This is a genomic window from Actinomadura xylanilytica (genome assembly GCF_030283145.1).
Lineage (GTDB): Bacteria > Actinomycetota > Actinomycetes > Streptosporangiales > Streptosporangiaceae > Spirillospora > Spirillospora xylanilytica.
In genome coordinates, this window is sequence record NZ_JASNWE010000001.1 from 1,161,429 (window position 1) to 1,217,485 (window position 56,057).

Annotated in this window: 54 protein-coding genes and 2 pseudogenes (2 of these 56 cut by a window edge); 28 read left to right on the top strand and 28 right to left on the bottom strand. The window is 70.9% G+C overall.

What is annotated here, in order from left to right; all coding sequences use genetic code 11:
- Both QP090_RS05390 and QP090_RS05395 read left to right on the top strand, forming a co-directional pair.
- On the top strand, positions 1-1,233 hold the 3' portion of the coding sequence (locus tag QP090_RS05390) for a PucR family transcriptional regulator (protein ID WP_285937346.1). 381 nt of this gene lie to the left of the window's left edge; only the last 1,233 of its 1,614 coding nucleotides appear in the window; its start codon lies beyond the left edge, outside the window; the stop codon is at positions 1,231-1,233.
- A 101-nt stretch (positions 1,234-1,334) separates the two neighbouring features.
- On the top strand, positions 1,335-1,976 hold the full coding sequence (locus QP090_RS05395; RefSeq protein ID WP_285937347.1) for a Uma2 family endonuclease: 642 nt from the start codon (positions 1,335-1,337) through the stop codon (positions 1,974-1,976).
- 27 nt (positions 1,977-2,003) lie between these two features.
- Here the strand turns inward: QP090_RS05395 and QP090_RS05400 are convergent, their stop codons facing one another.
- Positions 2,004-3,929, bottom strand: a complete 1,926-nt coding sequence (locus QP090_RS05400; protein ID WP_285937349.1) for an NAD(P)-binding protein — start codon at positions 3,927-3,929, stop codon at positions 2,004-2,006.
- Between the two features lie 207 nt (positions 3,930-4,136).
- Here QP090_RS05400 and QP090_RS05405 point away from each other — a divergent pair, with 207 nt between their 5' ends.
- Positions 4,137-5,048 (top strand): aminoglycoside phosphotransferase family protein, encoded by a 912-nt coding sequence (locus tag QP090_RS05405; protein WP_285937350.1) that lies wholly within the window; start codon positions 4,137-4,139, stop codon positions 5,046-5,048.
- A 272-nt stretch (positions 5,049-5,320) separates the two neighbouring features.
- Here QP090_RS05405 and QP090_RS05410 read toward each other — a convergent pair whose 3' ends face one another.
- Together QP090_RS05410 and QP090_RS05415 are read right to left on the bottom strand one after the other, a co-directional pair.
- Positions 5,321-6,157 (bottom strand): TrmB family transcriptional regulator, encoded by an 837-nt coding sequence (locus QP090_RS05410; protein WP_285937351.1) that lies wholly within the window; start codon positions 6,155-6,157, stop codon positions 5,321-5,323.
- Between the two features lie 57 nt (positions 6,158-6,214).
- Entirely contained in the window at positions 6,215-7,033 is an 819-nt protein-coding gene (locus tag QP090_RS05415; protein ID WP_285937352.1) for an SAM-dependent methyltransferase, read from the bottom strand.
- Between the two features lie 303 nt (positions 7,034-7,336).
- Between QP090_RS05415 and QP090_RS05420 the strand changes: the two genes are divergently transcribed.
- Both QP090_RS05420 and QP090_RS05425 read left to right on the top strand, forming a co-directional pair.
- Positions 7,337-8,089: an SDR family oxidoreductase gene (locus QP090_RS05420; protein WP_285937353.1), complete on the top strand. Its 753-nt coding sequence runs from the start codon at positions 7,337-7,339 to the stop codon at positions 8,087-8,089.
- A gap of 76 nt (positions 8,090-8,165) precedes the next feature.
- Complete coding sequence (locus QP090_RS05425; RefSeq protein WP_285937355.1) at positions 8,166-9,059, top strand: lysophospholipid acyltransferase family protein; 894 nt, start codon at positions 8,166-8,168, stop codon at positions 9,057-9,059.
- A 171-nt stretch (positions 9,060-9,230) separates the two neighbouring features.
- Here the strand turns inward: QP090_RS05425 and QP090_RS05430 are convergent, their stop codons facing one another.
- Positions 9,231-9,764: a helix-turn-helix transcriptional regulator gene (locus QP090_RS05430; RefSeq protein ID WP_285937356.1), complete on the bottom strand. Its 534-nt coding sequence runs from the start codon at positions 9,762-9,764 to the stop codon at positions 9,231-9,233.
- Between the two features lie 174 nt (positions 9,765-9,938).
- Here QP090_RS05430 and QP090_RS05435 point away from each other — a divergent pair, with 174 nt between their 5' ends.
- Positions 9,939-11,174: a hypothetical protein gene (locus tag QP090_RS05435; RefSeq protein WP_285937357.1), complete on the top strand. Its 1,236-nt coding sequence runs from the start codon at positions 9,939-9,941 to the stop codon at positions 11,172-11,174.
- Positions 11,175-11,502: 328 nt separating this feature from the next.
- Here the strand turns inward: QP090_RS05435 and QP090_RS05440 are convergent, their stop codons facing one another.
- The gene (locus tag QP090_RS05440; protein ID WP_285937359.1) at positions 11,503-11,649 is read right to left on the bottom strand and encodes a hypothetical protein; all 147 of its coding nucleotides are present in this window, start codon (positions 11,647-11,649) and stop codon (positions 11,503-11,505) included.
- A 37-nt stretch (positions 11,650-11,686) separates the two neighbouring features.
- Between QP090_RS05440 and QP090_RS05445 the strand changes: the two genes are divergently transcribed.
- The 7 genes from QP090_RS05445 to QP090_RS05475 all read left to right on the top strand — a co-directional run bounded on the left by QP090_RS05445 (position 11,687) and on the right by QP090_RS05475 (position 20,956).
- Positions 11,687-13,711, top strand: a complete 2,025-nt coding sequence (locus tag QP090_RS05445) for a serine/threonine-protein kinase (protein ID WP_285937360.1) — start codon at positions 11,687-11,689, stop codon at positions 13,709-13,711.
- 14 nt (positions 13,712-13,725) lie between these two features.
- A complete protein-coding gene (locus QP090_RS05450; protein ID WP_349666475.1) occupies positions 13,726-14,982 on the top strand; it encodes a PP2C family protein-serine/threonine phosphatase in 1,257 nt (418 codons plus the stop codon).
- Entirely contained in the window at positions 14,979-16,289 is a 1,311-nt protein-coding gene (locus tag QP090_RS05455) for a vWA domain-containing protein (RefSeq protein ID WP_285937362.1), read from the top strand. Before QP090_RS05450 ends, QP090_RS05455 begins: the two co-directional genes overlap by 4 nt.
- A 425-nt stretch (positions 16,290-16,714) precedes the next feature.
- A complete protein-coding gene (locus QP090_RS05460) occupies positions 16,715-17,119 on the top strand; it encodes an FHA domain-containing protein (protein ID WP_285937363.1) in 405 nt (134 codons plus the stop codon).
- Positions 17,116-18,687 carry a GlnX family signal transduction membrane protein gene (locus QP090_RS05465; protein ID WP_285937364.1) on the top strand — a complete coding sequence of 524 codons (1,572 nt, stop codon included), beginning with the start codon at positions 17,116-17,118 and terminating at the stop codon, positions 18,685-18,687. The genes QP090_RS05460 and QP090_RS05465 overlap by 4 nt, the downstream gene beginning before the upstream one ends.
- A gap of 22 nt (positions 18,688-18,709) precedes the next feature.
- Positions 18,710-19,579, top strand: a complete 870-nt coding sequence (locus tag QP090_RS05470) for a glutamate ABC transporter substrate-binding protein (RefSeq protein ID WP_285937365.1) — start codon at positions 18,710-18,712, stop codon at positions 19,577-19,579.
- 195 nt (positions 19,580-19,774) lie between these two features.
- The gene (locus tag QP090_RS05475; RefSeq protein ID WP_285937366.1) at positions 19,775-20,956 is read left to right on the top strand and encodes a hypothetical protein; all 1,182 of its coding nucleotides are present in this window, start codon (positions 19,775-19,777) and stop codon (positions 20,954-20,956) included.
- On the opposite strand, the gene QP090_RS05480 is transcribed toward QP090_RS05475, so the two are convergent.
- Entirely contained in the window at positions 20,917-21,564 is a 648-nt protein-coding gene (locus QP090_RS05480) for a hypothetical protein (protein WP_285937367.1), read from the bottom strand. The genes QP090_RS05475 and QP090_RS05480 overlap by 40 nt on opposite strands.
- Before the next feature lie 148 nt (positions 21,565-21,712).
- Between QP090_RS05480 and QP090_RS05485 the strand changes: the two genes are divergently transcribed.
- From QP090_RS05485 to QP090_RS05495, 3 genes and pseudogenes are all read left to right on the top strand, one after another.
- Entirely contained in the window at positions 21,713-22,231 is a 519-nt protein-coding gene (locus QP090_RS05485; protein ID WP_285937368.1) for a PH domain-containing protein, read from the top strand.
- A gap of 126 nt (positions 22,232-22,357) precedes the next feature.
- Positions 22,358-22,543 (top strand): annotated as a pseudogene (locus tag QP090_RS05490) (serine hydrolase); the annotation flags it as partial.
- Positions 22,544-22,661: 118 nt separating this feature from the next.
- On the top strand, positions 22,662-23,075 hold the full coding sequence (locus QP090_RS05495; protein WP_285937369.1) for a serine hydrolase: 414 nt from the start codon (positions 22,662-22,664) through the stop codon (positions 23,073-23,075).
- A gap of 34 nt (positions 23,076-23,109) precedes the next feature.
- Here QP090_RS05495 and QP090_RS05500 read toward each other — a convergent pair whose 3' ends face one another.
- The 5 genes from QP090_RS05500 to QP090_RS05520 all read right to left on the bottom strand — a co-directional run bounded on the left by QP090_RS05500 (position 23,110) and on the right by QP090_RS05520 (position 28,737).
- Positions 23,110-24,576: an NAD(P)/FAD-dependent oxidoreductase gene (locus QP090_RS05500; protein ID WP_285937370.1), complete on the bottom strand. Its 1,467-nt coding sequence runs from the start codon at positions 24,574-24,576 to the stop codon at positions 23,110-23,112.
- Between the two features lie 99 nt (positions 24,577-24,675).
- The gene (locus QP090_RS05505) at positions 24,676-25,467 is read right to left on the bottom strand and encodes an ABC transporter permease (RefSeq protein WP_285937371.1); all 792 of its coding nucleotides are present in this window, start codon (positions 25,465-25,467) and stop codon (positions 24,676-24,678) included.
- Positions 25,464-26,357, bottom strand: a complete 894-nt coding sequence (locus QP090_RS05510; RefSeq protein ID WP_285937372.1) for an ABC transporter permease — start codon at positions 26,355-26,357, stop codon at positions 25,464-25,466. The genes QP090_RS05505 and QP090_RS05510 overlap by 4 nt, the downstream gene beginning before the upstream one ends.
- The gene (locus tag QP090_RS05515; protein WP_285937373.1) at positions 26,357-27,577 is read right to left on the bottom strand and encodes a polyamine ABC transporter substrate-binding protein; all 1,221 of its coding nucleotides are present in this window, start codon (positions 27,575-27,577) and stop codon (positions 26,357-26,359) included. The genes QP090_RS05510 and QP090_RS05515 overlap by 1 nt, the downstream gene beginning before the upstream one ends.
- Positions 27,574-28,737 carry an ABC transporter ATP-binding protein gene (locus tag QP090_RS05520; RefSeq protein WP_285937374.1) on the bottom strand — a complete coding sequence of 388 codons (1,164 nt, stop codon included), beginning with the start codon at positions 28,735-28,737 and terminating at the stop codon, positions 27,574-27,576. Before QP090_RS05520 ends, QP090_RS05515 begins: the two co-directional genes overlap by 4 nt.
- Before the next feature lie 270 nt (positions 28,738-29,007).
- On the opposite strand from QP090_RS05520, the gene QP090_RS05525 reads away from it, so the two are divergent.
- Complete coding sequence (locus tag QP090_RS05525) at positions 29,008-29,505, top strand: Lrp/AsnC family transcriptional regulator (RefSeq protein WP_285937375.1); 498 nt, start codon at positions 29,008-29,010, stop codon at positions 29,503-29,505.
- 133 nt (positions 29,506-29,638) lie between these two features.
- Positions 29,639-29,917 carry a type II toxin-antitoxin system TacA family antitoxin gene (locus tag QP090_RS05530; RefSeq protein ID WP_285937376.1) on the top strand — a complete coding sequence of 93 codons (279 nt, stop codon included), beginning with the start codon at positions 29,639-29,641 and terminating at the stop codon, positions 29,915-29,917.
- 199 nt (positions 29,918-30,116) lie between these two features.
- On the opposite strand, the gene QP090_RS05535 is transcribed toward QP090_RS05530, so the two are convergent.
- Positions 30,117-30,623, bottom strand: coding sequence for an HIT family protein (locus tag QP090_RS05535; RefSeq protein ID WP_285937377.1), 507 nt, complete (start codon positions 30,621-30,623; stop codon positions 30,117-30,119).
- A gap of 75 nt (positions 30,624-30,698) precedes the next feature.
- Here QP090_RS05535 and QP090_RS05540 point away from each other — a divergent pair, with 75 nt between their 5' ends.
- Together QP090_RS05540 and QP090_RS05545 are read left to right on the top strand one after the other, a co-directional pair.
- On the top strand, positions 30,699-31,415 hold the full coding sequence (locus tag QP090_RS05540; RefSeq protein ID WP_285937378.1) for an ATP-binding cassette domain-containing protein: 717 nt from the start codon (positions 30,699-30,701) through the stop codon (positions 31,413-31,415).
- The gene (locus QP090_RS05545) at positions 31,412-32,101 is read left to right on the top strand and encodes a hypothetical protein (RefSeq protein ID WP_285937379.1); all 690 of its coding nucleotides are present in this window, start codon (positions 31,412-31,414) and stop codon (positions 32,099-32,101) included. Before QP090_RS05540 ends, QP090_RS05545 begins: the two co-directional genes overlap by 4 nt.
- Positions 32,102-32,317: 216 nt before the next feature.
- On the opposite strand, the gene QP090_RS05550 is transcribed toward QP090_RS05545, so the two are convergent.
- The 3 genes from QP090_RS05550 to rlmN all read right to left on the bottom strand — a co-directional run bounded on the left by QP090_RS05550 (position 32,318) and on the right by rlmN (position 34,963).
- Positions 32,318-33,142 (bottom strand): YwqG family protein, encoded by an 825-nt coding sequence (locus QP090_RS05550; protein ID WP_285937380.1) that lies wholly within the window; start codon positions 33,140-33,142, stop codon positions 32,318-32,320.
- 60 nt (positions 33,143-33,202) lie between these two features.
- Positions 33,203-33,679, bottom strand: a complete 477-nt coding sequence (locus QP090_RS05555; protein ID WP_285937381.1) for a DivIVA domain-containing protein — start codon at positions 33,677-33,679, stop codon at positions 33,203-33,205.
- Positions 33,680-33,778: 99 nt separating this feature from the next.
- Complete coding sequence (gene rlmN / locus QP090_RS05560; RefSeq protein WP_285937382.1) at positions 33,779-34,963, bottom strand: dual-specificity RNA methyltransferase RlmN; 1,185 nt, start codon at positions 34,961-34,963, stop codon at positions 33,779-33,781.
- Between the two features lie 112 nt (positions 34,964-35,075).
- Between rlmN and QP090_RS05565 the strand changes: the two genes are divergently transcribed.
- Positions 35,076-36,218: a suppressor of fused domain protein gene (locus QP090_RS05565; protein WP_285937383.1), complete on the top strand. Its 1,143-nt coding sequence runs from the start codon at positions 35,076-35,078 to the stop codon at positions 36,216-36,218.
- Positions 36,219-36,279: 61 nt separating this feature from the next.
- Here the strand turns inward: QP090_RS05565 and QP090_RS05570 are convergent, their stop codons facing one another.
- From QP090_RS05570 to rpsB, 5 genes are all read right to left on the bottom strand, one after another.
- Positions 36,280-37,218 (bottom strand): phosphatidate cytidylyltransferase, encoded by a 939-nt coding sequence (locus QP090_RS05570; RefSeq protein WP_285937384.1) that lies wholly within the window; start codon positions 37,216-37,218, stop codon positions 36,280-36,282.
- A complete protein-coding gene (gene frr, locus QP090_RS05575) occupies positions 37,218-37,775 on the bottom strand; it encodes a ribosome recycling factor (protein ID WP_285937385.1) in 558 nt (185 codons plus the stop codon). The genes QP090_RS05570 and frr overlap by 1 nt, the downstream gene beginning before the upstream one ends.
- A 56-nt stretch (positions 37,776-37,831) precedes the next feature.
- On the bottom strand, positions 37,832-38,608 hold the full coding sequence (pyrH, locus tag QP090_RS05580; protein ID WP_432763011.1) for a UMP kinase: 777 nt from the start codon (positions 38,606-38,608) through the stop codon (positions 37,832-37,834).
- A gap of 58 nt (positions 38,609-38,666) precedes the next feature.
- The gene (tsf, locus tag QP090_RS05585; protein WP_285937386.1) at positions 38,667-39,503 is read right to left on the bottom strand and encodes a translation elongation factor Ts; all 837 of its coding nucleotides are present in this window, start codon (positions 39,501-39,503) and stop codon (positions 38,667-38,669) included.
- Between the two features lie 83 nt (positions 39,504-39,586).
- Positions 39,587-40,597: a 30S ribosomal protein S2 gene (gene rpsB / locus QP090_RS05590; protein ID WP_285937387.1), complete on the bottom strand. Its 1,011-nt coding sequence runs from the start codon at positions 40,595-40,597 to the stop codon at positions 39,587-39,589.
- Between the two features lie 305 nt (positions 40,598-40,902).
- On the opposite strand from rpsB, the gene QP090_RS05595 reads away from it, so the two are divergent.
- Positions 40,903-41,583 carry a murein hydrolase activator EnvC family protein gene (locus tag QP090_RS05595; protein WP_285937388.1) on the top strand — a complete coding sequence of 227 codons (681 nt, stop codon included), beginning with the start codon at positions 40,903-40,905 and terminating at the stop codon, positions 41,581-41,583.
- Positions 41,584-41,636: 53 nt separating this feature from the next.
- On the opposite strand, the gene QP090_RS05600 is transcribed toward QP090_RS05595, so the two are convergent.
- Positions 41,637-42,563, bottom strand: a complete 927-nt coding sequence (locus QP090_RS05600) for a tyrosine recombinase XerC (protein ID WP_285937389.1) — start codon at positions 42,561-42,563, stop codon at positions 41,637-41,639.
- A 155-nt stretch (positions 42,564-42,718) separates the two neighbouring features.
- Here QP090_RS05600 and QP090_RS05605 point away from each other — a divergent pair, with 155 nt between their 5' ends.
- The 4 genes and pseudogenes from QP090_RS05605 to QP090_RS05620 all read left to right on the top strand — a co-directional run bounded on the left by QP090_RS05605 (position 42,719) and on the right by QP090_RS05620 (position 46,445).
- Positions 42,719-43,069, top strand: coding sequence for a YraN family protein (locus QP090_RS05605; RefSeq protein WP_285937390.1), 351 nt, complete (start codon positions 42,719-42,721; stop codon positions 43,067-43,069).
- Positions 43,070-44,035: pseudogene (locus QP090_RS05610) on the top strand (YifB family Mg chelatase-like AAA ATPase); the annotation flags it as partial.
- An 86-nt stretch (positions 44,036-44,121) separates the two neighbouring features.
- Entirely contained in the window at positions 44,122-45,831 is a 1,710-nt protein-coding gene (locus tag QP090_RS05615; RefSeq protein WP_285937391.1) for a recombinase family protein, read from the top strand.
- Positions 45,828-46,445 carry a hypothetical protein gene (locus QP090_RS05620; RefSeq protein WP_285937392.1) on the top strand — a complete coding sequence of 206 codons (618 nt, stop codon included), beginning with the start codon at positions 45,828-45,830 and terminating at the stop codon, positions 46,443-46,445. Before QP090_RS05615 ends, QP090_RS05620 begins: the two co-directional genes overlap by 4 nt.
- Positions 46,446-47,489: 1,044 nt before the next feature.
- On the opposite strand, the gene QP090_RS05625 is transcribed toward QP090_RS05620, so the two are convergent.
- The gene (locus tag QP090_RS05625; RefSeq protein ID WP_285937393.1) at positions 47,490-48,332 is read right to left on the bottom strand and encodes a helix-turn-helix domain-containing protein; all 843 of its coding nucleotides are present in this window, start codon (positions 48,330-48,332) and stop codon (positions 47,490-47,492) included.
- Positions 48,332-48,847 (bottom strand): DUF6879 family protein, encoded by a 516-nt coding sequence (locus tag QP090_RS05630; RefSeq protein ID WP_349666476.1) that lies wholly within the window; start codon positions 48,845-48,847, stop codon positions 48,332-48,334. The genes QP090_RS05625 and QP090_RS05630 overlap by 1 nt, the downstream gene beginning before the upstream one ends.
- 611 nt (positions 48,848-49,458) lie before the next feature.
- Between QP090_RS05630 and QP090_RS05635 the strand changes: the two genes are divergently transcribed.
- Positions 49,459-50,067 (top strand): ATP-binding protein, encoded by a 609-nt coding sequence (locus QP090_RS05635; protein ID WP_285937397.1) that lies wholly within the window; start codon positions 49,459-49,461, stop codon positions 50,065-50,067.
- 334 nt (positions 50,068-50,401) lie between these two features.
- Complete coding sequence (gene dprA / locus QP090_RS05640; RefSeq protein ID WP_285937398.1) at positions 50,402-51,553, top strand: DNA-processing protein DprA; 1,152 nt, start codon at positions 50,402-50,404, stop codon at positions 51,551-51,553.
- Here dprA and QP090_RS05645 read toward each other — a convergent pair whose 3' ends face one another.
- From QP090_RS05645 to trmD, 5 genes are all read right to left on the bottom strand, one after another.
- A complete protein-coding gene (locus tag QP090_RS05645; RefSeq protein ID WP_285937399.1) occupies positions 51,554-51,868 on the bottom strand; it encodes a DUF2469 domain-containing protein in 315 nt (104 codons plus the stop codon). It abuts the gene before it with no gap.
- The gene (locus QP090_RS05650; protein WP_285937400.1) at positions 51,865-52,605 is read right to left on the bottom strand and encodes a ribonuclease HII; all 741 of its coding nucleotides are present in this window, start codon (positions 52,603-52,605) and stop codon (positions 51,865-51,867) included. Before QP090_RS05650 ends, QP090_RS05645 begins: the two co-directional genes overlap by 4 nt.
- A 1,143-nt stretch (positions 52,606-53,748) precedes the next feature.
- Positions 53,749-54,633 carry a signal peptidase I gene (lepB, locus tag QP090_RS05655; protein ID WP_285937401.1) on the bottom strand — a complete coding sequence of 295 codons (885 nt, stop codon included), beginning with the start codon at positions 54,631-54,633 and terminating at the stop codon, positions 53,749-53,751.
- 169 nt (positions 54,634-54,802) lie between these two features.
- Positions 54,803-55,153: a 50S ribosomal protein L19 gene (gene rplS / locus QP090_RS05660; protein WP_285937402.1), complete on the bottom strand. Its 351-nt coding sequence runs from the start codon at positions 55,151-55,153 to the stop codon at positions 54,803-54,805.
- Between the two features lie 130 nt (positions 55,154-55,283).
- Positions 55,284-56,057, bottom strand: partial view of a tRNA (guanosine(37)-N1)-methyltransferase TrmD gene (trmD, locus tag QP090_RS05665; protein WP_285937403.1) — the 3' portion only. Its footprint extends 12 nt past the window's final position; only the last 774 of its 786 coding nucleotides appear in the window; its start codon lies beyond the right edge, outside the window; its stop codon occupies positions 55,284-55,286.

The window sequence follows — 56,057 nt, forward strand, 5'->3', positions numbered from 1 at the left end:
CGGATCGTCCAGGACCAGTTCGCCGAGCTGCGCGCCTCCGAGCGGCTGCACGAGATCTTCACCCAGCTCTCGGTGGAGGGCGCCTCCACCGACGAGGTCGTCCGCCAGGTCGCCGCGCTCGCCGGGTACCCCGTCGTCCTGGAGAACCTCTCCCACCGGGTGCTGGCCGCCGACGCGGGCGGCGGCGACCCGGCCCGGCTGCTCTCGGCCTGGGAGACCCGGTCCCGCGCGGTGCGGCCCGAGCGGCGCACCGCCTACGACGCCTCGTCCGGCTGGCTGGTCACCACGGTCGGCGCCCGCGGCGAGGACTGGGGCCGCCTGATCGTCGTGCTCGGCTCGTCCCCCACCGCCCGCGACACGGTGCTGATCGAACGGGCCGCCACCACCCTCGCGCTCGGCCGGCTGCTCGACCGGCACGCCGAGAGCCTCGAACGCCAGGCGCACGGCACGATCCTGACCCGCATCCTCGCGCACTCCTACTCCGACCCCCACGAGGCCGCCGCGCGGGCCCGCGCCCTCGGCGTCCCCCTGTCGGGACGGCGCCTGCTCGGCGTCGTCCTGCGCCGCCGCACCCCGCCCGCGACCGCCGCGCCCGAGCTCGCCGAGCTGGCCGAGGCCGCCGCCGCGGCCTGTAAGAACGCCCGCCTGGCCGCACTGGTCGGCATCCTGGACGAGGGCGGCCCGCAGGCTCGCGTCGGCGTCCTGGCCTCACTGCCCGCCCGCGCCGACGCCGAGACCGCGCTCGCCGAGGTCGCCACCCGCGTCCGCGCCCGCACCGGCGGCGACTGCGTCATGGCCGCCGGTTCGCTCGTCGACTCGGTCCGCGACGTGCGCCGCTCGTTCCAGGAGGCCGAGCAGGTCGCGGACGTCGCCTGCCGGGGCTCGGGCGCCCGCCTGTTCTACCGGCTCCCCGACCTGCGGCTGCGCGGCCTCCTGCACCTCCTCCGCGACGACGTCCGCATGCAGACGTTCGTCGAACGCGAGCTCGGCCGCCTCCTGGAGTACGACGCGCAGCACGGCAGCGACCTCACCCGCATGCTGGAGCTCTACCTGGACGCGGGCCGCAACAAGGCGGTGGCCGCGCAGCGCGCCCACCTGTCCCGCCCAGCCTTCTACCAGCGCCTCCACCGCATCGAACGCGTCCTGGACGCCGACCTCGACGACGTCGAGTCCTGCGTGTCCTTCCACGTGGCGCTGCTGGCCCTCAGCTCCGTCCGCTGGGAACACCCCTGACCCACCGCTCCGCGCCTTCCGGGGTCTCGCAGGGTCGCTGGTTGATAGCCTTGAGTGTCCGGGACCGAGCGACCTCGGAGCACCATCCCAGGAGGACATCCATGACGGCGGAGCCCATGCCCGAATACGGACCGGCGTCCGCGCCGGAGCCCCAGCCCCGGTCCGACCACCTGACCGCCGTGCCGGACTGGCTGATTCCCCCAGCGGACGGCTTCACCGCCGAAGACCTCGATCGCCTTCCGCAATTGCCCCCTCACACTGAGCTGATCGATGGCAGCCTGGTCCTGGTGAGCCCCCAGTCCAGTTTCCACACGCTGACGATGGATCTTCTTGTCAACGGCCTCCGCCGCTCCGTCCCGGAGATGATGCGCGTCCGCCGGGAAATGACCGTCACTCTCGGGCGGCGGCAGCGTCCCGAGCCCGACCTGATGGTGCTGCGGGCCGAGGCGGTGACCGGGCCGGAGGAGACCGGCTACCGGCCCGAGGACGTCGTACTGGCGGTCGAGGTGGTGTCCCCCGACTCGGTCGAGCGGGACCGTGAGCGCAAGCCGGCGCTCTACGCCAGGGCGGGGATCCCCCATTTCTGGCGGGTGGAGAAGAACGAGGGGCGCCCGGTCGTCTACGTCCACGAGATCGACCCGGCCACCGGCGCCTACGTGGCGACGGGGATTCACCATGACCGGCTCAAGCTCACCGTGCCGTTCGACGTCGACATCGACCTGACGGAGATCGACCGGCTCTGACCGGCGGACGGGCGGGGGCTCGCGGAGTCAGCCGAGTTCGGCGACGGCACGGTGGGCGGCGTCGATGGCGGCGTCGGCGTAGGCGCGGTTCTGCGAGTCGGAGTTGGCGATGGTCACCCGCCCGTACGGCTGGCGGCCGATCACCGAGGGCAGCGGGCCGTCCGGCCAGAACTGCGCCCAGGGACGGCCGTACTCCAGCGCGTAGCCGTGGCCCCAGCGGTTGACCGTGATCCCCTGGATGTCCTGGGCGGGGTCGAAGCCGCCGCCGGACAGCAGCCGGGTGAGCTGGTCGCGGATGGTGCGCTCATAGGAGGCGAACGGCTTGCCGAACAGCTCCCGGCGGCCCGGTCCGATCCCGCCGCGCGGGTTGGGGTTCGGCTTGGTCGCCATCTGGATCATGTGCACCAGGATCGGCTGCTCGGGGTCCTTGGAGAACTCGTAGCCGCCCATGCTGACCGGGTAGTCGAGCTCGGCGACGCACCACTCACCGCTGAGGAAGCGGGTGTGGCTGATGTGCAGCTTCTCCCACGCCCGCCAGTTGCTCAGCTGGACCATGGTGTAGACCATCGGCAGCTTGGTGCCGAAGAACAGGCCCTCCTTCTGCTCGGTCGGCAGGTCCTGCATGAGGTAGGGGACCATCGTGCCGTAGCAGGCCATCACCACGCCGCCCGCCGTGCATTGATAGACCTTGCCGTCCCGGACGAAGTTGACGTCGACGGTCTTGGAGCCGATGCTGCCGCCGGTGTGCTGGACGCGCACGCACGGCGCGTTCAGCCGCAGCCGCACCTGCTCGCCCGCCACGTCCAGCTTGCTGTAGTCGATCCGGGCGAGGGGCTCCTCGTCGAGGGTGCGGGGCGCGCCGGTGCCGGGGATGAGCCGCCCGAGCAGGAGCTTGCAGACCCCGTTGTTGCCGTCGGGGAAGTGGTAGATGTAGGGCTCGTCGGTGTCCCACTGGAGCTGGACGGTGGGGCCGCAGAACCGGTAGGGCTTGGAGCGATCCAGCTTGAGCCCGGAGAAGCCGGGGTAGTCCAGCGCCCAGGAGTCGATGGCGCCGAACGCGTCGATGCCGAACCCCCATTCGTCGCTGGTGTAGGTCTGCATGTAGTCCAGGACCTCCCGCGGCATCCGCGCCACGTCGCGCAGGTACTCCAGGTAGGTGAGCCCGACCAGTTTCATCTTCTTCTGCGCGTCGCTGAGGCCCGGGAGGTAGTCCTTGGGGTTGTCCTGGAGTTCCAGGAAGGCGGTCTTGGCCGCGGCCGACATCGGCGCGTTCTTCAGCGTCTCGGCGGTCTGCGTGTCGCCGTCCATGACCGCGAGGAAATCGCGGCCGAACTGCTCGTTGGTGAAGAAGTCGGAGTCGTTCAGTTTCCAGCGCTCGTTGAACTTCTGGTCGTAGAACTTCTCGAACTTCTTGGGTTCGATGCCGAGTTCGGCCAGCAGCCCCTTGGCCACCGGGCTCCAGGCCGACGGGGCCTCGATCGACTGCGATCCGCCGTATCCGATGAGCAGCTTCCCGTCGGGGTAGAACTCGTTGCGCCGGGCGTGCCCGCCGAAGTCGTCGTGGTTGTCGAGGATGAGCACCGAGGCGCCCGGATGGGCCTTGCGGTAGAAGTAGGCCGCGCTCAGGCCGCTGATGCCGGAGCCCACCACGACCAGGTCGTAGTGCTCGCCGGTCGAGGTGATCGGACGGCTGCCCGACCAGAAGATGCCGTCGCGCAGCTCGTGCGGGATGCGCATCGAGGGGTTGGTGCTGCCGCGCAGGCCGGTCATCGCGGGCGGGTAGGACGGGTTGCCCTGCCCGGCGTAGTTCCAGCCGTTCGGCGGCGTGGTGACCTCGTTGATGCCGCCCCAGGAGCCCGCGGCGCATCCGGAGAGCGCGCCCCCGACCACCAGCCCGCCCGCGGCCACCGCCATTCCGTCCAGGAAGTCCCGGCGGCTGATCTTCCTGTCCATTCCGAGCTCACGATCAGAATGGACAGGCTTGTACGAATTATCCCCCGACATCGCATCCCCCGATCACAAGCCCCTGAGAAGATCTTCCACACACCGCGCCGGCAAAACAAGCACCGCCGAATGCGGGCGGTTTTGTCCCTGTTCATCGAACCCGATGGGCGATATAGGCTGTTCTGCGACCACGCATTCGACATTCATGGGGAGCGCATGCTCGACGTGCCCGCCGGTCTGACCGCCACGCAGACCAAGTACAACGGCGAAAAGGGACGGGCCTGGGTCGCGGCCCTCCCCGGGCTGACGGCCGGAGCCCTGGACCGCTGGGATCTGCGCGTCGACGGGCCGTCCCGGCACGGCATGGCGGCGCTCGTCCTCCCCGTGCGCCGCGCCGACGGCGCCGAGGCCGTGCTCAAGCTCCAGCTTCTCGACGAGGAGACCGAGAGCGAGCCCGTGGCGCTCCGGCTCTGGGACGGGCAGGGCGCCGTGCGGCTGCTCGACGAGGACCCGGCGGCGGGCGCGCTACTGCTGGAACGGCTCGACGCCGACCGCACGCTGGCCGCGCTGCCGGGCGACCTCGACGCGCTCCGCGTCCTGACCGGGCTGCTGGCCCGGCTGGTCGCGCTGCCCGCGCCCGCGGGCGTCCGGCGGCTCGCCGACATCGCGCGCGCGATGCTCGCGCAGGTGCCGGACGCCCTCGCCTTCCTGACCGACGACCGGCAGCGGCGCCTGACCGAGGTCTGCGCGGCGGCGGTGACGGACCTGGCGGACGAGCCCGGCGACCGCCTCCTGCACTGGGACCTGCACTACGACAACGTCCTGGCCGGAACGCGCGAGCCGTGGCTCGCGATCGACCCCAACCCGCTGGCCGGCGACCCCGGGTTCGACCTGATGCCCGCCCTGGACAACCGCTGGGACGACATCGTGGCGACCGGCGACGTCGCGCGCGCCGTCCGCCGCAGGTTCGACCTGATGACCGAGGTCCTCGGCCTCGACCGCGGCCGCGCCGCCGGCTGGACGCTGGGCCGCGTCCTTCAGAACACCCTGTGGGACATCGAGGACGGCGAGCCCGGGATGAACGACGTCCAGCTCGCGGTCGGCGAGGCGCTCCTCCCCCGCCTCTGAAGCGAACGCACGGCCGCACGGAACCTCCACATCCGGCTGCTTGGATCACCGCATGACGCAACCGAACCCGATCGACTATCTGGACCAGGTCGCCGCCGCGGTGCTCGGCCTGCGCCGCAACACCGCGCGGGCGGTCGAGGCCGGCCGTCTCGGCGCGGCGGCGGGCGGTGGTCCAGCGGCTTGCCGAAGCCGAACGTGCCGACGATCGCCTCGGGCCTGTCCCAGCGGCCGTGGCACATCACCTCGCTGACCTTGATCGCGTCGATCCGCGGTCAGCCGCGGCCCCTGCCGAGCAGGCGCAGCAGGTCGGGGTCGGTGGCGAACAGCCGGTCGAGCTCGTCGGCGCCCAGCCGCTCGGCGAGGATCTGGAGCACGAGGTCCTGGCGGACGTACTCGGCCGCCATCAGCGCGACGGCCGGATCGGCGGTGTAGATGCCCCACGCCTCGCCGTCGCCGAACCCGCCCACGACCGCCTCGCGCCGGTCGCCGACGACCACGATCAGTCGGTAGCCGAGATCCTCCAGCACCGTCTCGGGCGCGGAGAACCGGTGCTCGCGGACGTTTCCGGCGCGGTCCTCCAGCGGGCCCTCCTTGCCGAAGGTGATCACCGACACCTCGACGCCGCGGTCCGCCGCCTCGCGCACCCGCGGGCCCAGCCGGCGGGTCTCCTCGGGCCAGATCGACAGGAACAGGTCGCGGCGGGCACCCGCGATCACGTCCCCGGCGCGGGCCAGCATCGCCTCGGCGTCCTTGAGGTTGTGGATCAGGTGCGCCTCGGGGGCGGCGACGACGGCGGGCAGCGCGGCCTGCAACGCCTCGACGGACCCGTCGAACTCCCGGCGCATCCGGTCGAGCAGCGCGGCGGGCGGCAGCGGCAGGTAGTCGGTGGCGTCGGACGAGCCGCGCACCTCGTAGGCGGCGCCGCGCGCGACGAGCTTGCCGAGCGTCTCGTAGACCGTGCTGCGCGGGACGCCGGAGCGCTTGGCCACCTCGTACCCGTTGACCGGCCGTCCCGCCGCGACGAGCGCGACGTACGCCTTGGCCTCGTACCCGGACATGCCGAGGCGCTGGAGATGGTCCAGGACGTCCCGCGTGCTCACCGCCGTCATGCTACGCGCCGCCGCACGGCCGGACCGATCGAGGCCGGGAGAGCGCCCGGCGCACCCTCAGGCCGCCCGGACGCCGAGCGCGCCGACGACCCGCAGCCCCGCGCCGCTGGGGTCTCCCGGGCCGGAGCGCGCGGGGGCGGAGTCGCCGCGCCACCGCTGGACGTCGGTGAGGCCCGGATCGAGCAGGGCGAGATCACCGAACAGGGCGCGGATCTCGTCCTCGGGACGGCAGGTCAGCGGCGCGGAGGCCCGCTGGTAGGCCTCCTCGACGCTCCGCACGATGTCCGGTTCGGCGGCCGTGCCGGTCGCGTGGGTGATGAGCAGATGCCCGCCCGGGACGATCCGCTCCCGCACCAGTGCGGCGGCCTCGTCGGCCACCGGCGCGCGCACGAAGTGCAGCACGGCGCCGAGGACGAACAGCGCCGGGCGGTCGAGCTCGATCAGCCCGTCGACCTTCTTCAGCAGCTGCTCGGTGTCGTGCAGGTCGGCCTCCAGGACGTGCACGTCGTCGCCGGGCGCGAACGCGCGGTAGTGCGAGGCGACGACCGGGTCGTGGTCGGCCAGGACCACACGGACGCCCCCGGACGCCTCGCGCGCCGCGTCGAGCGTGCTCGGCCGGGTGGGGAGCCCGCCGCCGAGGTCGACGACCTGGCGCACCCCCGACCGGACGGCGGCCCGGACCCCGCGCGCGATCATCCGGCGGTTGGCGACCGCGAGCGGCCCGCTCTGCGGCAGCCGCCGGGCCACGTCCCGCGCGGCGGCCCGGTCGGCCAGATAATTGTCCTTGCCGCCGAGAAAGAAGTCGTACATTCGGGCCACGCTCGGAACGCGCGGATTCAATGCGCCGTACGCGGTGCCGTTCCTGCTCTCACTCATGGCCACCCCGGGAGCCTTCTGCGGCGTACGGGCGTACGCCGCGAGCGCCCCTGCGGGTGGGCGGAACGGAAAACGAAAATGCCGGCCGTGACGCGGCGTCATTCTCGGGAAGCGTCAGGTCACTGCCAATCATGACAGTGACGCTCCGCTGCGGACAACCATTCAGTCACGCATGACTCGGCTCCGTCAAGCCATTCCCGGAGGACAGCGGCCATGGCGCCCTCCGGAGAATCTGCCACAGCGGCCCACCCTCCGGTCGGGGCGGGGATCGGACGCCCGCCGCCGGGGCGCTACCTTCGAGGGGTGAATCTTGGACTGGACGGCCGCCGGGCCGCGGTCGCGGCGGCGAGCGGCGGCCTCGGCCTCGGCCTCGCCACCGCGCGGGCGCTGATCTCCGAGGGCGCCCAGGTGGCCATCTGCGGCCGCGACCGGGACCGGCTCGCGGCGGCGGCCGGACGGCTCGGCCCCGCGGCCCATCCGATCATCGCCGACGTCGGCACGCCCGAGGGCGCCACCGCGTTCGTCCAGGAGGCGCAGGGCGTGCTCGGCGGGGTGGACGTCCTGGTGACCAACGCGGGCGGCCCGCCGGCGGGCGGTTTCGCCGACACGCCGCTGGAGGACTACGCGCCGGCGCTCGACCTCAACCTGCTGTCGGTGGTGGCCATGTGCAAGGCGGCCGTGCCGCCGATGCGGGAACGCGGCTGGGGCCGGGTGGTCGCGATCACCTCGATCTCGGTGCGGCAGCCGATCCCGGCGCTGATCCTGTCCAGCACCGCGCGGGCGGGGGCCACCGGGTTCCTCAAGTCGCTCGCGCTGGAGGTCGCGGGCGACGGCGTCACGGTCAACTCGGTGCTGCCGGGCTCGCACGCCACCGAGCGGCTGCGGTCGCTGCGCGGCGACGACTGGGACACCGTGGCGGACGAGGTCCCGGCCGGACGGATCGGTGACCCCGACGATTTCGGCGCGTTCGTGGCGTTCCTGTGCTCGCGGCAGGCGCGGCACCTGACCGGCGGCGCCATCCCGGTGGACGGCGGCGAGTACGCCGGGCTGCTCTGACCGGACCGTCCGCGCCCGGTTTCGTCACCTGAGTGACGAACTCCCGCGCCCGGACCTGTGCCCGTCCTCACTTACGATGGCGCGCCATGCCTCCCCTCTCGACTGGACTCCTCCGTCAGAGCACCTGATCCGTGCCGCGAACGTGGCGCTGGAACCCTGGCGCGCCTGGACCTCGCCCGTCTTCCACGGGCTCGGCCACCTGCCCGAGCGCGGGCCCGCGCTGCTGGTCGGCAACCACACCGTGTACGGCGTGGTCGACGCGCCGCTGATCTTCTTCGAGATCCACCGGAGGCGCGGCGTGTGGGTGCGGTCCCTCGCCGACCACGCGCACTGGCAGATCCCGGGGTGGCGCGCGGTGATGGACGCCGGCGGCTCGGTCGACGGCACCCGGGAGAACTGCCGGGCGCTGCTGCGGGACGGGCAGATGGTGGTGGTGTTCCCCGGCGGGGCCAGAGAGGCGGCCCGCTGCAGCGGGGACCGCTACCGGCTGAAATGGGAGCGCCGGCTCGGCTTCGCGCGGATGGCGGTCGAGGCGGGCTGCCCGATCGTCCCGTTCGGGTCGGTCGGGGTGGAGGAGATGTTCACCACCGTCCTGGACCCGGGCAGCCGGCTGCTCGCCCCGGTGCGCGCGCTCGGCCGGGGGCTGCTCGGCGAACGGGGCCGGCGCGACGACGTGGTCATGCCGCTGTCGCGAGGCATCGGCCTCACCCCCCTCCCCCGGCCCGAACGGCTCTACTTCGGCTTCGGCGAGCCGATCGGCACCGCCCCGTGGGCGGGCCGGGAGGACGATCCGGAGGCGCTCGCCGAGGTCCGCGACCTGACCCGCGCGGCGGTCGAGGGGATCATCGCCGGGCTGCGCGCCGAGCAGGCCGCGGACCCGGGCCGGACCCCGCTGGGCCGGCTCGGCCGCGGCCTGTCCCGCGGCGCGCGGATGCTGCCGCGCGCCGTGCCGGGCGTGATCGGCCGCTGACCCGGCCGGGCCCGCGCCCGGCCGGGTCGACACGGAGGGAGGATGACCGGTGGCGGCCAGTGGTCGGCAACTGGCGGTCGGCGACTGGCGGTCGGCGACTGGCGGTCGGCGACTGGCGGGTGGTCGGCGGAGAGCGGATGGGTCGGTCGGTGATCGGTGGTGCGCGGCGGGTCAGGCGGCGCCGGCGATGACCCGGCGCTGGAACGGCAGGTAGCGGTCGGCCCGGCGGGGCCGGGCGGGGAGCCCGGTCGGCTCGACCGCGAGGATGCGGTCGAAGCGGAAGGCGCGCACGCCGCGCCGCATTCGGCACCAGCCGACCAGGTACCAGTGGTCGCGGTGGACCAGGCAGGTGACGGGCTCCACCTCCCGGATGGTGACGTTGGCGCCGGCGTCGCCATAGCAGAGCCGGACGACCCGGTGCTCGGTGATGGCCGCGGCGACGACGCGCGCGCGGTCGGCGGTCGCGGCGTCGAGCGGGCCGGTGAGGGTGGCCAGGGTGGCGGTGACGACGTCGTCGTGGCCGCCGAGGTCGAGGAGGGTGCGCAGGGCGCGGCGCGCGGTGGTGGCCTGCGGACCGGCGCCCAGGTGCGCCAGGGAGAGCGCCAGCGCGGCGATCTCGGGGGTGCCGAGCTCGGTGTCGTGGTGCGTGGGGACGGCGCCGGCGCGGACGGCCCGGCCGGTGTGGTGCGTCGCAACGTTCGCCATGGTTCGATTATATGTTCGAACACTGACATTGTGGAGGCCGCCGGGCGCTCGGTCGGCCGACCGGTCCGCGATGCCGTCCGCTTGAGCGCACACCCAGGCATACGGAACACTGATGCCTCAACCATGCTCTATCGGGGGATCGGGGGCGACCATGGGCCGACCGGGGAACCGGCCTTGAGCGACGCGGTACCCGGCCGTCCGCCGATGGGCCGGGACGAGGTGGACCGCACGCTCGGCCACCTGCGCGACGAGAGGGAGCGGATCAGCTCCGCCCTGCTCGAACTGGAGGCGAACCAGGGGTACCGGATGCTGGAGGGCGCGGCGCTGAGCGGGGAGACGCTGGACGCCCAGGCCGTCGTCCGCGCGCGCATGGCGGCGCTGTGGGCGCTTTTCGACCTGTACGGGGGCGTGCTCGGCGCGGCCGAGGAGCTCCGCGAGCGGCACTCCCGCCCCGGTCAGGCGCAGCTCGCCGAGCTGACCCGCCTCCTGGCCGGGCCGTCGGTGGAGCTGCCCGTCGAGGAGGTGCCGCTGGAGCGACGCACCCTGCTGTCGGCGCCGACCGGCGAGAAGCTGACCCTCCAGGCGACGGTGGCGCGGATGACCCCGCTGTTCGAGGAGGTCGCCCGCAGGATCGCGGCCCTCGACACGGTCTGGTCGGCGCTGCTGTCGCGGCTCGCCGCGCTGGACGCCGAGCGCCGGGCCGTGTCCGCGCTGCTGGCGTCGCTCGGTGGGACCGAGCCCGAGTTCGACCGGATCGGCGGCGAGATCGACGCGCTGGCCGGCACCGTCCGGTCCGATCCGCTGGCGCTGTCCCGTGACGGCCGCGCCGACACCGCCCGGCTGGACGCCGCGGGCGACGACCTGGCCGGGCTGCGCCGCAGGCTGGACGAGGCCGCGCGGCTGCGCGACGGGTTCGCCGGACGGGTCCGGGCCGTCGCCGGGACCGTCGAGCTGGTGCGCGGCACCGAGGCCGAGGCGCGGCGGGTCCGCGCCGAGGTGCTGGTCAAGATCTCCGACCCCGCTCTGCCGGACCCGCCCGACCTGTCGGCGGCGCTGGCCGACCGGCTCGCGGCCGTGTCCGCCTCCGGTGGACGCGGCGACCTCGTCGATCTGGCGGACCGCGTCGCCGGCCTCGAGCGGGCGGCCAAGGCCGCGCTGGAGCAGGCCCGTACCGCGCTCGCGCTCATCCAGGGGCTGCTCGACCGGCGCGACGAGCTGCGCGGACGGCTGGAGGCGTACCAGGTGAAGGCCGCGCGGCTCGGCCACGCCGAAGACGACGAGCTGGCGCGGATCCACGAGGAGGCGCGCATGCTGCTCTGGTCGTCCCCCTGCGACTTACGGAAGGCGACTGTGACGCTGTCCGGCTATCAGCAGGCCATCTCATCACGGGCGAAGGGACCGGGACGATGAACCAATGCACCGCCCCTGGCTGTACGGGAACCGTTGAGGACGGCTACTGCGTCATATGCGGCATGTCGGCCAGCGCGAGTCCGCCGCCCACGGGAAACGCCACCGGATCCCCTGCTGGAGGCCCCGCCGGCCCCCCAGGACCGGGCGCGTGCACCCAACCGGGCTGCGGCGGAGCGATACAGGACGGCTACTGCGACGTCTGCGGCTCAGCCGCGGCGGCACCGGCGCCAGCACCGGCCTCGGGCCACGCCCCAGGGGGCGCGTCCCCAGGGGCAGGCTCGCCCGGTGCGTGCCGGCACGCCGGCTGTTCGGGAACCGTCGTGGACGGCTACTGCGACCGCTGCGGCCTCGCCCCGCCGGTCCGTCCGTCCAGCACACCGTCCAGCACGCCGTCCGGAGGCACCTCGGGCAGCGTCCCGTCCGGCAGCTTCGCGCGCGGCAGCTTCGCGACGGGCAGCGCCGGCACGGGCAGCACGCGGACGGGCTCCTCTCGGTCGTCCGGCCGCCGCGGCATGCTCGGCGCCGGCCTGGTCGAGGTACCGCGCGTCCCCTACCGGGACCCGTCCACCGCCGTCATGCAGAACCCGCAGGTCGCCGAGAACAGGCGCCATTGCAGCAACTGCGGCGAGCAGGTGGGCCGCGGCCGGGGCGACCGTCCCGGACGGACCGAGGGGTTCTGCCCCAAGTGCGGCTCCGCGTTCTCGTTCACGCCCAAGCTGGCGGCGGGCGACCTGCTCGGCGGCCAGTACGAGGTGCTCGGCTGCCTGGCGCACGGCGGCCTCGGCTGGATCTACCTGGCCAAGGACCGCAACGTGTCCGACCGCTGGGTGGTCCTGAAGGGCCTGCTCGACAGCGGCGACGCCGACGCGATGGCCGCCGCCGCGGCCGAGCGGGCGTTCCTCGCCGAGGTCGAGCACCCCAACATCGTCAAGATCTACAACTTCGTCCAGCACGCCGGCGACGGCTACATCGTGATGGAGTACGTCGGCGGGCAGTCGCTCAAGGAGATCCTGCTCCAGCGGCGCCGCGAGCTCGGCCAGGACGCGCTGCCCGTCGGCCAGGCGATCGCGTACGCGCTGGAGGTGCTCCAGGCGTTCGGCTACCTGCACGCGCAGGGGCTGGTCTACTGCGACTTCAAGCCCGACAACATCATCCAGTCGGAGGAGCAGCTCCGGCTGATCGACCTGGGCGGGGTGCGGCGCCTGGACGACCCGGACGGCGCGATCTACGGGACGGTCGGCTACCAGGCGCCCGAGATCGCCGACGCCGGGCCGTCGATCAGCTCCGACCTCTACACGGTCGGCCGCGCGCTCGCCGTGCTGAGCTTCTCGTTCAAGGGCTACACCAACACCTACGCCGCCAGCCTGCCGCCGCGCGCGGAGGTGCCGCTGCTGGCCCGGTTCGAGTCGCTCGACCGGTTCCTGCGCCGCGCCACCCACACCGACCCGGCGCAGCGGTTCCACGACGCGGCCGACATGGCCGACCAGCTCACCGGCGTGCTGCGGGAGGTGCTCGCCGCCGAGGACGGGTACCAGCGGCCCGCGCCGTCCGGGCTGTTCGGGCCCGAGCGGTTCGTGTCGGGCGCCGCCGGGACCGGCGCCGACGGCGACGCCGACCTCCCCCTGCCGCCCATCACGCCACCGCTGGCCGCCACCGCGCTGCCGGTGCCGCTGGTCGACGGCGGCGACCCCGCCGCCGGGTTCCTCGCCGGGCTCACCGCGCTGGAGCCCGCCGAGCTCGCCGCGGCGATCGCGGGCGCGCCGCAGCAGACCACCGAGGTGCGGCTGACGCTGGCCCGGGTCCGGATCGAGCTCGGCTCGTTCGCCGAGGCCCGCGCGCTGCTCGACGAGGTCGAGGCCGACCGTCCCGACGACTGGCGGATCGCGTGGTACCGGGCGGTGTCGCTGCTCGCCGAGGGCCGGCTCGCCGAGGCCGGGCCGCTCTTCGACCGGCTGTACGGGCTGCTCCCGGGGGAGGCCGCGCCCAAGCTGGGCCTGGCGTACTGCCGCGAGCAGCAGGACCCCCGGGAGGCGGCCCGCCTGTACGAGACCGTCTGGCGGACCGACCAGGGCTACATCAACGCCGCGTTCGGGCTCGCCCGCGTGCACCTGGCCGCGGGCGACCGGGCCTCGGCCGTGGCGGTGCTCGACTCGGTGCCGAAGATCTCGATCCGGTTCGTCCCGGCCCAGGTCGCCGCGGTGTCCACCGCCGTGCGCGGCCGGCACCCCGGCGAGCTGACCGCCGCCGAGCTGGTCGGCGCGGGCACCCGGCTGGACGGGCTCGGCCTGGAGGGCGCGCGGCGCGACCGGCTGGCCGCCGAGGTACTGGAGGCGGCGCTCAACTGGGTGCTGCTCGGCCCCGCCCACGCCGGCAACCCGCAGGGCGGCGCGCTGCTCGGCGCCCCGCTCAGCGAGACCCCGCTCCGCCGCCGCCTGGAGGAGACCTACCGGGCGCTCGCCCACTACACCCACGACCGGGAGGAACGGCGGCTGCTCATCGACTCCGCCAACGCCGTCCGCCCGCGGACCCTGCTATGACGGAGGACCCCAGCGTGACCAAGCCGGCGGAGCTGTCGTGTCCCATCTGCACCGAGGTGGTGTACGCGGGTGAGGACTTCTGTGAGGCGTGCGGGCACCGCCTGAACGAGGACGCCCCCAGCCCGCCGCCCGAGGGGTTCAGTCCTCCGCCGCGCGAGGGCCTCACCATGAAGACGACCCCGTCGGCCCGTACGGCCGGCCATGAGGCCGCGTCCTCGCGGGCGTGCACGGGGTGCGGCCAGAAGGCGATCGACGCGGACGGCTACTGCGAGCACTGCGGGCTGCGCCAGCCCGCCGAGCGCGACCACATCGAGATCGAGCTCCCCGGCCCCGGAACGGGACCGGGCGGGGACGGCGCCGCGAAAGCGCCGGCCGCCGCGGGCGCGAGCGACCGCGGCAAGCGCTACAGCCGCAACGAGGACGCCATCGCCCTGGCCGTCCACGCACAGGGCGTCGCCGCCGTGGTGTGCGACGGGGTCGGCTCCTCGCCGCACCCCGACGACGCCTCCCGCGCGGCGGCCGACACGGGCGTCGCCGAGCTGGTCGCGCTGCTGGAGGCGGGCGAGGACCCCGAGAGCGCCACCCGCGCGGCGGCACTCAGGGCCGCCGAGGCCGTGGCGGCGCTGGCGCCGTCCCCGTCCGAGTCGCCCTCCTGCACGTACGTGTCGGCGGTGACCGGGCCCGGATCGGTGACCGTCGGCTGGATCGGCGACAGCCGCGCCTACTGGCTCTCCCCCTCCCCCGACGGCGGGGCCGCGACGGAGGCCGGCACGGAGAGCGGCGGGGGCGGCGAGGGCGACGACGGCCCCGACACCGCCGAGTTCGCCCTGTCCGAGGACACCGAGGACGTGACCGAGCTTGGGCCGCCGCGCCAGCTCACCGACGACGACTCCTGGGCGGCGATCATGGTCGCGCAGGGCGCACTGACCGAGGCGGAGGCCGAGGCGCACCCGAACGCGCACGTGATCACCGCCTGGCTGGGCGCGGACGCCGACGAGATCAGGCCGCACGTCCGCACCTTCACCCCCGGCGGTCCCGGCACCCTGCTGGTGTGCAGCGACGGCCTGTGGAACTACTTCCCGGCGGCCGAAGACCTGGCGGCCCTGCTGACCGGCCCGGCGGGCGATCCGGCGGGCGATCCCCTGGGGACGGCGCGGACTCTGGTGCAGCACGCCCTGAACGCGGGCGGCCGAGACAACGTCACAGTGGCTGTGATCCCTTTCCCGGGCGCCGCCCCACTCCCGACACCGAGCACGGAGCATGACCGATGAGCGAGCAGCCGCAATTCACCATCAGGGTCGATCAGAACAAGTTCCTGCCCGAGGGCGGGCGCGAGGTCCACGCCATCGTCTCGGTCGAGTCGACCGGCGGCCCGCCCACGGCCGCCCGGCCGGCCGCGGCGGCGGCCGAGGTGATCATCATCGACACCTCCGGGTCGATGTCCTATCCCGACGCCAAGCTGCACGCGGCGATCGCCGCCGCGCAGGCCGCGATCGACACTCTGCGCGACGGGGTGAACTTCGCGGTCGTCTCGGGGGCCAACTCGGCCTCCATGGTGTTCCCGGCCCAGCCCGCCCTCGTGCCCGCCGACGCGAACTCGCGCGCGATGGCCAAGCGTGAGCTGAGCCGGCTCAAGGCGCAGGGCGGGACGGCGATCGGCTCGTGGCTGCGGCTGGCCGACCAGCTCTTCGACGCGCACCAGCACGGCATCCGGCACGCGATCCTGCTGACCGACGGCAAGAACCAGCACGAGTCGGCCGAGGAGCTCGACGCCGTGCTCGCACGCTGCACCGGCCGGTTCGTCTGCGACTGCCGCGGCATCGGCACCGACTGGGAGGTCGCCGAGCTGCGCAAGGTGTCGTCGGCGCTGCTCGGCAGCGTGGGCCTGGTCGCCGACCCCAGGGACCTGGTCGCCGACTTCCAGGCGATGACCGAGGACGCGATGGGCAAGGCGGTCGCCGACGTGTCGCTGCGCGTGTGGACGCCGCAGACCGCCAAGCTGCGCTTCGTCAAGCAGGTGATGCCCTCGGTCGAGGACCTGACCGCCCGCCGCACCGAGTCGGGCCCGCAGGCGGGCGACTACCCGCTCGGCGCGTGGGGCACCGAGAGCCGGGACTACCACATCTGCGTCGAGGTCCCGGCGGGCGAGGTCGGCAAGGAGCTGCGCGCCGCCTGGGCGAAGCTGGTCGTGCCGGGCGGCCCCGGCCGGCCCGAGCAGGTGCTCGCCACCGGCAACGTGCTGGCCCTGTGGACCGACGACGAGGTCCAGTCCACCCGGATCAACCCGCGCGTCGCGCACTACACCGGCCAGACCGAGCTCGACTCGGCGATCCAGGAGGGGTTGCAGGCCCGCAAGGACGGCGACCTCGACACCGCGACCGCGCGCCTCGGCCGGGCCGTGGTGCTGGCCGACGAGGTGGGCAACGAGGCGATCACGACGCTGCTCCGCAAGATGGTGGACGTCGTCGACCTCGCCACCGGCACCGTCCGGCTGAAGAAGAACGTCGACAAGGCCGACGAGATGTCGCTGGACACCACCTCCAGCAAGACGGTGCGGACGCGCAAGGGCGAGGGCTGAGCATGGCCACCTGTCCAGCAGGCCACAGCTCCGCGGCCGACGATTACTGCGACGTCTGCGGCGAGCGGATCGGCGGCGCACCCGCCCCCGCCGTCCCGCCCGGTGCGTCGCCGAACGTCGGCGTGAACACCGTCACGCTCCCGAACGCGGCGAACGGCGGCGACATCTGCCCCGACTGCGGGACGCCCGCGAGCGACCGCTTCTGCGAGGAGTGCGGCTACGACTTCGCCACCGGCGGAGGCAAACCCACTGCGCCCCCGACGCCCCCTCCCCCACCACCCGCACCCCCGGCCCCGGCTCCCGTTCCGCCGCCCGCCCCCGTATCCACGCCAGCCCCAGCCCCAGCCCCTGGCCCGGTCCCCACACCGCCGCCACCTCCGGCACCGGCGCAGGCGCAGGGCGGCGGTGCCGAGGGCGGAGCGTGGGTGGCGGTGGTGAACGCGGACCGCGGCTACTACGAGGCGATGCTCGTGGAGAACGAGACGGACGCCTCGGAGATCCCGTTCCCCCCGTACTGCCCCGAGCGGCGCATTCCGCTCGTCGGCGCGCAGGTGCGGATCGGGCGCCGCAGCTCGTCCCAGAACTCCGTGCCCGAGATCGACCTGCGCGAGGCGCCCGAGGACCCCGGCGTGTCGAAGACGCACGCCGTGCTGCTCTACCGTCCTGACCGCGGCTGGGTCCTGGTCGATCCGGGCTCCCTCAACCGGACGTGCCTGAACGGTTCGATCGAGCCCATCCCGCTCAACGTGGAGATCCCGGTCGGCGACGGCGACCGCGTCCATGTGGGCGCCTGGACCACCATCACGCTCAGGAGAGGCGAGGCGACATGACGGCCGTGCCCCAGGCCCCGGCGGTACCTCCCCCCGCACCCCCGCCCGGCGCCGTGTCGCCCGGCGCCGTGTCGCCCGGCGGCGCTCCGCCCCCGCCCGCGCGGGCCGCGCAGGCCGCCGTCCGGCGACGCACGGCGGCCAAGCCCCCGACCGGAGTCGCCCGGCTCCTCCCGCGCACCGTCGCGGGACGGGTCCGGGCGTTGACCGGGCTGACGGGGATCGTGCTGGCGGCCGTCCTGGTGATCGTCTGGGTGGCGATCGGCAACGCCCGCGACGGCGTGCGGGTGATCGGCGACGACGCCGGCCCCCAGGTCGTCAAGACCAGCCGCCTGTACTACAAGCTCACCGAGATGGACGCCCAGCTCGCCAACGCGCTGCTGATCGGCCGGCCGCAGGGCCCGGTCGACGAGCGCAAGAAGGCGCTGGACGGGTTCGACGACAACCGGCGGCAGGCGGGCGCGGCGCTGCTCGAGGCGTCCAGGCTGGCCGACGAGGACACCGAGAAGAAGACCGCGCAGGACCTGCTGGACGCCCTCGGCCGGTACGAGTGGCTCGCGGGCCAGGCCATCCTGCTCGACCAGGGGTCCCCAGACGCCCGGCCCACGCACGCCGCGGGCCCCCCGAAGCTCCCGGTGATCAAGCGCTACCGGCAGGCGACCGAGCTGATGAAGCTCGACCTGCTGCCCAAGGCCTACAACCTGACCCTCGACAACGGCACCCTGGTCCGCCACACCTACGAGGCCAAGCGCGGCGCGGTGCAGACCGGCCAGGTGTGGACGCTGGTCATCGGGCTGCTGCTGCTGGCGATCCTGGTCGGTTTCCAGGTCTTCCTGACCGCTCGCTTCCGGCGCCTGCTGAACCCCGCGCTCGCGCTGGCGACCGTCGGCACCCTGGTGCTGGTCGGGGCGAGCTGGGCCGTGCTGGCCGGGCAGGCCGACCATCTCCGCAAGGCCAAGGAGGACGGGTTCGACTCGATCCTCGCGCTCTGGCGGGCCCGCTCCATCAGCAACAGCGCCAACGCCGACCGGACCCGATACCTGATCGACCCCGAACTCGCCGACACCTACGAGCAGGTCTACTTCAGCAAGTCCCAGACCGTCCTCTACCTCAAGGCCGAGAGTCTCACCGCCTACAACCAGGCGCTGCAGGGCCTGCGGCCGGGCAAGGACGAGCAGCTGCCGATCAAGGGCTTCCTCAAGAACGAGGAGGCGCACTCCTCGCTGCCGGAACAGCACGCCGCGTTCCTCAAGGTCATCAACGACTACCGCGCGTTCCAGCAGAGCGACCGCGACCTCAGGAACCTGGTGGAGAGCGAGGAGCGGCTGAGCTCGCCGACCGCGGCGCGGACGAAGGCGGTCGCGTCGCGGAGCGCGGCGGCCGATGACTTCGCCGCCTACGACCGGTCGATGCAGAAACTGATCAACATCCACGACGGGGCGTTCACGCGGGCCGTCGACGCCGCCAAAGGCGGGACCGGCGGCTGGCACGCCGTGCTGCCCGTGGCGGGGCTGGTCATCTTCGCGCTGGTCCTGATCGGCGTGCGGCCCCGCCTGACCGAGTACCGGTGAGGCCGAGATGAGGGAGCCGACCATGCGAGCACGCCTGACCGGGTCCGCCGCGCTGGCCGCGGCGGTGCTCCTCGCCGCGGGCGCCTGCGGCGTCGCGGGCGCCGAGAGCTCGATCACCGCCAAGGACGAGCTGGTCGTCGGGGTCAATCCCGACCAGCCGGGCGTCGGTCTGAAGGCCCGGAACGGCGACTACGTGGGCTTCGACCCCGACATCGCCCGCGCGGTCGCCAAAAGGCTCGGCGGGCCCGCGAAGAAGCTGCGGTTCAAGGCGGTGACCTCCGAGACCCGCGAGCGGATGCTCAAGGACGGCGACGTCGACATGGTGGTGGCCAGCTACTCCATCACGCCGGACCGCAAGGCGGACGTGACGTTCGCCGGGCCCTACTACGTCGCCCACCAGGACATCCTCGTCCGCGCCACCGACGCCGCCTCCGTCCCGGACGTGCGCGGCCTCCGGGGCAAGAGCCTGTGCGAGGTCCCGGGCTCGGTCTCGTTCCCCCGAGTCAAGAAGGAGCGGGGGGTGCCGGTGCGGCCGGTGAGGGCCGCGAAGGGCTACGGCGAGTGCTTCGACCTGCTGGCGCAGAAGAAGGTCTTCGCGGTGTCCACCGACGACCTGATCCTGGCCGGGCAGGCGGCGCGGGTGGCCAAGGGCGAGGCCCCGGGCCCGGAGCTGAAGATCGTCAACGCGCCGTTCTCGGAGGAGCCGTACGGCATCGGGGTCCGGAAGGGCGACATCGACGGCTGCGAGAAGATCAACAAGGCCATCACGGAGCTCTACCAGCAGACGGCGGCCGGGCGGGACAGCGAGGCGGTGACGCTGCTGAAGAGGTGGTTCGGCCCCGCCCATCTCAACACCACCTCCACCGTCCCCCAGTTCGAGGGCTGCGACTGACCTCCCGGGAACTCCCGAGACCCCCGGGCGACGCGCTGCGACCGGGTCGCGACGGGCGGCGACCGCGCGGTGCGGATGAGACCGGGTGGTCACTGAGATCAGTCGGTTACGTAAGTGCCGGTCGGCGCCGGTGATCGTAAGTTATGGTCGCGATCGTAACCGTTCCGGTGATCACCCGGCCCCTCGAGGAGTGCCATGACGACGGTCATCCTGGTGGTGATGTGCGTCGTGGTCGGGGCGCTGGAGCTGTACGCCGGGAGGCAGAGCAGGGACCAGGCGCGCGCCTTCGTCCGCCGGATCGACGAGCTGAACGAGCAGGTCACCAAGCAGAACAGCGTGCTGGTCACGGTGGGCGAGCAGCTCACCGCCGAGCTGGCGAAGGTGAAGCGGGACGTGCTGCCCGCGCTCGACTCGCGGCTGCGGCACAACTCCGGGCAGGTCGAGGAGCTGGCCGGGCTGGTGCACCAGGCGGACGGGTTCCTGCGCACCCAGGCCGGACGGCTGCACGACCTCGAACAGCAGCGGATCACGCTGGCCGCGCTGCGCCGCAAGCTGTCAGAGGTCGAGACGTCGGTGCGCGCGGTCACCCGCGACGGCGCCGGCGAGGTCGAGGACAAGGTCGACACGGCGCTGGAGCGGCTGTCCGACCTCGAACGCGGCGGCGGCGAGATCCTGGAGCTCCAGCGCACCCTGACCCGTACGCTGGAGGACGTCGAGGACGTCGTCGCCGAGCTGCTCCAGTACACCGAGGGCGAGCTCGACGACGCGGTCGCCACCGCGCTCGCCGGACGGCCCCGGACGGGCGACGACGGCACGGCGGTGACCGCGACCGGGCGGCTGTGGACGCGCGACGGCCGGCTCGACGACATCCTCACCGACATCTACGAGCGGTGCGTGCGCGCCAACCGGCTGAACGTCAGGTTCCGCACGGCCGAGGGCCCCGGCGACACCACCGGCGACTCCCCCGAACGCCGCCGCTACTTCCTCGGCGGGATGCGCGCCGAGGACCTCACCGGGGCCTTCACCGCGCTGCTCATCTCCACCGGCGCCGACCTGCCGCACAACGGCGGCGGCCTCGCCCGCGACCGCCCGCCGCTGCCTCCCGGCCTCGGCCCGGTGCGGGGCCCCGAGGACGAGGCGGCGCTGAAGGCGCTGCTGCGCACGCTGCACGAGAGCAGCGGCGCGGTCGCGCAGATCGGCCCGCTGATGGCCGTGCGCACCCGTGACGAGCTCCTGTGCGCCGTGCTGTCGGCGGGGCAGTCGCTGGAGCTGGAGAGCGACGAGGTCTTCTGGGACCCGGCCGCGGCCGGCGACCGGCTCCGCCGCCTGCCCTCCCATCAGCTCTGGGACCTCACCGGCTGGGCCGCGGCCCCGTAGGCCCGTACGGTGCGTTCGGTGGGCGCGCCGATGCGCACGAACACCGGGCAGGCGACGGCGCGCGTCACCGGGTCGGCCTCCGCGCACAGGCCGATGCCCGCGGCGCGGTCGAGGAACACCACGTTCTCCACCGCCCGCGCCGCCCGCACCGCGTACGGGACCGAGTCGGAGTCGCCGGTGTCGAACAGCTCCTCGAAGATGAGCCGGCGCGCGTACCGCACCAGCCCGGCGGCGTCCACCACGCGGCTGCCGATCGCGGCCGACGGCCCGGCGATGACGATGCCGAAGCTCGGGTCCTCCCGGCCGCGCACGTAGATCTCCCGGTCGGGCTCCAGACCGCGGCGCCGGGCGGGCAGGTGCAGGCCGAACCCGGAGCCGCCGTCGAGGAACGCGGGCGGGCCGAACCCGTCCGGCCCCGGTGTGCCGGCCGACACCCGCAGCGCCCCGCCCGGCACGTTCCAGCCGGGGAGGTAGACGCCGAGACCGCGGACCAGGAGCCGCCAGACCGGGCGTCCCGTCACATCGGGCGCGAACTCGCCGCGGGCGCCCCGCGCGCCGCCCGCCGGTCCGGGCCGCGGCCCCGTCCCGGGCCCCTCCGCGCCGTCCATGCCCAACATCATCCGGCGCCCGTGGCGCGCGCACAAGGTCATGGGCACAACACCCCCGCGGCGGGGGACGGCCTACCGTGCGGCCCCTGCGCGCGGGGGTTCGGGTCGGCTACGGTGAAGGTCACCGGATCATGACGAGGGTGCGGCCATGAACATGCAGGACATGATGGTCTTCCGCGACTCCGGGTCGCGGACCGTCGACAAGTACCTGATGTCCCATGAGGGACGGGTCATCGCGGTCCGGCGGCACCCGGCGGTGCTGATGTACCCGGTCGCGGTGGTGCTCGGCGGCCTGGTCCTGTGCGGGGTCGCGGGCGTGCTGGTCGGGCTGATCTGGATCTGGTGGCTGTGGCTGCTGACGCTGGGCCTCCTGCTCTGGAAGGTTATCGCCTGGTCGATGGAGTTCTTCCTGGTCACCGAGCATCGGGTGATGGTGATCAGCGGCGTGCTCAACCGCGACGTGGCGATGATGCCGCTGGCCAAGGTCACCGACATCGCGCTGGAGCGCTCGGTGCTCGGCCGGATGCTCGGCTACGGCGAGTTCGTCATGGAGTCGGCCGGGCAGAAGCAGGCGCTCCGCAACGTGGGGTTCATGCCCTACCCCGAGCAGCTCTACCTGGAGGTCTCCTCGGTCATCTTCGGAGCCGAGGAGGAGTCCCCGGACTGACCGGGCGTTCCGTCCCGTCCGGTCACCACGCGGTTCCGGATGGGCCGGTTATTGCGGACCGGCCGGCGAGTCCATCAGGTCATGAACGGATTCTCCGAGGCGCGGCTCGGCCGCCTGCACGAGGTCATGGCCGCGCATGTCGCCCGCGAGCGCGTGCCCGGACTGGTCACCCTGCTCGCCCGGGGCGAGGAGGTGCACGCCGGCGCGACCGGCGCGCGGTCCTTCGGCGGAGCGCCGATGAGCCGCGACTCGATCTTCCGGATCAGCTCGATGAGCAAGCCGGTCACGGCCGCGGCGGCGCTGATCCTGATCGAGGAGTGCCGGCTCCGACTCGACGAGCCGGTCGACCGGCTGCTGCCAGAGCTGGCCGATCGCCGGGTGCTGCGCCGTCCCGACGGCCCGCTCGAGGACACCGAGCCCGCCCGGGCGCGTGGGCCCGCGCCCCGCGTTCCCGGACGGCGCGGCCGGGCCGGTCTCGACGGCCGACGACCAACTGGCGTTCGCCCGGATGCTGCTCGGCAAGGGCCGGTACGGCACCGAGCGGATCCTGTCGCGGCGGTCGGTCGAGCTGATGACCACCGGGCAGCTCACCCCGGCGCAGCGCGCGCGGGAGTTCGGCGACGCGCGTGACTGGGGCTTCGGCGTCTCGGTCGTCACCCGCCGCGACACCCTGTCGGCGACGCCCGGCGCGTACGGCTGGGACGGCGGCTACGGCACGAGCTGGCAGTCCGACCCCGCCGAGGACCTGATCGCGATCCTGATGACGCAGCGCTTGCAGTACCCGGCGCACAACCCCGTCTACCAGGACTTCTGGACCTGCGCCTACCAGTCGCTCGACCGCTGACCCCAGCGCCGCGGCGCCGAGGACGGGGCGGCGGTCACGAGTCGAAACCCAGGCCGAAGCGGTCGAGGGCGCGCAGCCACAGCCCGCGGCGGCCCGCGTTGCGGTCGGCGCGGGCCATCTCGCGGCGGGTCAGCTCGATCACCCCGTAGCGGAGCGGCTCGGGCGGGAACGGGACCGGCTTGGAGCGGACCATCTCCAGACGGGTGCGCTCGGTCTCCTCCCCCGGGGCCAGGCCGACGCCGAGGAGGTCGAGCATGACGTCGGCGCCGAAGCGGGTCGCGCCGACGCCGAGCCCGGTGTAGCCCGCCGCATAGGCGAGCCTGCGGTCGTGCGCCGAGCCGTAGAAGGCGCAGAAGCGCGTGCAGGTGTCCACCACGCCGCCCCACGCGTGGCTGAAGCGGATCCCTTCGAGCTGCGGGAACGTGGTGAAGAAGTGCCGCGCGAGGGTGGCGAACGTGGCCGGCCGGTGCTCCAGCCCGGGGCGCAGCCCGTTGCCGAAATGGTAGATCGCGTCGTAGCCGCCCCACACGATCCGGCCGTCCGCCGTCAGCCGGTAGTAGTGGAACTGGTTGGCGCTGTCGCCGAGCCCCTGCCGGTGCCGCCATCCGATCGCCGCGCGCTGCTCCGCCGAGAGCGGCTCGGTCACCAGCGCGTAGTCGTACACCGGCACCAGGTAGCCGCGCAGCCGCCTGAGCAGCGACGGGAACGCGCCGGAGGCGAGCGCGACGCGGTGCGCGGTGACCGAACCGGACGCCGCGGCGAGATGCAGCGGCCCGGCTCCGGCTCCGGCCCAGCGTCCGCGACGTCCGCCCAGGGCTCCTCCGCCTCTGGCGGGCTCGGCGCGGAGGCCCGTCACCCGGGTGTTCTCGTGGATGCGGACGCCGAGCGCGCGGCACGCGTCCGCGAGGCCCCAGGCGAGCTTGGCCGGATGCAGCATCGCGACGCTGTCGCGGTCCCACAGGGCGCCCAGGTACGTGGGCGAGGCGACCTCGGCGCGGGCCCCCTCGGCGCTCAGCAGCATCGGCTGCCAGCCGAGCTCGAACGCGATCTCGGCCTCCTCGGCGAGGGCGGGGAGGTGCCACTCCTCGGTCGCGACGCTCATCTCGCCGGTGAGCTCCCACTCGGCGTCGATCCGGTGCCGTCGCAGCGTGTCGCCGATGGCCCGCAGGTTGTCCCAGCCGAGCCGCTCCAGGTCGGGCATGTCGTCCGGCCAGCGCTCCAGGCCGTTGCGGAGCCCGTGGGTGAGGCTCGCCGAGCAGAACCCGCCATTGCGGCCGGACGCGGCGCCGCCGATCCGGCCGGCCTCCAGCAGCACCACGTCGAGCGACGGGTCGCGCTCCTTGGCCATCAGCGCCGTCCAGAGCCCGCCGTAGCCGCCGCCGACGACGGCGAGGTCACAGGTCACCGCGCCGGACAACGCGGGCGACGGGGCCGGACGGGCCGGATCGTCCAGCCAGAACGGCGCCGGCTCGGCCTCGGCGAGCGCCTTCACCACGTCCACGATGTTCCTCTCCCCCGTGTGTCCGGAATCAGCATCCCGTCCGGGCAAAGCCCACGCGCTCGCCCTCGCTCACCGCTCACCGGCCGCTCGCGCCGCGGGTCAGCGGCGGCGCGCGGCGCGGCGGGCCAGCACCACCGCGATCACGATGCCGACCATGAAGATCAGCGTGCCCATCACATTGACCTGCGGCGGCGTCCCGGTCCTGGTCGAACCGTAGATCCACAGCGGGAACGTGACAGTGGCGCCGCCGGTGAAGCCGGTGATGACGACGTCGTCGATCGAGAGCACGAACGCCAGCAGCGCCCCCGCCGCCACCCCCGGCCTGAGCATCGGCAGCGTGACCAGCCGGAACCGGGTCCACGGGCCGGCTCCGAGGTCCCGCGCGGCCTCGTCCACCGAGGGGTCCAGCCCGGCCGCCCTGGCCCGGACGGTCACCGCCACGAACGCCACCGAGAACATCACATGCGCGGCCAGGACGGTCGGATAACCGCGCGGCAGGCCGAAGGTGACGAACATCGACAGCAGCGAGGCGCCCATCACCAGTTCCGGGCACGCGATCGCCATGAGCAGGAGCAGGGTCGCCGCGCCCCGGCCGCGAAACCGGTACCGGCCGAGGGCGAGCCCGGCCAGGGTGCCGAGCACGGTGCTGATCGCGGTGCTGAACAGCGCGATGGTCAGCGAGTTCAGCACCGCCGTGGTGAGGTCGGCCTTGTCGAACAGGTGGGTGTACCACTTGAGCGTGAACCCCTCCCAGCGGAAGTTCTGCCGGCTTCGGGTGTCGTTGAACCCGAAGAGGACCATGACGGCGATCGGCAGCACCAGCCACGCGATCAGCGCCAGCGTGTAGACCCGCAGAACGCGGGGCCCGGTCCGGGCGGGGGCACCGGTCATCGGCGCGCCGCCTCCAGCGCGCTCCCGGCGCCGAGGGCGCGCGCGTACGCGAAGACACCCAGCAGCAGCATCGCCATCAGCGTGAACGACAGCGCCGACGCGAGCGGGTAGGCGCTGTTGTCGAAGTACTCGGCCTGGATCACGTTCCCGATCATGGTGTTCCGCGGGCCGCCCAGCACCTCGGCGTTGACGTAGTCGGCCGCGACCGGGACGAACGTCATGACCACCCCGGCGAGCACGCCCGGCAGCGACAGCGGCAGCACGATCCGGGCGAACGCCCGGACCCGGCCCGCGTACAGGTCGCGGGCGGCTTCCACCACGCGCGGATCGATCCGTTCGAGCGCGACGTAGATCGGCAGCACCATGAACGGCAGGAAGCCGTAGGTGAGCCCGGACACCACCGCGAAGCCGGTGTCGAGGACGTGGAATCCGTCCGGCAGCAGCCCGTGGTCGCGCAGCGGGCCGAGCACGGGCCCGTTGTCGGTCAGCACCAGCTTCCACGAGATCGTCCGCAGCACGAACGACACGAAGTACGGCAGCAGGAGCAGGAAGAGGTAGGTCGACTTGGCACGGCCGCCGTGGAACGCGATCCAGTACGCCGCCGGGTAGGCCAGCGCGGCGCACGCGGCCGTGGCCAGCAGCCCGTACCAGAGGGACCGCACGAACTTGTCGCCGTAGGTGCCGAGGCCGTCGGTGTAGTTCTGCCAGTGGAAGGTCTGCTGGAAGCCGTCGACGAGGTTGCCCGTCTGCAACGACAGCGACGCCATCAGCACCAGCGGCACCGCGAGAAACGCCAGCAGCCACAGCCCGGACGGCAGGACCAGCAGGTAGGGCGTGAGGCTCCGCGCCTCGCCGTGCCCGTCCTCGTCCCCTCTCCCGGCGCGGCGCATCAGGAGCCCTTGGCGATCGGTTCGAAGATCTTCTGGTACTCCGCCTCCTCGGCCGGCGCGAGCCGCCGGTAGCGCCGCAGCCGCGCCAGCTCGGCCTCGGACGGGAAGACCAGCGGGCTCGCGCTCAGCCGCTCCAGGTCAGCCCGCTCCCCGCCGCGCGCCGCCGCCGCGTCCCGCGCGATGAGGGGCCGGGTCGCCGGGACGGGCGTGATGTAGTTGATGAACTCGGTCAGCGGCGCGTTGTTCTCCGGCGCGTACAGCCAGTCCATCAGCTCCAGCGCGTCCACCGGGTGCTCGGCGGTCCTCGGGACGCACAGGTTGTCGGTCCAGATCGTGCCGCCCTCGCGGGGCACCACGAACCTCACGTCGGGCCCGGCCATGCTGTAGGCGTCGCCCGACCAGGCCATCGTCATCCAGACCTCGCCCTTGCTGACCGCGTCGATGTAGTCCTGGTTGTAGTACTTGCGGACGATCCCGTCGTCGCGCTGCCGGCGCAGCCGCGCGCCGGCCCTCGCCCAGTCGGCCGGGGTCGACCGCTCGGGGTCGATGCCGAGCGCGAGCATCCCGAAGCTGCCGAGCTCCTGCGAGTCGGCCATCATCCCGACCCGTCCCTTGTACTCGGGGTCGAAGAGCTGCGCGATACCGGTGATCTCCTCCTTCACGTACCGGGTGTTGTAGGCGATGCCGGTGATGCCCGAGACGTACGGGACGGTGAAGGCGTTGCCCGGGTCGTAGGACGGGTTCTTGAACCCGGCCGCCGCGTTGGCCGCGAAGGTCCGCAGCCGGGTGTGGTCGAGCGGCGCCAGGTAGCCGAGCCGGCGGCACCTCTCCAGCTGGATGCCGTTGGTCATGACCATCAGGTCGAATCCGATCGACTGCCCGGCGGCGAGCGGCGCCTGGATCTTGCCGAACCACGGCGCGGTCTCCTCGATGACCTCCTTGTAGGTCACCTCGGTCCCGGTGGCCTTCTCGAACGCCTTGAGCGTGGCGCGGTCGTCCTGCATGTAGCCGGGCCAGTTGGCCCAGCTCAGCCTCCCGGCCCTGGTCTTGTCCCGCCAGAACTCGCGGACGTCGCCCGTGGTGACCGTCCCCTTGCCGCCCTGCCCCTTCACCCCGCAGGCGGCGAGGGCGAGCGCGGCGCCCCCCGCGCCCAGCAGCCGCAGGACGTCGCGGCGGGGGCGGGTGAGGCCGCGCAGCAGGGCGGGGTCGATCTCGCTCACGTGGCTGCTCCGATGGCGTAGGAGTGGCGCGGGTCCCACGACAGCCAGACGGCGTCCCCCCGAACGGCGATCTCGTCGGCCGACGTGGCGTTCTGGAGGAAGGCGACCACGTCGGCGCCGGTCGCGGTGGCGACGCTGTAGCTGGTCGAGGTGCCCTGGTAGACGACCTCGGTGACGGTGCCGCGGACCCGGCAGAGCGCGTCGCCGTCCGGCGCGTCCGGGCCGATCCCGATCTTCTCGGGACGGACGGTCAGCTCCAGCCGTTCCCCGGCCGCGACCGTGAGCCCGGACCGCAGCGGCACCGAGATCCGCCCGGCCGGCCCGTACCGCAGGACGGCGCGGTCGGCGGTGACCTCGGCGACCTCGCCGGACAGCAGGTTGGAGGTGCCGATGAACCCGGCGGTGAACCGGGTCGCGGGATGCTCGTAGACCTCGCGCGGGGTGCCGAGCTGCTCGATCCGCCCCTCGTTCATGACCGCGATCCGGTCCGACATGGTCAGCGCCTCGCCCTGGTCGTGGGTGACGTGGACGAAGGTGACCCCGACCTCGCGCTGGATCCGCTTCAGCTCGACCTGCATGGCCTGGCGGAGCTTGAGGTCGAGCGCGCCGAGCGGCTCGTCCAGCAGCAGCGCGCGCGGCCGGTTGACCAGGGCGCGGGCGAGCGCGACCCGCTGCTGCTGCCCGCCCGACAGCTCGGCGGGCCGCCGCCGCTCCCGGCCGGTCAGGTCGACGAGCTCCAGCATCGCCCCGACCCGGTCGGCGATCTCGCGCCTGGCCGCGCCGCGCCGCCGCGGCCCGAACGCCACGTTCTCGAAGACGTTCATGTGCGGGAACAGCGCGTAGGACTGGAACACCATGTTGACGTCGCGCCTGTCCGCGGGCACCCCGGTGACGTCGCGTCCCTGCAACCGGATCGCGCCCGCCGTCGGGGCCTCGAACCCGGCGACCAGGCGCATGGTGGTCGTCTTGCCGCAGCCGGACGGCCCGAGCAGCGAGAAGAACTCGCCCTGCGCGATCGCCAGATCGAGCCCGCGCACGGCGGTCACGTCCGCGCCCCTCGCGCGGTAGGTCTTCCGGACGCCGACCAGCTCGATGGCGGGGGGCGCGGACCCGTCCGGCGCGGCGTCCGCACGGACCTCGGAATGGCGCGTCACGGTCATGGGGCCACCCGTTCAGGAGCCGATGCGGTGCATGACGTACTCGATCCGCGTGCGGTCCGCGTCGTCACCGCCGATGAAGCCGCGCAGCCCGGTCCCGCTGGTCGTCATCGCCCCTCCTCGATGGCCGCCGCCCGATGTGTCCCGTTGGTCCGACCCTGACAGAGATTTCCCAGGCATGACAAGTGATTTCGTTGTTACGATCGAAATTTACGACGGAATCCGTTGAGCCCCCCGCCTCTCGATCACGATGCCGCAACGAGGAGACCAACGATGACGGAGCGCACTCCGGAGCGGGCGCCGTCCTCCCCCCGGCGCCCGCAGACCGTCCAGCTGGACGAGACCGCCAAGCAGATCATCGAGCAGCTCCAGCAGGACGGGCGGCGCTCGTACGCGGCCATCGGCAAGGCCGTCGGGCTCTCGGAGGCGGCGGTCCGGCAGCGGGTGCAGAAACTGCTGGACGCCGGGGCGATGCAGATCGTCGGCGTGGCCGACCCGCTCACGCTCGGCTTCTCCCGGCGGCTGATGGTCGGTCTCAGGTGCGAGGGCGACCTGGAGCGGATCGCGGACGAGCTGGCCGAGCTGACCGAGGTCGGCTACGTGGTCATCACCGCCGGCTCGTTCGACATCCTGCTGGAGCTGGTCTGCGAGGACGACGACCGGGTACTCCGTCTGCTCGCCCAGATCCGCGCGGTGACCGGCGTCGTGTCCACCGACAGTTTCGTCTACCTCAAGCTGCGCAAGCAGACCCATTCCTGGGGCACCCCCTGACACTCCAGCCCATTCCGGCGAAGGAACACGTCCCGCCTCATACGAAACGGCCCCCCGTTCTCCTTCTTGGTGGGGATGCAGCACCCGTGTCCACGGGCGTACTTTTTAGAGGTCGTCAGGAAGGAGACCTGCCATGCCTGAGTCGGTTCGCCAGGACCTTCCCGCCACCCGCCCCGATGATCACATCGAGTTCCCGATGACCGAAGAGCAGGGGCTCGTGATCCGCAAGGCGGCCGAACTGATCGGGTGGACGGTCCCGCAGTATGTCCTTTCCACGGTCCTCGACAGGGCCGAACGCGATCTCTACGAGTACGCCGCGTCAGCCGGGACCGCCCGGCACGACGGCACCCAGCCCTCGGCCGACACCGGAGGCACCGAACCCTATGTCGCGATCCTCGCGGCCCTCGGCTGACCCAGTCCGCCCGATCATGCGGCCACCTCCGGTGGCCGCATGATCACAACCCCTGGCCCCACGCCCGAACCCACACCCTGGTCCGGCCCCACCGCATGCCCCGATCCACACGCCGGCGCGGGCGGGCCCGAGCTCCGAGTCCTGGCCCCGATCCACACTCCGCCACTCTCGGACTCAGACTCCGGGTGCGGGCCCCGCCTCAGGCTCCAGGTGCGAGCCCCGGCCCAGGCGCCGACGTGTGCCCTGATCCGCACTCCGGCGCCTGCCCTGATTCGGGCTCTGGGGCGAGGGCCGCGCTGAGGCGGGCCGCGTAGTCGGCGGCCTCCTCGTCCGAGTGGTACTTGTGGCGCGGCCAGAAGAACCCCCGCAGCCCGTCCTTGCGCTCGCGCGGCACCACATGGACGTGCAGATGCGGGACGCTCTGGCTGATGCGGTTGTTCATCGCCACGAACGAGCCCGCCGCGCCGAGTCCCGATTCCATCGCCCCGGACAGGCGCCGCGCGTGTTCGAAGAACGGTCCCACCAGTTCCACCGGAAGGTCGGACAGCGTTGCGTAATGGTCGCGCGGGACGAGCAGCGTATGCCCCTTGAACAAGGGGCGTGCGTCAAGAAACGCGAACGCGTCCGGCGCGTCCAGGACGATGTGCGCGGGGCGTTCTCCCCTCGCGATCTCGCAGAACACGCAGCCTTTGACGGATTCGGTCATGCGCGCATTCTGCCGGGCGGCGGGCCCGCGCGCCTAACGACCCCCTTATGCCCGCGACGCTACCGTCCGTGGCTTATGCGGCTGGAAAGCGTCGCCTTCCGGTACCGGCGGAAGGCCCCCTGGGTGCTCCGGGACGTCGAACTCACGCTCGCCCCCGGCACGGTGACCGAAGTGACCGGGCACAACGGGGCGGGCAAGTCGACGTTGCTGCGGCTGATCGCGGGCCTGCGCGACCCGCGCCGCGGCACGGTCACCGGCCGTCCGGGACGGGTCGGGTACGCGCCCGAGCGCTTCCCCGTCGACCAGCCGTTCACCGTCCGCGCCTACCTCGGCCATATGGCCGCCGTGCGCGGGGTGCCCGCCGACCTCGACCGCTGGGCCGGGCGCCTCGGCTTCGAGCACCTCCTCGGCGTGCGGCTGCCAGAACTCTCCAAGGGCAGCGCGCAGAAGGTGGGGCTCGCCCAGGCCCTGCTCGGCGACCCCGGCCTGCTCATCCTCGACGAGCCGTTCGCCGGACTCGACGTCGCGACCCGCGACGCTCTGCCCGCCCTGATCTCCGACCGGGCGGCGCACGGCGCGACCGTGGTCGTCAGCGACCACCAGGGCTGTATCGAGAGCCTCCCGGGCGTGACCCGGATCAGCGTCGCCGACGGCATGGTCGCCGTGCTGGAGGAGCCGCCCGCGCCCGCCGAGCGGACGGTGCTGGAGGTGATCGTGCGGGCGGACGAGGCCGACACGGTGGAGACCAAGCTGCGGGCCGATGGCCACGAGGTGCGGAGGCGGACGCTGTGATCGCTCTCGCCCGGTTCCAGTTCGCGGGATATGTCCTGTCCCTGCGGGTCCTCCAGCCGCTGATCGTGGTCCTGCTGATCATCGCGCTGGTGCTGGGGCAGGGCCCCGGCGGGGCGAACGCCGCCGAGCTCGCAGTGGGGACGTTCGGCGACGTCGCCGCCTTCATGTTCCCGGTCTGGGCCTGGTCCGCCCGCGCGCTGCTCGACACCCAGCCGGACGAGCAGCGCAACCTGTCGGCCACCGCCGCCCGCCGCCGCACCACCCCGACCTGGGCGGGGCTGCTCGCCGCGTACTCGATCAACGTCTGCCTCAGCGCCGTGATCCTCGCGATCCCGCTCATCCAGGCGGCGGCCTCCGGGGTGCAGGCCACGCCGATCGTGATCGGCACGGCCCTGAACCTGCTGGTGGCCGCCGCGGGCACCCTGCTGGGCGCCTGGACCAGCCGGGCGATCATCCCCGACCCCGGCGTCTCCCTCCTCGCCCTGCTCGGCGGAGCGGCGGCCCTGCTGCTGCTCAGCCTGGGACCGCTCGACCGGCTCTCGGTCCCGATGATCGGCTGGCTCCACGCCGCCCACCACGGACCCGACGCCTTCATCACCGACTTCCCCGGCATCGCACTGCACCTCGCCGCCTGGTCCGTCGTCGTCGGCATCGCCTACCTCCTCACCAAACGCCACCGCCCCTGAGAGGCGCTCCGCATGTCCGCGTTCGGCCGCGCCGTCCAGGCACGCGCCTCGACACGCACCGGTCGGCTGGTCGGCCCGGCCACCTCCCCCGTCGGCCGGCAGCGGCGCGCGCCCGGCCGGCGACGCGCGCACCCCGCCGCCATCACGATGTGGTGGCCGCCATCGCGGACGAGTGGCCGCCGGACGCGGTGAACACACCTTCATGGCCACGGAGCGTCAGGTGGCCTGCAAGGTGAGCCAGGAGCGTTCGAGGGGCTCCTGGTCCCGGGTGCAGAAGTAGACGCGGCCCGGATCGCCCCAATGCCAGCCCAGGCGTTTGTCGGAGTCGAGCTGAAGCAGCAGCCGCCACTCCTCCTCCGCCGCCGCTTGCTCGTCGCCGGACATCTCGGCGGACTCCGCGTCGCGCCCGGTGGAGGCGAGCAGGCAGTCGGGCCCGACCGGGCGCTGCACCAGCGCCGGCCAGCCGCCGAGCTGGTGCACCGGCAGGTCGTCCGGCCAGGCGTACTGCGTCCACGCCACGTAGAGCTGCTCGTAGACCGGGAGGATGCCGCTGTAGAGCTCCTCCAACCGCCGCACCACGGGCTCCTGCGGCGACGGCAGGGACAGGAAGGGCGCCGCTTCCACCGGGCAGGGCGGATAGTTCGAGGTGCCCGCGGGAGGCTCGGCCTCGCGCAGGTCGCCGCCGGTGAACACCCGCCAGCCGTCCCGCTGGCCGGGCGCGTCGCCCCAGGGCCGCGGGATCTCGCTCGCGTAGTAGAAGGCGGCGGTGCCCTCGGCCGGCAGCCCGGCGATCGGGCCGAGCGCGGCCAGCTCGGCGAAGTCGACCGCGCCGAGGAAGTCGAGCGGCCGGCCCTCCCAGACCGGCCAGGGCTCGTCCGGCGGGAGCAGCGGCGTACCGCCGAGCCGCACGGTCACCGGGCCGTCGGCGCCGAGGCGCAGCGCGGGCCGGATCAGCGGCAGCAGCGCGCCGGTGACCTCCGGGGCGAAGAAGACGCCGAACAGGGAACGCAGCCGCTGACGCTGCGTGGCGAAGTGATCCATGTCACGTAGCGTTGCGCGCCGCGCGGCCGAAATCCAGCCCCCCGCGCGATTGTGGATAACTCAGCGGCGTTCGAGCGCCCCGGCGAGCTGCGCCAGGAAGCGGTCGACCTCCTGCTCGTCGTAGCCGGGCCCGAGCCGGACCGCCCGGAACACGCATTCGCGCACGTCCCGCGCGGTCACCGGCGGCGCCGCGCCGCGCAGTCCGGAGACCACCCGGTCGAGGAACGCGTCCACGTCCCGGACGTCGTAGCCGGCGCGCATCCCGGCGCCGGAGAAGCGCGAGTCCTGGATCCAGTTGATCAGCCAGCCCGGATGCACCCGGGGACGGCCCGGCCGCTGCCCGATCGGCGCTGCGGTCTGGAGCTCGCGGACGCACTCCTGCACCAGCTCGTCCACCGCCCGCTGCTCGTAGCCGCGCAGCACGATGTCGAACCTGACCGCGCGCACCTCGTCGGCCGTCACGGGCGGGCCGCCGTTCAACGCGCCGGCGATCCGCCCGAGCAGCTCGTCCACCTGGGCGCGGTCGTAACCGCGCAAACCCACCGCAAGGCGCGGCCCCGTCTTCACCGGTCCGGGCTCCTCAGCATGTGCTCCCGCGCGCCCGCGCGGCGCAGGGAACACGCCCGCCGGGCCCGCTCAGTCCTCGGTCGCCGCGGCCAGCTGGCCGCATGCCCCGTCGATCTCCCTGCCCCGAGTGTCGCGCACCGTGACCGGGACCCCGTGGGCCTCCAGGCGCCGCACGAACTCCTTCTCGTCCTGCGGCCGGGATGCGGTCCACTTGGACCCCGGCGTGGGGTTCAACGGGATCAGATTGACGTGTACGAGGTGGCCGCGCAAGAGCCTGCCGAGAAGATCCGCCCGCCACGCCTGGTCGTTGACGTCCTTGATCAGCGCGTACTCGATCGACACCCGGCGGCCCGACCGGCTCGCGTAGGCCCAGGCGGCGTCCAGCACCTCGGCGACCTTCCACCTGTTGTTGATCGGGACCAGATCGTCGCGCAGCTCGTCGTCGGGCGCGTGCAGCGACACCGCGAGCCGCACCGACAGGTCCTCGGCGGCCAGCTTCTCGATCGCCGGGACGAGGCCGACCGTGGACACCGTGACCGACCGCTGCGAGATGCCGAGGCCGCCGGGCGCCGGATCGGTGATCCTGCGGACCGCGCCGAGCACCGCCTTGTAGTTGGCCAGCGGTTCGCCCATGCCCATGAACACGATGTTGGACACCCGGCCCGGACCGCCCGGGACCCGGCCGCGGGCCAGCGCCCGCGCCCCCGCGGCGACCTGCTCGACGATCTCCGCGGTGGACAGGTTGCGGGTCAGCCCCGCCTGCCCGGTCGCGCAGAACGGGCAGTTCATCCCGCAGCCGGCCTGGGACGACACGCACATCGTGGTGCGGTCGGGGTAGCGCATCAGCACCGACTCGAACAGCACGCCGTCGAACGCCTTCCAGACATTCTTCAGCGTCCGGCCGTCATCGCACGCCAGCTCCCGTACCGACGTGAGCAGCGGAGGCAGCAGCTCGGCCGTCAGCCGCTCCCGGATCGCGGCGGGCAGGTCGGTCATCTCGGCCGGGTCGTCGGCCAGGCGCGCGAAGTAGTGCCGGGAGAGCTGATCCGCGCGGAACGGCTTCTCCCCCAGTTCGACGACCGCCTCGCGGCGTTCGGCGGCGGTGAGGTCGGCGAGGTGCCGCGGCGGCTTGCCCCGGCGCGGCGCGGCGAAGACGAGCTTCGCCGGCGTCTTCTTGGCGGCTTGCGGCACGGCGGTCTCGGCGGCGGCGGGCTCGCTGGTGGGCTCGGCGGCTGACTCGGTGGTGGCAGACATGGTCCCTCCAGTGTCGCAAACGCCGGCCGATGCCTCGTCCAGACGCCCGGACCCGCGCGGACGACTCGCGACATCCCTACGGACGGCGCCGTCTGCGACTAAGGTCTTGATCATGTCGGTATTGCGCAGGGGTTCCACTTCGCCCCGGGGCGCCGCCACGGTCGTCCACACAGAGGCCAGCCCCTACGGCAGCCGCCGTCTCGTCGTCGAGACCGACGACACCGTCACCGCGGCCTACCTGAAGGACTCCCGGGACGCCGTGATCGGCGCGGTCTGGATCGCGGGGCATCGCGTCGCGCCGTCCGAGCTCGACCGCTCGCGGCTGGACGCGGGGCGGCCTCCCGCCCTGCCCGCCTCGCACGTGCGGCATCCGGGGGGACGCGCCTCGCTGGACGCCGAGACCCTCGAGGTCGTGTGGTTCGAGGAGGGCGACGGCGTGGCCCTCCTGGACTCCGGCGAGCCGCTCTGCGTCATCCCTGGATGGTCCGACATGGCCCGGGGCATCCCGGGCTACAGCCAGGAGGTCATCGAGCAGAGCCCGTTCGCGTTCCCCCTGGACGACGAGATCAAGGAGTTCGGCCCCCGGATCGAGCGGGCGCGCGAGCACTGGAGCCGCTGCCGGACAGAGGGGTCCTGGGCCGATTTCCAGCAGTCCGTCCTGGGGCACCTGTTGCAGCGCCTCGGACCCGGTGGCCACTACTGGCACGATGTCGGACGCCAGCTCCCGGGAGGACGCGGCGGAGCGCTGCCCACCGTGGGCGTCTCCGAACGGCCCGCGCGCGGCGACCGTGAGTTCACCGTGCTGAGCACGGTCGGGATGAGCCGGCAGCGGATGCCCACCGTCGAGCTGTACGAGGACGACGTCGCCCCGCACGGCCGGATCGAGCTCGCAGTGGCCACGTCCCTGCCGAGCCAGCGCGCCGGGAGTATCTTCCCGTGGCTGTCGCAGTACCCGTGGCGGTCGGTGACCTGGTTCGCGGCGGGCGACGTGGTCAAGTGGTATCACGAGTCCCACACGTTCCCTCTGAGCAACGGCGCATCCCCCTGGGAGGGGGTGCTGCTGCTGGAGGACCCGAGCAGACTGGACGGTCCGGCGGCTCCCGGCCTGTCCGGTCTTCAGGTCGGTGGCGATCCCGTGCGCTGGCTCTGGCTGGTGCCCATCTCGGGTGAGGAGCACAGGTACGCCAAGAGCGAGGGGTCGGACGCCCTCGTCCGGCGGCTGGCCGAGCAGGGCCGTTCCTGGATCGTCACCTGACCCGCCCGTCCGGGCGCCCGCCCAGAGCGCCCGCCCAGGGCGTCTGCACAGGGCGCCCGCTTCAGCCTGGAGGGGCGAACAGTTCGAGGAGGAGCCACACGACGGGGGCCGTCGCGACCAGCGAGTCGAGCCGGTCCATCACACCGCCATGGCCGGGCAGCAAGGTGCCCATGTCCTTGATGCCGAGGTCCCGCTTGATCACCGACTCGATCAGGTCGCCGACGGTGGCGGTGAACACCGCGGCCAGGCCGATCAGGACGCCGTGCCAGACCTGACCGTCGTCCAGCAGCCACCAGACCAGCCACGCGCCGACGGCCATGCACGTGAGCACCGAGCCGGCGAGGCCCTCCCACGTCTTCTTCGGGCTGATGGTGGGCGCCATCTTGTGCTTGCCGAGGAACGATCCGGCGAAGTAGCCGCCGATGTCGCTGGCCACGGTGATCGCCACGAAGATCACGATGCGGTCGTCGCCGTCGTCGGGACGCATGAGCAGCGCCACGATGCCGCCCATCAGCACCAGGTAGCCGGCCATGAACACGCCGGCGGTCACGTCCCGGACGTATCCGTCGGCCCCGTCCAGTACCCGGGTCATCATCACGGCCAGCACGGTCAGCGACACGCCCGCGACCAGGCCGGTGGTGCCCCACACGTACGCGACGACGGGCGCGGCCACCACCCCGGTCGCCAGCGGGATGAACGGCGCCCGGACGCCACGGGTCCCGAACGCGCCGGCCAGCTCGCGCATGCCGAGGAGCAGGAAGACCACCATCACACCGAGGAAGATCTCCTTCACGGTGTACATGGAGATCAGGACCAGGGCGCCGAGGGTCACCCCGACGCCGATGGCGAGCGGCAGATTGCGTCCCGCCTTGCCCTGCGGGCCCGTCCCGTCCGGCGAGGACGCGGACGGGTCCGGCGTGGTTCCGCGGGGCGTACCGGGCACGGGCGCCTCCGGCTCACCCGGGGAGCCCGCGGGCTCCCCGGTCTCGTCGAGTTCCATCACACTTCGAGCAGTTCGGCCTTCTTGTGCTCGAGAAGCTCGTCGATCTGCGCCACGTACCTGTGCGTGGCGTCGTCGAGCTCCTTCTCGGCACGCCTGACCTCGTCCTCGCCGGCATCGCCGTCCTTGACGAGCTTGTCGAGGGTGTCCTTGGTCCGGCGGCGGATGTTGCGGATGGAGATCTTGCTGTCCTCCGCCTTGCCCCCGGCGACCTTGATGAACTCCCGGCGGCGCTCCTCGGACAGGTCGGGGAACACCACCCGGAGGACGTTGCCGTCGTTGGTGGGGTTGACGCCGAGGTCGCTGTCGCGGATCGCCTTCTCCACCGCCTGCATGGAGGACTTGTCGAAGACCTGCACGATGACCATGCGCGGCTCGGGCAGGGTGAAGGACGCCAGCTGGTTGATCGGCGTCGGCGTACCGTAGTACTCGGCAGTGATCTTGTTGAACATGGCGGGGGTGACCCGGCCGGTGCGGATGGCCTGGAAGTCCTCCTTGGCGACCGCGACCGCCTTCTCCATCTTCTCCTCGGCCTCGAGGAGGGTCTCGTCGATCACTTCGACTCCCATGTCATCTGGTCGGCCCTTGCGCTGCCGCCAAGGGGCTCGGGTGGTCAGCCTTCGGCCGGGTTGACCAGCGTGCCGATCTTCTCACCCCGGACGGCCCGGACGATGTTGCCCTGCCCCATGAGGTCGAAGACCACGATGGGGAGCGCGTTGTCCATGCAGAGGCTGATGGCCGTGGCGTCCATGACCTTCAGTCCCCGCTGTAGAACCTCACCGTAATCCAAACGGTCGAACTTGACAGCGTCCGGATTCTTGCGCGGGTCGGCGTCGTACACGCCGTCCACCTGAGTCGCCTTCAGCACCGCCTCGGCGCCGATCTCCAGCGCGCGCTGCGCGGCCGTGGTGTCGGTGGAGAAGAACGGCTGCCCGAGCCCCGCCCCGAAGATCACCACGCGGCCCTTCTCCAGGTGCCTGATGGCGCGCCGCGGAATGTAGGGCTCGGCCACCTGGCTCATGGTGATCGCGGTCTGCACCCGGGTGTCGAGGCCCAGCTTCTCCAGGAAGTCCTGGAGCGCCAGGCAGTTGATCACCGTACCGATCATGCCCATGTAGTCGGCCCGGCCGCGGTCCATGCCGCGCTCGGCCATGACGGCACCGCGGAACATGTTGCCGCCGCCGCAGACCACCGCGACCTGGACGCCGTCGGCGACCGCCTCGGAGATGGCCTCCGCCACGTGCTGCACGATCTCCGGGTCGATGCCCAGCGGATCACGGCCGGCGAACGCCTCACCCGAGAGCTTGAGCAGCACCCGCTTCCAGCCCGCACGAGGCGCGTGCCCGGACGACGAAGCCGCCGGCGCGCTTGGGTTCGTTGTCTCCGGCACGTCGGCGGCCTCCTCGTTGCGTCGCGGTATCTGTCGGGTCCCTGTCTCCAGAGTGCCCCTACGCCTGCCCGACCTTGAAGCGGGCGAAACGCACGACCTTCACGCCGGCCTCGTCGAGGACCTTGGTGATCGTCTTCTTGCTGTCCTTGACGAACGCCTGCTCAAGCAGCACGAAGTCGCGGAAGTAGCCGTTAACCCGGCCCTCGACGATCTTCGGGATCGCCTTCTCGGGCTTGCCCTCGTCGCGGGTGAGCTGCTCGGCGAGCGCCCGCTCCTTCTCGATCGCCTCGGCGGGGATCTCGTCCCGGGTGAGGTACTTGGGGGCCATCGCCGCGATCTGCTGCGCGATGTCCTTGGCGACCTCGGCGTTCTCGCCGTCGAGCTCGACCAGCACGCCGGTGGTCGGCGGCAGCTGCGGGTCGGACTTGTGCAGGTAGCTGGCCACGTAGGTGCCCTTGAAATGGGCGAAGTTGCGCAGTTCCAGCTTCTCGCCGATCTTGGCGCTGTTCTCCTCGATCAGCGCCTTGACGGTGGTGCCCGGCTCGATCTCGCTGGCCAGCAGCTCGGCCGCGTCCGCGACGCCGCTCTCGGCGGCGAACCGGACCAGGCGGTCCGCCAGCTCGATGAACTGGGCGTTCTTGGCGACGAAGTCGGTCTCGCAGTTGAGTTCGAGGAGCGCGCCGTCGGTGGCGTTCTCGAAGTGCTCGGCGACCAGGCCGTTGGCCGCGGTGCGCTCGGCGCGCTTGCCGACGTCCTTGGCGCCCTGGAGGCGCAGCAGCTCGGTGGCCTTCTCGAAGTCGCCGTCCGCCTCGGTGAGGGCGTTCTTGACGGCCATCATGCCGGAGCCGGTCAGCTCGCGAAGCCGCTTGACATCTGCGGCGGTGAAGTTCGCCATCGCTCTTTCGTCTCTGTCGTGGTGGGAAGACTGCGCGGAGACCGGGCCCCGGGGCGGCGGCGCCGCCCCGGGACCCCGCGTCGTCAGCTCTGCTCGGCCTCGGTGGCCGGGGCCTCAGCGGCCGGAGCCTCAGCGGCCTCAGTGGCCTCCGCGGCCGGAGCGGTCTCCTCGGCGGCCGGGACCACGCCCTCCTGCGCCTCGGCGGCGGCAGCGGCGTCGGCGGCGGGCTCACCGGTCACGACGGCGGCGGCAGCGGACTCGTCGGCCACGGCGTCCTTGGCCGTCTCGGCGCCGGACTCCGCCTTCTTGCTCTCCAGCAGTTCCCGCTCCCACTCGGCCAGCGGCTCGGCGGCGGTCGCGCCGCCCTCGGCCGGCTTGTCGTCCCCGCCGGACGCGGCGCCCGCGCGGGCGATGAGGCCGTCGGCGACGGAGTCGGCCACGACGCGGGTCAGCAGCCCGACGCTGCGGATGGCGTCGTCGTTGCCCGGGATCGGGTAGTCGACCTCGTCGGGGTCGCAGTTGGTGTCGAGGATCGCGACGACCGGGATGCCGAGCTTCTTGGCCTCGTTGACCGCGATGTGCTCCTTCTTGGTGTCCACGATCCAGATGGCGCTCGGAACCTTCGCCATGTCGCGGATACCGCCGAGGGTGCGCTCCAGCTTGTCCTTCTCGCGGCGCAGGCCGAGGAGCTCCTTCTTGGTCATGCCGGAGCCGGCCACGTCGTCGTAGTTGATCTCCTCCAGCTCCTTGAGCCGGGTGAGCCGCTTGTGCACGGTGGAGAAGTTGGTGAGCATGCCGCCCAGCCAGCGCTGGTTGACGTACGGCATCCCGACCCGGGTGGCCTGCTCCGAGATGGCCTCCTGGGCCTGCTTCTTGGTGCCGACGAACAGGATCGTGCCCCCGTGGGCGACCGTGGCCTTGACGAACTCGAAGGCCCGGTCGATGTAGGACAGCGACTGCTGGAGGTCGATGATGTAAATGCCGTTGCGGTCCGTGAGGATGAAGCGCTTCATCTTCGGGTTCCACCGACGAGTCTGGTGGCCGAAGTGGACGCCGCTCTCGAGGAGCTGCCGCATGGTGACGACGGGTGCCATAGCCCGTGTTCTCCTGTCCGGCCCGAATACGGGCCACGTCTCGGTTGTCGTCTGCGCACGGACACCGGCCCCACCGTCGTACCGACGGACCGAGAGGCTGTGCCCCACCGGCGAGATGCAGGTGGCTGGCGAGCGCGTGAATTCGGCCGCCCGGGTATGCACCCGGCGCGACCGTTTACCAAGTCTACGGGACGCACGCCGCACACGTGGAATCAACCGGACCCGGGGGCCCGGGATCGCCGAGGTTTTCCACAATTCGTGCCGGGTCTGGCCCGGGCGCGGACCCGGTCGGCAGGCTGCAAAGTATGACCCTGCTCACAGTGATGATGATCCTGACCACCACCGCGGCCCCCGCCCAATGGCACTGGCCGCTGTCCCCCGTGCCCGGGATCGTACGGGGATTCTCCCCGCCCGCCCTGCCCTGGGGCCCCGGCCATCGCGGCGTTGACCTGGCCGCCCGCCCTGGGCAGCCCGTGTACGCCGCCGGAGCGGGCCGAATCTCGTACGCCGGACGGCTCGCCGGGCGCGGCGTCATCGCGGTCACCCACGGCGCCCTCCGCACCACGTACCTGCCGGTGCGCCCGACCGTCCGGACGGGCCGCCAGGTCGCCTCCGGCGCCCGTATCGGCGTCGTCGAGAACGGCCCGTTCCACTGCTCCAGCGCCTGCCTGCACTGGGGATTGCGTCGCGGGGCGGTCTATCTCGACCCGCTCAGCCTGGTGGGGCACCGCGTACGGCTGCTCCCCCACTGGCGCCCGCCAGAGCGACCTGCACCGGTGTCACGTCCCGCACCTGCGGAGCGACCGCACCAGATGGAGCTACGCGACGCGGCGACGGCGGGCGGCGGGGCGTTGACCGGCATGCTGCTGGCGTTCGCGCTCCTGTTCGTATGGCGGCAAGGACGCCCGCGACGGCGAACGGCCCTGCGCCAGCCCCCGGACGTCATCGACCTGGCCCAAGAGCGCCGCCTACGGCGAACACCCTGACCAGCCTGCGTCGAGGCGTCCAGGGCCGCCTCCTCTCCCGCGACGCGCTCTCGCTATGACTCGCTGGCGCCGCGCGGGTGGGCCTGCCGGTGGACCTGTTTGAGCCGCTCGGCCGAGACGTGCGTGTAGAGCTGGGTGGTCTGCAACGAGGCGTGCCCCAGAATCTCCTGGACGCTCCGCAGGTCCGCACCCCCCTCCAGTAGGTGGGTGGCGGCGCTATGGCGCAGTCCGTGGGGGCTGAGGTCGGGTACGTCACCCACCTCGGCGATCCGTCCGTGCACGACCCTCCGGGCGCTGGTGGGGTGCAGGCGTCCCCCTCGCGCGCCGAGGAACAGGGCCGGGCCGCTGTCCTTGGTGCTGAGGGCGGGACGTCCCGCCCTCAGCCAGTCCTGCACAGACCGTACGGCGGGTTCTCCCATGGGCACGGTGCGTTCTCTGCCGCCCTTGCCCAACACCCGGGCGGTTCTGCGGCCGGTGTCCAGGTCGTCGATGTCGAGCCCGCACAGTTCGCTGACCCGTACGCCGGTGCCGTAGAGCACTTCGAGGATCGCCAGGTCCCTCAACCCGAGCGGCCCTTGGGCCTCCACCTCGTCCAGGAGCCGGGCGGCGTCGTCCTGGGTGATCACCGCGGGCAGATCACGTTGTGCCTTGGGGGTCCCCAGCAGCACGCCCGGGTCACTGGGAATCAGGCCACGCCGGTACAGGTGGCCGGTGAACGCGCGGGCGGCGGCGGTGCGGCGCGCGAGGGTCGCTCGAGACCGGCCCAGGGCGTGCTGGTGTGCGAGCCAGGCACGCAGCACGCCGATCTCCATTCCTGCGGGCTCGTCCACCCCGACGTCCGCGGCGTACCGGCACAGGTCTGCGAGGTCGCCCAGGTAGGCGCGGAGCGTGTGCGGCGACACGCCCCTCTCGGCGCGCAGGTGGCGCTCGAACTCGGCGACCGCCTCCCTGAGCGGAGCGGCGTCGTCATCGGTGGGCACAGCCGCCACGCTGCGCCACGATCTCCGCCGGCGCAAGCACCGAAACCCGTTTTCCGCCGAATCGCCGTGATCTCGCGGCGAGTTATCCACAGAACGCCGTTCGCCTGGTGCTCTCACCGCCGACCCGGCACCGTCGAAGACCGGAGGTGAGGCGCATGAACGCCAACATCAGCCTGGGGCGGCGCGGCGAGGACGCGGCGGTCGGCTACCTGGACCGGATCGGCTGGACCGTCCTCGCGCGCAACTGGAGGTGCCGGGAGGGCGAGATCGACATCGTCGCCCACGACGGGCGGCGGCACGTCGTCTGCGAGGTCAAGACCCGCAGCTCCACCGCCTACGGCGGGCCGCTCGAAGCGATCAACGCCGGCAAGGCCGCCCGCCTACGGCGGCTGGCCTGGCGCTGGGCCACGGCCCACGGCGTCCGGGGCGAGCTCCGGGTGGACGTGATCGGTCTGCTCACCGTCGACGGCGGGTTCCTCCTCGAGCACCACCGGGAGGTGTGCTGAATGACCCTCGCCAAGACCCGTTCGGTGTCCCTGGTCGGCGTGGACGGCTTCGTGGTGGACGTGGAGGCGGCCATCACCAGCGGCGTGCCCGGCCTGCATCTGGTGGGCCTGCCCGACGCCGCGCTCAGCGAGGCCCGCGACCGGGTGCGGGCCGCCATCTACAACTCGGGGGAGGACTGGCCTAACCGGCACGTCACTGTTTCCCTGTTCCCCGCCAGTCTGCCCAAGCGGGGCTCGACGTTCGACTGCGCGATCGCGGTCGCGCTGCTGGCCGCCGCCGAGGCGGTGCCGCCGCGCTCCTGCGCCGGGCTGGTGCTGATCGGCGAACTCGGCCTGGACGGGCGGATCCGCGCCATCCCCGGCGTCCTGCCCGCCGTGCTCGCCGCCGCCAACGCGGGCTGCCGCACCGTCGTCGTGCCCCGCGCCAACGCGGCCGAGGCCGAACTGGTCCCGGACATGGAGGTGATCTCCGCGGGAACGCTGCGCGGCCTGCTGTGCATCCTCCGCGACGAACCGCCCCCTCAGGAGGCCGACGAAGACCACCCGCCCCCGACCGCCCCGTCCGACGGGCTCACCATCCGGCGCCCGGACCGGCGAACCGGGCTCGACCTGGCCGATGTGCGTGGCCAGGCCGAGGCCCGCCGCGCGCTGGAGATCAGCGCGGCGGGAGGCCACCATCTCTTCTTCTCCGGCCCGCCGGGCTGCGGGAAGACGATGCTGGCCGAGCGCCTGCCGACGCTGATGCCCCCGCTCGAACCCGACTCGGCGCTCGAGGTGACGGCGATCCACTCGGTCGCGGGCACCCTCCCGCCGGGCCAGCCGCTGATCACAAGGCCGCCGTTCTACGCACCGCACCACACCGCCACCCGGGCGGCGATGGTCGGCGGCGGGTCGGGCCGCCTGCTGCAACCCGGCGCCGTCTCCCTGGCACATCGAGGCATCCTCTTCCTGGACGAGGCCAGGGAGGCAGACACACACCGCTAGCCCTGGTCTCACTCGCCACAGGTCAAGAGCAACCCTGCTGCTCAGGCAGGATGATCTCAGGAGGCGAGTTGAAGAACCGAGAGCCCAAGCGAGTCCTGGGCGTGGTCCGCCTGTCCAACCTCACGGACGACACGTCTAGTCCTGAGAGGCAGCGAGAGAAGGTCCACTACTGGGCCAAGCTGCATGACGCGCGCATCGTAGGCATCGCAGAAGACCTTGACGTGTCCGCTATCAGCGCCTCCCCATGGGAGCGGCCTGACCTCAAGCGATGGCTCGACAAGCCTGACGAATATGACGTGATCGTCGCTTGGAAGCTCGATCGACTCGCCAGGAAGACCAAGGACTTCCTAGAACTCCTGGAATGGGCAGACAAGCACTCTGTTCAAATCGTCGCCGTAGACGACGGTATCGACCTGTCAACGGACATCGGTCGCATGGTCGCCACGATCCTCGCCGTGTTCGGGGAATTCGAGGGTAAGACCATGAAGAAGCGAGCTAAGGACGCTTACGAACACAACATCCGTGCCGGTAAGTGGCGTGGTGGCTTCCTGCCTTATGGCTACAGGCCAGTGAAGAGCGAAGATGGATGGGTTCTTGAGCCCGATCCTGAGACATCGGAGATCCTCCGAGAGGTTGTCCAAAAGATCATTGCTGGTACCTCGGCAAATCAGGTCATCAGAGATCTCAACGCGCGCAATGTACCAACGTCCCTAGATGTGCAGCGAATCAGGAAGGGCAAGGAGCCCAAGGGCACACAATGGCGAGTGGCCAACCTTCTCAAGATGCTTCGTTCCAAGACTCTACTCGGCCAGTACGAGGCAGACGGCTCTCAATATAGCCAAGGAAAGAAGAAGGTCATCAGTGGGGATGACGGCCTTCCCCTTCAGAGGGCGGAGCCTCTTATTTCACTTGCAGAGTGGGAAGATCTTCAAACTCGTCTAGACAGGAACTCAAGCAAGCAAAGCGGCAACCGACAGGACGCGGCTCCATTGATGCGTATCGCCTTCTGTGCGGTCTGCCAACGACCCATGTACCGGTCGGGTGGTAGAAACCAGCTCTACTATCGTTGCTCTTCAGTCGCAGAGACAAGCGTCAAATGTGGCAACCGATCCGTAGGTACAGACTACCTCGAAGGAATTCTTGAGGAGAGTGTTCTAGACCTTCTCGGAGATGTTGAGAAGCTGGAGAAAATCACGATCCCGGGAGAGGATCACACCGAAGAGCTTGAGCAAGTTAAGCGCGTCATGGCTGAGGCTAGAGGAGAGAAAGACAAGGGTTACTACGACTATCCGGGCGGGGAAGACGAATACGAAGAGCGCATGGCGAAGCTTGCAGCCAGGCGCAACCAACTTGCCTCACTCCCCAACATCCCTACTCGAATCGAGTGGCAGAAGACAGGCGAAAAGTTCCGAGACCACTGGGCCAAACTCGACACAGACGACAGAAGGCAATTCCTTCTAGACGCAAGCGTGAGGATAGAGGTACTTCACTGGCCAGCGCCAATTTCGACAGATGCCAGCGCCTACCCTGATGCACCAACAGCCAAGGTCGGGGGTCTGACATACCACCTTGCACCAACAACCTCGGAGAACAAGCGCTACGCACTCCCGGAGCCAATCGTCACGGTGAATCTCGGAGACTTGGCCGAACTATATGCGCGAGCTACCGGCCTAAACGTAGACAGCCCTGAGGTTCAGGAATGGGCCAAACGAAAGTTTGAGGGACCGACAGAGGAAAAACGTCAGGCGGTCCTTGACGGTAAGGAATCCATACGATGACCGAAGACGCTAAGCCGGTTCTCATGGCGCCATCTGCACAGGCGTTTCAGCTCTGGAACAGCGAACTCGCTAGGGAGATGGCCGACTCAGACTCTGCCCTAAGGGCAGAGATAAAGAAAGAACTGCCGAGAAGCGTCGCCAGCGTCTACGCCGTAGCCTCCTTCATGGCGGCATGGGGCACCAATGGCGCTAACTCCTTCGCAGGGGAACGAATGCTTGAGGAAGCTCTGGGGATGACCCGTAAGAGCATCAGGATCGCTAGGCGCGTTCTGATCCTCTCAGGATGGCTAGTCATCACCGGAACCAAGAAAGGGCCCAACGGGGAGTCCAACGTCTATCAAATCTCCATACCGGCCAACCGTTGGGAAGACGGTTGGGCCAAGTACAAGGCACAGGGCGTGCCAGCACCTACAATCGCAACCGAACCACCCAAGAAAGCTTCCAAGCCTCCCGTGAGAGTGCCGCAGTCGGCAAGGGTTCGGTCAGTCCCCGAAGATCGTGCACATTGCCCAGCTTGCGAGAAGGGACAGCAGCAGTCGGGGGCTGAACACATGTCGGGATGCTGGCTCTACTGCAACCCAGCTAATGACCCGCTCTGCGGGACATGGCCCTAAACGTGAGGGTGGGGTCTCTAGAGACCCCTTACCAGTTCTCTCTACAGAGAGAACACTAATATATTCTCTAATATAGAACTATAAAAAGGGGAGTCCCCAAGTATGGGGACTCCCTTTCAGTCTCTTAGGAGACTTCTAAGTCACTCCGGTCTACGACCTTCGTTCCTAATCCACTGCGGCAAGTTCCTTCGGTCGCCGCAGTAGAGGAGTCGCTATCGCTCCCCCTTGTTCAACATCAGAACATCCACCTCCTTACGAAACTCAGAACATCCAACCGATTCAGAACATCCACCTGACCTCAGACACCCACCTACACCCCTGAGAGGGCCTGAGAGGGCCTGAGAGCCCTCGACAGTACTTGACCCATCCCAGGGAGCAACCTCCGACCCATTCGGCCCTCTACAGCCTTCTCGGGGCCACACAGGGCCACATGCTCCTATCTTGCCTCTACCCGTGGCTTCACTACAGCGGCGGGCAAGCGCAAGCGAAAGCCACATATTGAATGTCGTTGACTTTGGCCGAATCCCAGCCACCATCGATGATGGCAATGGCGTTGCCGTAGCCGTAATGCTCACCGGTCATCCGACCATCATTGACTAGAAGTTCCCGAATCATCTTCCTGGCAGTCTCTCTATCGACTCTTTTAGCCGTAGCCTCAAAGCGGCCAGTTCGATTCGACCCAATATGCCAGTGATCCACAACCCCCGGGAAGGCGCTCATTCAGCCGCTAGCCCTCTGGGAGTCAGAACATGGGCAATCCGTTCCGCTGCACTATCAAGATGCCTCACAGGGCAAATGAGGCTATTCCAGGACCATACGTAGGACAGTTCCCCATCCCATAGAGAGCAAGTGACATCTTCCGCAAGTTTTCCTGCGTCCAAGTTCACTACTCGCACGTACGGAAGGTTGTTCCTGGGCCTCACCACGCTAGCGACGAATCCCCTATCACTCATGGCCTGACGCAGTGCCTCTAGGTGAGTGACCGTGCTCGCTTCATCGGTTGCCATACTTTGAAGTTAGAGCCCATGCTCAGCCGACCCAACACTATTCCCGTGATTGAATAAACTCGCTCTGCACTGTGGCGAGGAAGGCTTTTGATTCTTCCCTCTGTAGAGCATAGCTCTCGAATACCTTGAATAGCCCTAGATGATAGGCGATGTCCCTTGGGTCTTTCATAAGGACGGCGCCACCAAATGTCTCAGCGGTGACTAGAGACTCGTCATATAGCGTGAAGGTACTTAGAGGGCCTTCTGAAAGCTGGCGCGGCCCTAGCGGTATAACTCCGACCACAATGTTCGGCAGCATCGCCAGGGTTGCAATGCGACCGACTTGCATCGCCATCACCACAGGATCACATAGGGGCCAACGTAGAGCCTGTTCCGTAAGGATGAAGGTGAAATGCTTGCTGGTGTCATAGAGAACGGCCTGACGTTCAATCCTTCGAGCTATCGCTTTTGAATGATCTCCCGGTATGGTCTCCAGGCTGGCTTTCGCATACTCCGGCGTATGCAGCAGGCCGGTAAGCATAGAAGGCAAGAAGAAGCGCATATGCGAAGCATTGGCCTCAAAAGAGGCGAGCTCACCTTGTTTCCGGTGAAGCCCCTTCTTAAGAGAAGACCTTAAGTCGGCAAACTCTGTATGAGTTATACGGACCAGGGAAGTAATCTCCTGAGCTATATCTTGAGGAACATCAAGCGCGGCGATGATGCGTTCAACATCAGACAAGGCGGGCAAAACCTTGCCCGTCTCTATCTTCGATATTTTTGATTGGCTGATACCGCTTCGTACAGCCAGCCTTTCGCCACTCAGGCCAGACGCCTTACGAAGCTCTCTCAGGTATTGTGCTAGATCCTTTTTGCTCTGACCTAGCTCTTCCGGCTCCAGCACTAACTTTGCCAGTACTCCGTGAACGGCACAGAATCCTTTAGTGCCGCACTCTTGTAATGCTCGTACTCCACTATGTTCGGATTCTCTATCAACTCCCTACCTATCTGTGCTCCGTCAAACCGATAGAGCATCCTCACAATAGTCGCATCATCGAAGAGCCAGAAATCGTGATCGGGCAAGCCGGGATCGGGCTTGCCTGTGAGGTCGAGAATACGAACATCCTCGCCAGCCTTGACGTTGAAGGCGTATCCCCACTCGAATTCGTAACGCAAGTAATCCGACAGGGGCCTTCTCACCACGTGAACCCGCTGAAATGACTTACCAGCACGGACGCCGTTGGCCACCTTATCGAGCCACGGGTAACTCAGGTCGGCAGGCGGCCTCTCTCCTGAGAGAAACCGCTCAAACTCTTCCCTCTCTCCGGCCATGTCATAGACAGAATGAAGCTCCAACCTGAATGCGGAAGACTTGAAATCCGCTGTATAGCGAGACCAGTCCTTACCTTCCAAGTACACGGGCAGCCTCCAGAAGGACGCTTTCGGGAATTTCGATTATGGCTTCACCATTCGGCACAGTGACGTCGACACGCAGGTATCCTTGGATAGGCACCATGCCATTTGTCGGCGCGTAGACCTTCGGACAATCATCTGACTTGCAAGTCCCCGCGATGATCCGGCCAGGCTTCATGCGTCTTCTCCTCTGTTCGTTTTCAGCCATAAAGCTAGAGTCGGCGTCCCCTGCGGTCAACACTGAACACGAATATTCGCGTACAGGAATAATTGCGGTGGTTCCCAGATGCCCAACCTCCGAGGTTGTACAGGGAGAGGCAGGTACCCCCGACCGAAAGTCCCAGATGCGTACGTGGTCGAGACATCCTGCCCCGGACGGGGTTCAAGAGGCGACCGTGACCCATTACCCCAGGACATAGGTCCTCGCTCACGTACGAACTCCACAGAGCTGCTCTAAGGCTCTGCCTTGCCCTGACCTGACCGCCAGACCGGGCGGCACGGGCTTCCCGCCTGACAGACGCTCTCAGCGCCGTCTAGCTGGGACTGCATAGCTATGCATGGGGTCTGACGCCCCCCAGATCGTTTGTAGGTTCTCGACACGGTGTAAGTTTGTCTCCTTGGGTGAGGCTCCTGAGTTCGTCGGCGGAACCCTGGACGCCCTCCGCCAGCCCCTCGAAGAGGGCGAGGTGCGCATCTCCCGGGCCGAGGGCACCGCGTGCTTCCCGGCCAGGTTCACCCTCGTCCTCGCCGCCAATCCCTGCCCGTGCGCGGCGGCCAAGCAGGTCGACTGCTCGTGCGCTCCGGCGCTCCGGCGCAGATATCTGGCCCGCATCTCCGGCCCGCTCCTCGACCGCATCGACCTGAAGCTGGAGCTGAGCCCGGCCAGCCGGGCCGAGTTGCGCTACGACCTGGAGTTCGCCGAGGCCAGCCGGCTCGTCGCCGAGCGGGTCCTGCTGGCCAGGGAGCGCACGCTCAAACGCCTGGGCGACACGCCCTGGCGGTCCAACTCCGAGATCCCCGGCCCAGAACTGCGGCGCCGCTTCACGCCCCCGCCCGAGGCCATGCGCGCCGCCGACGACGCCCTCCAGTTGGGCACGCTGAGTGCCCGCGGTCTCGACCGCGTCCTCCGCGTGGCCTGGACCATCGCCGACCTGTCCGGCCGCGACGAGCCCGGCACCGACGACATCGGCGGCGCCCTGGCCCTGTGGAGTGGACGTCGCCCATGACCGCACTCCCCTCACCCGCCGAGCCCATCCCTCCCAACCCGGAGATCCGCACCCGCCGACCACATCGAGCCCGACCGACTCCACGACACGACGGTCCTGCGCCACCGGACCTCTCCGGCACGCAGCAGAAGGCCGACCGGCCGACCGGACGCGATACCGAACACCAACGGGGTTCTCAGCGCCCCGTTCCGACTCGGCCCGCCTCTCAGCCTTCGGCCGCACGGATCGGGAGGCAGTCGTCCCCGAGCACCCATCCACGTTCCTCGTCCGCCAGAGCACCGCGAAACCGGCTCAGCGGCGCGGACGCATCGCCTTCGACGAAAGGGCCGAACCCATGACCGACGAGAGGGAGGCGCGTGCCGCGCTGTGCGCGGCGGCGGAGCCGGGTGAGACCCTGCTGAACCGGCTCATCGATCACGAGGGAGCGGACGGGGCCCTGCGGGCGGTCCGCACCGCCAGGGTTCCCGACGGTCTCGTCTCCACGGACGAGGAATTACAGCGCTGCGCGCGGCGCCTCGACCGCTGGCGGATCCGTCTGACGACGGCCGATCCCGAGCAGGACCTCGCCGTCTGTGAACGCCTGGGCGGGCGCCTGGTCTGTCCCGGCGATCCCGAGTGGCCGACCACGCTCGACGATCTGGGCCCGCAGAAGCCGTACGCACTCTGGCTGCGCGGTCCCGGCGACCTCCGCTACGGCTGCCTGCGGTCGGTGGCGATGGTCGGCTCCCGGGCGGCGTCCCCGTACGGTCTCCGGATCGCCGCGGAGTTCGCCGCCGATCTGGCCGCACAGGGCTGGACCGTGATCTCCGGGGGCGCGCTGGGCATCGACGCCGCCGCGCACCGGGGAGCGCTGGCCGCCGACGGCCCGACCATCGCGATCTTCGCCAACGGCGTCGACGTCCCCTATCCGGCGGCCAACGACGGCCTGTTCGCCGAGATGGCGCGCCGCTCGCTGCTGGTGAGCGAGTCGCCGCCCGGCAGCCCGCCCCAGCGGCTGCGCTTCCTCGTCAGGAACCGGGTCATCGCGGCCCTGTCCCGCGGCACCGTCGTCGTCGAGGCCGAGTACCGCAGCGGCGCGCTCAGCACCGCGACCTGGGCCCGCAAGCTCGGCCGCACGGTGATGGCGGTGCCCGGCCCGGTCGAGGCCCGCACATCGGTGGGCTGCCACCGGCTCCTCCGCGACGAGGGCGCCATCCTGGTCGCCCGTCCCGAGGAGGTGATCGAGGCGGTCGGCCGGTTCGGCGCCGACCTCGCGCCCGAACCGCACACCCCGGTGCTCCCCCGCGACCGCCTCGAACCGGCGACCCGCTCGGTGCTGGAGGCGTTCCCGGCCCGGGGCGCGGCGGGGCCCGCCCAGCTCGCCGCCAAGGCCGGCCTCGACCTGGCCGCGGCCAACGGCAAGATCGGACTGCTGGCCGCCGCCGGCTTCGTCGAACGGGATCGGGGCGGCTGGCGTCTCACCACGACCGCGAAACAGCGGAGGTGATCACTGCTCGGAGGGCAGCTCGAAGTCGCTCTTGGCGAGTTCCTCGACGTTGACGTCCTTGAACGTGACGACCCGAACGTTCTTGACGAAGCGCGCCGGGCGGTACATGTCCCAGACCCAGGCGTCCTGCATCGTGACCTCGAAGAAGACCTCGCCGTTGTCCGCGCTGCGAACCTGTAGATCGACCGAATTGGTGAGGTAGAACCTCCGCTCGGTCTCCACGACGTAGGTGAACAGCCCGACGACGTCGCGGTACTCGCGATAGAGCTGAAGCTCCATCTCGGTCTCGTACTTCTCGAGATCCTCGGCGCTCACGCTCGTGCCCCTTCCGTCCGGCCATCGCCGGGAACCCCCGGTTCGGGCAGTTCCCCGGTCCCCTCCCCCAAGGCCACCTCACCATTCTTACGCAAGGCCCGCCCCACGTTGACGTAGGAGAACCGATGCTCCGCACATGGTCCATGCGCCTTCAGCGCCGCGCTGTGAGCGCGTGTCACGTAGCCCTTGTGCACGTCGAAGCCGTAGTCCGGATAGCGCTCGTGCAACTCGGTCATGATCCGGTCCCGGGTGACCTTGGCCACGATGGACGCGGCGGCCATGCACGCGGCCACCTGATCCCCCTTGATCACCGCGAGTGCCGGCACCTCCAGGCCGGGCACCGCGAACCCGTCGCTCAGCACGTATGCGGGCCGCCGCTCCAGCGCGGCGAGGGCCCGCCGCATCCCGGTGATATTGCACCGGTGCACGCCCATCCGGTCGATGTCGTGGCACGGGACGACGACGACGCTCCACGCCTCGGCACGCTCGACGATCTCCGCGTACAGCTCCTCGCGGCGCGCCGGGGTCAGGAGCTTGGAGTCGGCCAGGCCCTCGATCCGTCCACTCCGCCCGCCCTGAAGGATCACCGCACCGACGACCAGCGGCCCCGCGCAGGCCCCGCGTCCCGCCTCGTCGACGCCGGCCACGGGGCTGAACCCACCGTGCTCCAAGGCCCGCTCGTAAGCGTGCAGCCCGGCGTCGCGTCGCGGCGTGAAGCGAAGTGGACGACCCATCATGTTCCGCAGGGTACGTCGCCAGAACCATGTCACGCTCCCCGAATACCACCGTTTCGGGCATGTTCCCGCCCGGCGGCCCGCCCCGTCGCCCTCCGCCGCACCCCCAACCAGGCAGCGCTCAAGGTCGAATCCATCACGCCCAAATCCCCTCACCTTCAAGCAAGTCAACCGAAACGCCCGCGCGCACCAAGGCTTCCCCTCCCCCAGCCGACCGTGTCGCCCTCAACGATCAGAGCCGCGCCACCCCACTTGAACTCGGCATTGCCTCGATCTTGCCGACCCCTGGCCGTTCACGCACCGGAAGCCGACCAAGGCCCGCCGGCCGGGGCCGGCGGGCGAACCCCGATGGCGATGCCCCAACGCGCCCCACGCAGGGCGAGGCGGTCAACGGAAGAGTTGACGCGGTTCGCCCAGGCGTCGCCCCGTCAGCGAGGCGCGTATGCCCCACGTCCGGCGGCCATGGGCAGGTGCGCTCGGGATGATCGTCAACGACCTGATCGACCCCGACGGCAGCGACTACAGCCGGGGACAGGTGGGCGGGTTCCAGCGGTGCAGCGGCTCTGGGCGGGCTTCGGAGACCGCTTGATCGTTTGCGGCTGCCAAGCGGGTCGCCCTAGTAGCGAGATCATGGGCTGCTGCGGGCTGCCTGGCAGGCGACTCGAGCTGATGCGCACCGTGACCCCACGAAGTCGGTCGAGGCGTTCTGGAGCGCCGACCGAACCGGCGGGCCGGACAGGCCGGGACGCCGGCCGGACCAGGGCCCCGATCAGGCCGGGATGCCGTCGGGCCAGGGCCCCGATCAGCCAGCGGAGCCGGGCCGGCTGGGAATCCGGTCAGGCCACGGCGCAGACTGAACCGCGGCGCTGGGCCGGCTGGGAATCCGGTCAGGCCGGGGCGCCACCAGACAGCGGAGCCGGGCGGGCTGGGAATCCGGTCAGGCCGCGGCGCAGCCTGAACCGCGGCGCTGGGCGGGCTGAGAATCCGGTCGGGCCGGACAGGCCGGGACGCCGACCGGACCAGGGCACCGGGCGGGCTGAGATGTCGACCGGGCGAAGGGCTGACCGGGCCAGGGCGCCGACCGGAGCGGGATGCCGCACCGGACCGGGGTGGTGGGTGGGCTTGGGCGGTCAGGCGGTCAGGCGGTCAGGCGGTGCGGCGGAGACGGAGGCGGCGGGTCAGGTAGGTGAGCGGGACGGCGCCCACCAGGCCCAGTGCGACCGGGGTGGCCGGGGCCAGCGCGGCGGCGGCCTTCAGAGCGGGCTGCTTGTAGGTCTTGGGGATGGGCAGGGTGCCGACGCGGTTGAGCGGCCACACGATGACGAAGGCGCGGCCGATCACGCGGTTGATCGGGATGGTGCCGCCGCCCGGGTCGCCGCGGTGGGAGCGGGAGTCGTAGGACAGCTCGCGGTGGTCGCCCATCACCCAGAGCTGGCCCGGCTTGACGACCACGTTGAAGGGGTCGTTGGAGGGCCTGTTCCGCTCGTGGGTGACCGGGTCGGTGAACAGGTAGGCGTCCTCGTCGAGGGCGACGCCGTTGACGGTGACCCGGCCCTTGGCGTCGCAGCACGCCACGCGGTCGCCGGGGATGCCGATGACCCGCTTGATGTAGTCCTTCTCGTTGGGGGCCACACCGAAGGCGCTACCGACGGCCCTCAGGACCTTGGAGACGGGGTTGGTGGGCTCCTTGACCTCCATCTCGGGGTCCCAGGAGTCGAGTCCGTTGAAGACGACGGTGTCGCCGCGGGCGATGTCGCGGGTGTGGTAGACGATCTTGTTGACGAGGACGCGGTCGCCGACCTGGAGGGTGTTCTCCATGGATCCCGACGGGATGTAGAACGCCTGCACGGCGAACGCCTTGATGACCAGGGCCAGGACGAGCGCCACCCCGATCAGGATGGGCAGCTCTTTCCAGAAGGAGCCCTGCTTCTTCTTGCGCCCGGATTCGTCGTCGGAGGTGTCGGCCGTCTCCTCGCCGGAGGTCACGGTCTGCTTCTCTTCGGGCACCGCGCCCTCGGCTTCGGAACGCACGTCTCTCCGATCGTCCTCGTCAGTCATCAGAGCGAAAGCCTATCGGCGACGCGGCCCCAGCACCCCGCGCGCGGGCGTGTCGCCCGACGGAGCCCCGAGCAACCCTGCCCGAAACGGGCAACGCCCCGGAGACCTCGAAGGGTTCCGGGGCGTCGCACGAGCCGCTGGCTCAGAAGTCGCGCTTCTCCTTGATGCGGGCGGCCTTGCCGCGCAGGTTGCGCAGGTAGTAGAGCTTGGCCCGGCGGACGTCGCCGCGGGTCACGACCTCGATCTTGTCGATCGAGGGGCTGTTGAGCGGGAAGGTGCGCTCGACGCCGACGCTGTAGCTGACCTTGCGGACGGTGAAGGTCTCGCGGGCGCCACCGCCCTGCCGCCGGATCACCACGCCCTGGAAGACCTGGATCCGGCTCCGGGTGCCTTCGGTGACGCGGACGTGCACCTTGAGCGTGTCGCCCGGACGGAAGTCCGGAACGTCGGCACGCATCGCGGCCTTCTCGATCTCCTGGATCAGGGTGTGCATGACAGCTGTTCCTCATGGGTCGAACGCGGACATCGAGAGGCCCCGTGGAACAAGAGTGGGGGCGTCGCGCCGCGCGAAGTGGATCTTCTTGGAAGCCGTGGCGCCGCGTGTATGGGCACACGGCGCCGTCTCAGTGTGCCATATCTTCGCCGCGCACCGGAAAACCGGCCTCGGCGAGGACCTTCCGGTCATGTGCGTCGAGGGCGTCCGGATCAAGGCGGGCGAGCAGTTCGGGGCGGTTGCGCGCGGTGCGGCGGAGCGCCTCGTCGCGCCGCCAGCGGGCGATCGCCCCGTGGTGCCCCGAGAGCAGGATGTCCGGAATTGGACGTTCGCGCCAGACCGGTGGCTTGGTGTAGACGGGCCCCTCGAGGAGGGACTCCATCGCGCCGGGGGCGAACGAGTCGTCGGCGACCGAGTCGGCGTTGCCGAGCACCCCCGGGAGCAGCCGTCCGACGGCCTCGACCATGACCAGCACTGCGACCTCGCCGCCGGCGAGCACGAAGTCGCCGAGGCTGACCTCGTCGACCGGCATCCTGGTACGGGCCTCCTCGACCACCCGGGAGTCGATCCCCTCGTAGCGACCACAGGCGAAGAGCAGCCGGGGCTCGGCCGCGTACCGGGTCGCGAGGGCCTGGGTGAACGGCCGCCCGCTGGGGGTCGGCACGACCAGACGGGGGACCTCGCCGCCGGCGGGCGCGAGGGTGTCGAGGGCCTCGCCCCACGGCTCGGGCTTCATCACCATGCCGGGGCCGCCGCCGTACGGGGTGTCGTCGACCGTGCGGTGCCGGTCGTGCGCCCATTCCCGCAGATCGTGCAGGTGGACGTCGAGCAGCCCGTTGCGGCGGGCCTTGCCCAGCAGGGAGACCTCCAGCGGAGCGAAGTACTCCGGGAAGATCGAGACGAT

Coding starts and splice junctions, on each gene's coding strand:
- QP090_RS05395 (WP_285937347.1), top strand. CDS start 1,335: ATGACGGCGGAGCCCATGCCCGAATACGGACCGGCGTCCGCGCCGGAG.
- QP090_RS05400 (WP_285937349.1), bottom strand. CDS start 3,929: ATGGACAGGAAGATCAGCCGCCGGGACTTCCTGGACGGAATGGCGGTG.
- QP090_RS05405 (WP_285937350.1), top strand. CDS start 4,137: ATGCTCGACGTGCCCGCCGGTCTGACCGCCACGCAGACCAAGTACAAC.
- QP090_RS05410 (WP_285937351.1), bottom strand. CDS start 6,157: ATGACGGCGGTGAGCACGCGGGACGTCCTGGACCATCTCCAGCGCCTC.
- QP090_RS05415 (WP_285937352.1), bottom strand. CDS start 7,033: ATGAGTGAGAGCAGGAACGGCACCGCGTACGGCGCATTGAATCCGCGC.
- QP090_RS05425 (WP_285937355.1), top strand. CDS start 8,166: ATGGCGCGCCATGCCTCCCCTCTCGACTGGACTCCTCCGTCAGAGCAC.
- QP090_RS05430 (WP_285937356.1), bottom strand. CDS start 9,764: ATGGCGAACGTTGCGACGCACCACACCGGCCGGGCCGTCCGCGCCGGC.
- QP090_RS05445 (WP_285937360.1), top strand. CDS start 11,687: ATGCTCGGCGCCGGCCTGGTCGAGGTACCGCGCGTCCCCTACCGGGAC.
- QP090_RS05455 (WP_285937362.1), top strand. CDS start 14,979: ATGAGCGAGCAGCCGCAATTCACCATCAGGGTCGATCAGAACAAGTTC.
- QP090_RS05465 (WP_285937364.1), top strand. CDS start 17,116: ATGACGGCCGTGCCCCAGGCCCCGGCGGTACCTCCCCCCGCACCCCCG.
- QP090_RS05470 (WP_285937365.1), top strand. CDS start 18,710: ATGCGAGCACGCCTGACCGGGTCCGCCGCGCTGGCCGCGGCGGTGCTC.
- QP090_RS05475 (WP_285937366.1), top strand. CDS start 19,775: ATGACGACGGTCATCCTGGTGGTGATGTGCGTCGTGGTCGGGGCGCTG.
- QP090_RS05480 (WP_285937367.1), bottom strand. CDS start 21,564: ATGGACGGCGCGGAGGGGCCCGGGACGGGGCCGCGGCCCGGACCGGCG.
- QP090_RS05485 (WP_285937368.1), top strand. CDS start 21,713: ATGAACATGCAGGACATGATGGTCTTCCGCGACTCCGGGTCGCGGACC.
- QP090_RS05505 (WP_285937371.1), bottom strand. CDS start 25,467: ATGACCGGTGCCCCCGCCCGGACCGGGCCCCGCGTTCTGCGGGTCTAC.
- QP090_RS05510 (WP_285937372.1), bottom strand. CDS start 26,357: ATGCGCCGCGCCGGGAGAGGGGACGAGGACGGGCACGGCGAGGCGCGG.
- QP090_RS05520 (WP_285937374.1), bottom strand. CDS start 28,737: ATGACCGTGACGCGCCATTCCGAGGTCCGTGCGGACGCCGCGCCGGAC.
- QP090_RS05525 (WP_285937375.1), top strand. CDS start 29,008: ATGACGGAGCGCACTCCGGAGCGGGCGCCGTCCTCCCCCCGGCGCCCG.
- QP090_RS05530 (WP_285937376.1), top strand. CDS start 29,639: ATGCCTGAGTCGGTTCGCCAGGACCTTCCCGCCACCCGCCCCGATGAT.
- QP090_RS05535 (WP_285937377.1), bottom strand. CDS start 30,623: ATGACCGAATCCGTCAAAGGCTGCGTGTTCTGCGAGATCGCGAGGGGA.
- QP090_RS05540 (WP_285937378.1), top strand. CDS start 30,699: ATGCGGCTGGAAAGCGTCGCCTTCCGGTACCGGCGGAAGGCCCCCTGG.
- QP090_RS05550 (WP_285937380.1), bottom strand. CDS start 33,142: ATGGATCACTTCGCCACGCAGCGTCAGCGGCTGCGTTCCCTGTTCGGC.
- rlmN (WP_285937382.1), bottom strand. CDS start 34,963: ATGTCTGCCACCACCGAGTCAGCCGCCGAGCCCACCAGCGAGCCCGCC.
- QP090_RS05565 (WP_285937383.1), top strand. CDS start 35,076: ATGTCGGTATTGCGCAGGGGTTCCACTTCGCCCCGGGGCGCCGCCACG.
- QP090_RS05570 (WP_285937384.1), bottom strand. CDS start 37,218: ATGGAACTCGACGAGACCGGGGAGCCCGCGGGCTCCCCGGGTGAGCCG.
- tsf (WP_285937386.1), bottom strand. CDS start 39,503: ATGGCGAACTTCACCGCCGCAGATGTCAAGCGGCTTCGCGAGCTGACC.
- rpsB (WP_285937387.1), bottom strand. CDS start 40,597: ATGGCACCCGTCGTCACCATGCGGCAGCTCCTCGAGAGCGGCGTCCAC.
- QP090_RS05595 (WP_285937388.1), top strand. CDS start 40,903: ATGACCCTGCTCACAGTGATGATGATCCTGACCACCACCGCGGCCCCC.
- QP090_RS05605 (WP_285937390.1), top strand. CDS start 42,719: ATGAACGCCAACATCAGCCTGGGGCGGCGCGGCGAGGACGCGGCGGTC.
- QP090_RS05620 (WP_285937392.1), top strand. CDS start 45,828: ATGACCGAAGACGCTAAGCCGGTTCTCATGGCGCCATCTGCACAGGCG.
- dprA (WP_285937398.1), top strand. CDS start 50,402: ATGACCGACGAGAGGGAGGCGCGTGCCGCGCTGTGCGCGGCGGCGGAG.
- QP090_RS05650 (WP_285937400.1), bottom strand. CDS start 52,605: ATGATGGGTCGTCCACTTCGCTTCACGCCGCGACGCGACGCCGGGCTG.
- rplS (WP_285937402.1), bottom strand. CDS start 55,153: ATGCACACCCTGATCCAGGAGATCGAGAAGGCCGCGATGCGTGCCGAC.